This window comes from Mesorhizobium sp. LCM 4576 (assembly GCF_001854815.1).
GTDB classification, from domain to species: Bacteria; Pseudomonadota; Alphaproteobacteria; order Rhizobiales; family Rhizobiaceae; genus Mesorhizobium; species Mesorhizobium plurifarium.
Genome location: NZ_MDDT01000019.1, coordinates 1 through 57,671, shown reverse-complemented (window position 1 = coordinate 57,671; position 57,671 = coordinate 1). Strand labels below are relative to the sequence as shown.

Annotated in this window: 47 protein-coding genes and 1 pseudogene (1 of these 48 running past the window's edge); 32 read left to right on the top strand and 16 right to left on the bottom strand. The window is 64.0% G+C overall.

Annotation, left to right across the window (positions count from 1 at the left end):
* The 6 genes and pseudogenes from LCM4576_RS10965 to LCM4576_RS10940 all read left to right on the top strand — a co-directional run.
* Positions 1 to 980 carry the 3' portion of an autotransporter assembly complex family protein gene (locus LCM4576_RS10965; RefSeq protein ID WP_071032121.1) on the top strand. Its footprint begins 949 nt before the window's first position, so the window shows 980 of its 1,929 coding nt (coding positions 950–1,929); the start codon falls outside the window, past its left edge; it ends in the stop codon at positions 978 to 980.
* Between the two features lie 2 nt (positions 981 to 982).
* Complete coding sequence (locus tag LCM4576_RS10960; protein WP_071032120.1) at positions 983 to 7,036, top strand: translocation/assembly module TamB domain-containing protein; 6,054 nt, start codon at positions 983 to 985, stop codon at positions 7,034 to 7,036.
* A gap of 275 nt (positions 7,037 to 7,311) precedes the next feature.
* Positions 7,312 to 8,970, top strand: coding sequence for an ABC transporter substrate-binding protein (locus LCM4576_RS10955; protein ID WP_071032119.1), 1,659 nt, complete (start codon positions 7,312 to 7,314; stop codon positions 8,968 to 8,970).
* A gap of 150 nt (positions 8,971 to 9,120) precedes the next feature.
* Positions 9,121 to 10,155: pseudogene (locus LCM4576_RS10950) on the top strand (ABC transporter permease).
* A gap of 11 nt (positions 10,156 to 10,166) precedes the next feature.
* The gene (locus tag LCM4576_RS10945) at positions 10,167 to 11,324 is read left to right on the top strand and encodes an ABC transporter permease (RefSeq protein ID WP_071032118.1); all 1,158 of its coding nucleotides are present in this window, start codon (positions 10,167 to 10,169) and stop codon (positions 11,322 to 11,324) included.
* A 52-nt stretch (positions 11,325 to 11,376) separates the two neighbouring features.
* Positions 11,377 to 13,698, top strand: a complete 2,322-nt coding sequence (locus LCM4576_RS10940) for an ABC transporter ATP-binding protein (protein WP_071032117.1) — start codon at positions 11,377 to 11,379, stop codon at positions 13,696 to 13,698.
* Positions 13,699 to 13,711: 13 nt separating this feature from the next.
* Here LCM4576_RS10940 and LCM4576_RS10935 read toward each other — a convergent pair whose 3' ends face one another.
* On the bottom strand, positions 13,712 to 14,302 hold the full coding sequence (locus tag LCM4576_RS10935; protein ID WP_040984164.1) for a membrane protein: 591 nt from the start codon (positions 14,300 to 14,302) through the stop codon (positions 13,712 to 13,714).
* Positions 14,303 to 14,512: 210 nt separating this feature from the next.
* Here LCM4576_RS10935 and LCM4576_RS10930 point away from each other — a divergent pair, with 210 nt between their 5' ends.
* Both LCM4576_RS10930 and LCM4576_RS10925 read left to right on the top strand, forming a co-directional pair.
* Positions 14,513 to 16,048 carry a trimethylamine methyltransferase family protein gene (locus tag LCM4576_RS10930; RefSeq protein WP_071032116.1) on the top strand — a complete coding sequence of 512 codons (1,536 nt, stop codon included), beginning with the start codon at positions 14,513 to 14,515 and terminating at the stop codon, positions 16,046 to 16,048.
* 65 nt (positions 16,049 to 16,113) lie between these two features.
* Positions 16,114 to 18,543 carry an FAD-dependent oxidoreductase gene (locus tag LCM4576_RS10925; RefSeq protein ID WP_071032115.1) on the top strand — a complete coding sequence of 810 codons (2,430 nt, stop codon included), beginning with the start codon at positions 16,114 to 16,116 and terminating at the stop codon, positions 18,541 to 18,543.
* A gap of 83 nt (positions 18,544 to 18,626) precedes the next feature.
* Here LCM4576_RS10925 and LCM4576_RS10920 read toward each other — a convergent pair whose 3' ends face one another.
* Positions 18,627 to 19,019: a DoxX family protein gene (locus LCM4576_RS10920; RefSeq protein WP_071032114.1), complete on the bottom strand. Its 393-nt coding sequence runs from the start codon at positions 19,017 to 19,019 to the stop codon at positions 18,627 to 18,629.
* A gap of 200 nt (positions 19,020 to 19,219) precedes the next feature.
* Here LCM4576_RS10920 and LCM4576_RS10915 point away from each other — a divergent pair, with 200 nt between their 5' ends.
* Positions 19,220 to 19,711 carry a hypothetical protein gene (locus tag LCM4576_RS10915; protein WP_071032137.1) on the top strand — a complete coding sequence of 164 codons (492 nt, stop codon included), beginning with the start codon at positions 19,220 to 19,222 and terminating at the stop codon, positions 19,709 to 19,711.
* A gap of 26 nt (positions 19,712 to 19,737) precedes the next feature.
* On the opposite strand, the gene LCM4576_RS10910 is transcribed toward LCM4576_RS10915, so the two are convergent.
* Positions 19,738 to 20,514, bottom strand: a complete 777-nt coding sequence (locus tag LCM4576_RS10910) for a VOC family protein (RefSeq protein WP_071032113.1) — start codon at positions 20,512 to 20,514, stop codon at positions 19,738 to 19,740.
* A gap of 179 nt (positions 20,515 to 20,693) precedes the next feature.
* On the opposite strand from LCM4576_RS10910, the gene LCM4576_RS10905 reads away from it, so the two are divergent.
* The 5 genes from LCM4576_RS10905 (at position 20,694) to LCM4576_RS10885 (ending at position 25,567) form a co-directional block, all read left to right on the top strand.
* A complete protein-coding gene (locus LCM4576_RS10905; protein ID WP_071032112.1) occupies positions 20,694 to 21,428 on the top strand; it encodes a gamma-glutamylcyclotransferase in 735 nt (244 codons plus the stop codon).
* A 114-nt stretch (positions 21,429 to 21,542) separates the two neighbouring features.
* The gene (locus tag LCM4576_RS10900; RefSeq protein WP_071032111.1) at positions 21,543 to 22,907 is read left to right on the top strand and encodes an NAD(P)-dependent oxidoreductase; all 1,365 of its coding nucleotides are present in this window, start codon (positions 21,543 to 21,545) and stop codon (positions 22,905 to 22,907) included.
* Positions 22,908 to 22,909: 2 nt separating this feature from the next.
* Positions 22,910 to 24,223, top strand: a complete 1,314-nt coding sequence (preA, locus tag LCM4576_RS10895; RefSeq protein WP_071032110.1) for an NAD-dependent dihydropyrimidine dehydrogenase subunit PreA — start codon at positions 22,910 to 22,912, stop codon at positions 24,221 to 24,223.
* 332 nt (positions 24,224 to 24,555) lie between these two features.
* Positions 24,556 to 25,074, top strand: a complete 519-nt coding sequence (locus tag LCM4576_RS10890; protein WP_071032136.1) for an Rrf2 family transcriptional regulator — start codon at positions 24,556 to 24,558, stop codon at positions 25,072 to 25,074.
* Between the two features lie 34 nt (positions 25,075 to 25,108).
* On the top strand, positions 25,109 to 25,567 hold the full coding sequence (locus tag LCM4576_RS10885) for a carboxymuconolactone decarboxylase family protein (RefSeq protein ID WP_071032109.1): 459 nt from the start codon (positions 25,109 to 25,111) through the stop codon (positions 25,565 to 25,567).
* A 43-nt stretch (positions 25,568 to 25,610) separates the two neighbouring features.
* Here LCM4576_RS10885 and LCM4576_RS10880 read toward each other — a convergent pair whose 3' ends face one another.
* Together LCM4576_RS10880 and LCM4576_RS10875 are read right to left on the bottom strand one after the other, a co-directional pair.
* On the bottom strand, positions 25,611 to 26,333 hold the full coding sequence (locus LCM4576_RS10880) for an SDR family oxidoreductase (protein WP_071032108.1): 723 nt from the start codon (positions 26,331 to 26,333) through the stop codon (positions 25,611 to 25,613).
* Positions 26,330 to 27,175 carry an SDR family oxidoreductase gene (locus LCM4576_RS10875; protein WP_071032107.1) on the bottom strand — a complete coding sequence of 282 codons (846 nt, stop codon included), beginning with the start codon at positions 27,173 to 27,175 and terminating at the stop codon, positions 26,330 to 26,332. The genes LCM4576_RS10880 and LCM4576_RS10875 overlap by 4 nt, the downstream gene beginning before the upstream one ends.
* 103 nt (positions 27,176 to 27,278) lie before the next feature.
* Here LCM4576_RS10875 and LCM4576_RS10870 point away from each other — a divergent pair, with 103 nt between their 5' ends.
* The gene (locus LCM4576_RS10870) at positions 27,279 to 28,151 is read left to right on the top strand and encodes a helix-turn-helix transcriptional regulator (protein WP_071032106.1); all 873 of its coding nucleotides are present in this window, start codon (positions 27,279 to 27,281) and stop codon (positions 28,149 to 28,151) included.
* Between the two features lie 332 nt (positions 28,152 to 28,483).
* Here the strand turns inward: LCM4576_RS10870 and LCM4576_RS10865 are convergent, their stop codons facing one another.
* Complete coding sequence (locus LCM4576_RS10865; RefSeq protein ID WP_041012267.1) at positions 28,484 to 29,113, bottom strand: TetR family transcriptional regulator C-terminal domain-containing protein; 630 nt, start codon at positions 29,111 to 29,113, stop codon at positions 28,484 to 28,486.
* A 235-nt stretch (positions 29,114 to 29,348) separates the two neighbouring features.
* Between LCM4576_RS10865 and LCM4576_RS10860 the strand changes: the two genes are divergently transcribed.
* Positions 29,349 to 30,677 carry an aspartate aminotransferase family protein gene (locus LCM4576_RS10860; protein ID WP_071032135.1) on the top strand — a complete coding sequence of 443 codons (1,329 nt, stop codon included), beginning with the start codon at positions 29,349 to 29,351 and terminating at the stop codon, positions 30,675 to 30,677.
* A 94-nt stretch (positions 30,678 to 30,771) separates the two neighbouring features.
* On the opposite strand, the gene LCM4576_RS10855 is transcribed toward LCM4576_RS10860, so the two are convergent.
* Positions 30,772 to 31,410 carry a TetR/AcrR family transcriptional regulator gene (locus tag LCM4576_RS10855; RefSeq protein WP_071032105.1) on the bottom strand — a complete coding sequence of 213 codons (639 nt, stop codon included), beginning with the start codon at positions 31,408 to 31,410 and terminating at the stop codon, positions 30,772 to 30,774.
* A 121-nt stretch (positions 31,411 to 31,531) separates the two neighbouring features.
* Between LCM4576_RS10855 and LCM4576_RS10850 the strand changes: the two genes are divergently transcribed.
* The 3 genes from LCM4576_RS10850 to LCM4576_RS10840 all read left to right on the top strand — a co-directional run bounded on the left by LCM4576_RS10850 (position 31,532) and on the right by LCM4576_RS10840 (position 34,676).
* Positions 31,532 to 32,782: a Zn-dependent hydrolase gene (locus LCM4576_RS10850; protein WP_071032104.1), complete on the top strand. Its 1,251-nt coding sequence runs from the start codon at positions 31,532 to 31,534 to the stop codon at positions 32,780 to 32,782.
* A gap of 62 nt (positions 32,783 to 32,844) precedes the next feature.
* The gene (gene hydA / locus LCM4576_RS10845; protein WP_071032103.1) at positions 32,845 to 34,296 is read left to right on the top strand and encodes a dihydropyrimidinase; all 1,452 of its coding nucleotides are present in this window, start codon (positions 32,845 to 32,847) and stop codon (positions 34,294 to 34,296) included.
* A gap of 2 nt (positions 34,297 to 34,298) precedes the next feature.
* On the top strand, positions 34,299 to 34,676 hold the full coding sequence (locus tag LCM4576_RS10840; RefSeq protein ID WP_071032102.1) for a hypothetical protein: 378 nt from the start codon (positions 34,299 to 34,301) through the stop codon (positions 34,674 to 34,676).
* Positions 34,677 to 34,759: 83 nt separating this feature from the next.
* Here LCM4576_RS10840 and LCM4576_RS10835 read toward each other — a convergent pair whose 3' ends face one another.
* Positions 34,760 to 35,164 (bottom strand): cupin domain-containing protein, encoded by a 405-nt coding sequence (locus LCM4576_RS10835; protein ID WP_071032101.1) that lies wholly within the window; start codon positions 35,162 to 35,164, stop codon positions 34,760 to 34,762.
* 116 nt (positions 35,165 to 35,280) lie between these two features.
* Here LCM4576_RS10835 and LCM4576_RS10830 point away from each other — a divergent pair, with 116 nt between their 5' ends.
* The 5 genes from LCM4576_RS10830 (at position 35,281) to LCM4576_RS10810 (ending at position 40,140) form a co-directional block, all read left to right on the top strand.
* Positions 35,281 to 36,072 carry an ABC transporter ATP-binding protein gene (locus tag LCM4576_RS10830; protein ID WP_071032100.1) on the top strand — a complete coding sequence of 264 codons (792 nt, stop codon included), beginning with the start codon at positions 35,281 to 35,283 and terminating at the stop codon, positions 36,070 to 36,072.
* A gap of 415 nt (positions 36,073 to 36,487) precedes the next feature.
* Positions 36,488 to 37,366, top strand: a complete 879-nt coding sequence (locus LCM4576_RS10825; RefSeq protein WP_071032099.1) for an ABC transporter permease — start codon at positions 36,488 to 36,490, stop codon at positions 37,364 to 37,366.
* Positions 37,363 to 38,517, top strand: a complete 1,155-nt coding sequence (locus tag LCM4576_RS10820; protein WP_071032098.1) for an ABC transporter permease — start codon at positions 37,363 to 37,365, stop codon at positions 38,515 to 38,517. The genes LCM4576_RS10825 and LCM4576_RS10820 overlap by 4 nt, the downstream gene beginning before the upstream one ends.
* 39 nt (positions 38,518 to 38,556) lie before the next feature.
* Entirely contained in the window at positions 38,557 to 39,528 is a 972-nt protein-coding gene (locus LCM4576_RS10815) for an ABC transporter substrate-binding protein (RefSeq protein ID WP_071032097.1), read from the top strand.
* Positions 39,529 to 39,693: 165 nt separating this feature from the next.
* The gene (locus LCM4576_RS10810; RefSeq protein WP_071032134.1) at positions 39,694 to 40,140 is read left to right on the top strand and encodes a CHRD domain-containing protein; all 447 of its coding nucleotides are present in this window, start codon (positions 39,694 to 39,696) and stop codon (positions 40,138 to 40,140) included.
* 45 nt (positions 40,141 to 40,185) lie between these two features.
* On the opposite strand, the gene LCM4576_RS10805 is transcribed toward LCM4576_RS10810, so the two are convergent.
* The 3 genes from LCM4576_RS10805 to LCM4576_RS10795 form a co-directional block, all read right to left on the bottom strand.
* Entirely contained in the window at positions 40,186 to 41,835 is a 1,650-nt protein-coding gene (locus LCM4576_RS10805; RefSeq protein ID WP_071032096.1) for a thiamine pyrophosphate-binding protein, read from the bottom strand.
* Positions 41,832 to 43,007 (bottom strand): CaiB/BaiF CoA-transferase family protein, encoded by a 1,176-nt coding sequence (locus tag LCM4576_RS10800; protein WP_071032095.1) that lies wholly within the window; start codon positions 43,005 to 43,007, stop codon positions 41,832 to 41,834. The genes LCM4576_RS10805 and LCM4576_RS10800 overlap by 4 nt, the downstream gene beginning before the upstream one ends.
* 79 nt (positions 43,008 to 43,086) lie before the next feature.
* Positions 43,087 to 44,019 carry an alpha/beta fold hydrolase gene (locus tag LCM4576_RS10795; RefSeq protein WP_071032094.1) on the bottom strand — a complete coding sequence of 311 codons (933 nt, stop codon included), beginning with the start codon at positions 44,017 to 44,019 and terminating at the stop codon, positions 43,087 to 43,089.
* Between the two features lie 194 nt (positions 44,020 to 44,213).
* Here LCM4576_RS10795 and LCM4576_RS10790 point away from each other — a divergent pair, with 194 nt between their 5' ends.
* The gene (locus LCM4576_RS10790; protein WP_071032093.1) at positions 44,214 to 45,221 is read left to right on the top strand and encodes a ribonuclease T2 family protein; all 1,008 of its coding nucleotides are present in this window, start codon (positions 44,214 to 44,216) and stop codon (positions 45,219 to 45,221) included.
* A 24-nt stretch (positions 45,222 to 45,245) separates the two neighbouring features.
* Here LCM4576_RS10790 and LCM4576_RS10785 read toward each other — a convergent pair whose 3' ends face one another.
* Positions 45,246 to 46,523, bottom strand: coding sequence for a diguanylate cyclase (locus tag LCM4576_RS10785; protein WP_083361368.1), 1,278 nt, complete (start codon positions 46,521 to 46,523; stop codon positions 45,246 to 45,248).
* Positions 46,524 to 46,782: 259 nt separating this feature from the next.
* Between LCM4576_RS10785 and ettA the strand changes: the two genes are divergently transcribed.
* The 3 genes from ettA to LCM4576_RS10770 all read left to right on the top strand — a co-directional run bounded on the left by ettA (position 46,783) and on the right by LCM4576_RS10770 (position 50,481).
* The gene (gene ettA, locus LCM4576_RS10780) at positions 46,783 to 48,432 is read left to right on the top strand and encodes an energy-dependent translational throttle protein EttA (protein WP_071032092.1); all 1,650 of its coding nucleotides are present in this window, start codon (positions 46,783 to 46,785) and stop codon (positions 48,430 to 48,432) included.
* A 41-nt stretch (positions 48,433 to 48,473) separates the two neighbouring features.
* Positions 48,474 to 49,241, top strand: a complete 768-nt coding sequence (tam, locus tag LCM4576_RS10775) for a trans-aconitate 2-methyltransferase (protein WP_071032091.1) — start codon at positions 48,474 to 48,476, stop codon at positions 49,239 to 49,241.
* A gap of 118 nt (positions 49,242 to 49,359) precedes the next feature.
* Positions 49,360 to 50,481 carry a beta-ketoacyl-ACP synthase III gene (locus LCM4576_RS10770; RefSeq protein ID WP_071032090.1) on the top strand — a complete coding sequence of 374 codons (1,122 nt, stop codon included), beginning with the start codon at positions 49,360 to 49,362 and terminating at the stop codon, positions 50,479 to 50,481.
* Positions 50,482 to 50,497: 16 nt separating this feature from the next.
* Here LCM4576_RS10770 and LCM4576_RS10765 read toward each other — a convergent pair whose 3' ends face one another.
* Entirely contained in the window at positions 50,498 to 51,064 is a 567-nt protein-coding gene (locus LCM4576_RS10765) for an isoprenylcysteine carboxylmethyltransferase family protein (RefSeq protein WP_071032132.1), read from the bottom strand.
* Between the two features lie 180 nt (positions 51,065 to 51,244).
* Between LCM4576_RS10765 and LCM4576_RS10760 the strand changes: the two genes are divergently transcribed.
* The gene (locus LCM4576_RS10760) at positions 51,245 to 51,874 is read left to right on the top strand and encodes an MOSC domain-containing protein (protein ID WP_071032089.1); all 630 of its coding nucleotides are present in this window, start codon (positions 51,245 to 51,247) and stop codon (positions 51,872 to 51,874) included.
* A 3-nt stretch (positions 51,875 to 51,877) separates the two neighbouring features.
* Here LCM4576_RS10760 and LCM4576_RS10755 read toward each other — a convergent pair whose 3' ends face one another.
* Positions 51,878 to 52,192, bottom strand: a complete 315-nt coding sequence (locus LCM4576_RS10755; protein WP_040988087.1) for a DUF2293 domain-containing protein — start codon at positions 52,190 to 52,192, stop codon at positions 51,878 to 51,880.
* Positions 52,189 to 52,695: a tRNA (N6-threonylcarbamoyladenosine(37)-N6)-methyltransferase TrmO gene (gene tsaA / locus LCM4576_RS10750; protein ID WP_071032131.1), complete on the bottom strand. Its 507-nt coding sequence runs from the start codon at positions 52,693 to 52,695 to the stop codon at positions 52,189 to 52,191. Before tsaA ends, LCM4576_RS10755 begins: the two co-directional genes overlap by 4 nt.
* 140 nt (positions 52,696 to 52,835) lie before the next feature.
* On the opposite strand from tsaA, the gene LCM4576_RS10745 reads away from it, so the two are divergent.
* Together LCM4576_RS10745 and metF are read left to right on the top strand one after the other, a co-directional pair.
* Positions 52,836 to 53,858, top strand: a complete 1,023-nt coding sequence (locus LCM4576_RS10745) for a metalloregulator ArsR/SmtB family transcription factor (RefSeq protein WP_040988091.1) — start codon at positions 52,836 to 52,838, stop codon at positions 53,856 to 53,858.
* Positions 53,858 to 54,775, top strand: a complete 918-nt coding sequence (gene metF, locus LCM4576_RS10740) for a methylenetetrahydrofolate reductase [NAD(P)H] (protein WP_071032088.1) — start codon at positions 53,858 to 53,860, stop codon at positions 54,773 to 54,775. The genes LCM4576_RS10745 and metF overlap by 1 nt, the downstream gene beginning before the upstream one ends.
* Before the next feature lie 369 nt (positions 54,776 to 55,144).
* Here the strand turns inward: metF and LCM4576_RS10735 are convergent, their stop codons facing one another.
* Positions 55,145 to 56,065 (bottom strand): DMT family transporter, encoded by a 921-nt coding sequence (locus tag LCM4576_RS10735; protein ID WP_071032130.1) that lies wholly within the window; start codon positions 56,063 to 56,065, stop codon positions 55,145 to 55,147.
* 207 nt (positions 56,066 to 56,272) lie between these two features.
* Between LCM4576_RS10735 and LCM4576_RS10730 the strand changes: the two genes are divergently transcribed.
* Entirely contained in the window at positions 56,273 to 57,493 is a 1,221-nt protein-coding gene (locus tag LCM4576_RS10730) for an alanine racemase (RefSeq protein WP_071032087.1), read from the top strand.
* Positions 57,494 to 57,671: the final 178 nt, after the last annotated feature.

Below are 57,671 nucleotides of genomic sequence, written 5' to 3'. Positions count from 1 at the left end.
GCAAGCCGCGCTTCTTCGGCGTCGGCGGCACCTTCTCGAACACGGAAGGCCTGGGGCTCGAAGGCTATTGGGGCCACCGCAACCTGTTCGGCCAGGCCGAGAAGCTGCGCATCGACGGCTCCATCAGCGGCATCGGCAGCAACAGCCTTTCGGCGCTCAACTACAATGCCGGCGTCATGTTCGAGAAGCCGGGCGTGCTCGGACCGACCTCAAAATTCTTCACCGGCATAAAGACGGTGTTCGAACACCCCGATGCGTATGACCATTTCTCGGTCAAAGGYGACGTCGGCGTTTCCTACGACCTCGACAAGCAGCAGCGGGTCTCGGCCGAATTCGACCTCGATTATTCGCGGATCACGGACGCTTTCGGCAAGCATACCTATCTGATCGCCAGCGTGCCGCTGCAATATGTCTATGACAACCGCGACGACAAGCTGAACCCGACCAGGGGGTTCCGCTTTCTCGCCTATGCCGAGCCCAGCTATGACATATTGAACGGCGCGACCTTCCTGAAGCTGAAGGGCGAGGGCTACACCTACCAGTCGCTCGACACGGCGAGCCGGTTCGTGCTCGCCGAACGCGCAACGCTCGRCTCGATCGTCGGCACCGGCCTGCAGAACGTGCCCGCGGATCGGCGGTTCTATTCGGGCGGCGGCGGTTCGGTGCGCGGCTATTCCTACCAGGGCATCGGCCCGAAGGACATCGACGGACAGCCGATCGRCGGTCTCTCCTTCTTCGAAACCTCCGTCGAGATGCGCATCGGCGTCACTGACACGATCGGCATCGTGCCCTTCGTCGATGCCGGCACGGTTTCGACCAAATCCTTCCCCGATTTCGCGGATGTGAAGGTCGGCGCCGGCGTCGGCCTGCGCTATATTACGCCCTTCGGGCCGCTGCGCATCGACGCCGCCGTGCCGCTCAACCGCGATCCCGGCGATCCGCATTTCGGCATCTATGCCGGCATCGGCCAGGCGTTCTGACAATGAAGATTTTCTGGCGCGTCCTTCGCATCTTAATTTACACGCTGCTTCTGCTGCTGGTGGTGGCGATCGGCGCGCTGGTCGTTTTGACCGGCACTGAAGGCGGTCGCCAGAACCTCGCCAGCCTGATTTCGAAGATGGCTTCGAACGAGGACCGCAAGGTCACGGTCGCCGGCATCGAAGGCATCTGGTCGGGCGCGCTCAGGGTGGACCACGTCGTGCTGGAAGACCGCGCCGGCCCTTGGATGGTGGCGCGCAAAGTGGCGCTCGACTGGTCGCCGACGGCGCTGCTGTCCCGAAATTTCAATGCCGACCGCTTCGCCGCCGAGCGCATCGAGCTGGCGCGGCTGCCGCAGCCGAGCCAGCAGCCGTCGCAGGGCGGCTCGACGAGCCTGCCGGTGTCGATCGATGTGAAGCAGATCGACCTGCCGGAGATCGCCCTGGGACAGGAACTGGCTGGCTCCGGCATCGCCGAGCTGGCCGCCAAGGGCTCGCTCAAGGCCGATCCGTCGCCGCTGGCGATCCAAAGCGTGCTGAACGTTTCCCGCCATGATGGCAAGCAAGGCAATGTCGACGCCAAGATCCACTTCGCGCCGGCCGACAACAAGCTCGACCTCGATCTCAAGGCGTCGGAGCCGGCGGGCGGCATCATCGCCAATCTGCTCAAGCTGCCGGATGCGCCGCCGGTCAACATCGTCGTTTCCGGCAGCGGGCCGTTGGCCAACTGGAGCGGCGTCGGCACCTTCATGGTCGACGGCCGGATCGTCAGCCAGCTGACCGGCCGGCACCAGCTGACCGACAAGGGCCACCGCATCGAGGCCAATGGCGACGGCGAGTTCGAAGGGTTCCTGCCGGAGAAGATAAAGGCGCTGTTTGCCGGCAAGACGCGCTTCGACCTCGCCGGAACCGCGACCGCATCAGGCGGGCTCGATATCGAGCAGGCCACCATAGAGAGCGACTCCGTGCACGGTGCCGCGACCGGCAATGTCGATCCGAAGGGCGCCAGCGACCTGGCGGTGGAGCTCTCCGCCAAGGACAAGCCGGTAACCGTCGATGTCGGCAACAGCGCGGTTCCGATCCTGGTCTCGGTCGAAAAGGCGACGGTGCGCGCCTTCGGCGATGGCAAAGCGCCGATGGTCGATATCGGCACGTCGCTTACGTCGATCGCCGTCGGCGGCACCCAGCTCAACAACATTACGGGCGAGATCCATTCCGACGGCTTCGATGTGGAGACCCTCAGCGGCCCCGTCGCCATCAGGCTCGCGGCCGCCGGCCTGAAGACCGATGTGGCGACGCTGGCGCCGCTGGTGACCGGCAAGCTCGCCGCCGATCTTTCCGGCACGATCAGCCGCGAGACCGTGACCATCGACAAAGGCACCTTGCGCAGCGACGCGCTCAATGCCGGGCTGACGGCAAATGTGGCGCTGGCCGACCTGTCGATGACGCTGAAGATGAACGCCGACGCCATCTCGAAGGCGTTGCCGCCGCAGATCAGCTCGCTGCTTGGCGAGCGGGTGAAGTTCTCGGCCACCGCCACGCGCGATCCGCAAGGCGCGTTCGCCGCCAACTCGCTGGAGATCAGCTCCGGCTCGCTCAGCGCCAGCGGCACCGGCAGCATGCAGGGAACGGACCTTCAGGCCAACGTCAAGGGCACGCTGGGCGACGTCTCGCCGCTGTCGTCGCTCGCCGGCACGCCGCTTGCGGGCGGGGTCAATTTCGCGCTGAGCGCAAGCGGTCCGCGCCTTGCGCCGGATTTCACGGTGTCAGCCGACAGCGCCAGCCTGACGGCGGCTGGCCGTACCGTGAAGGAGATCAAGCTCTCGGCCAAGGGCAAGGCCGATATCGCCAATCCGACCGCCGACCTCTCGCTGACCGGCAATGCCGAGGGACAGGCGCTCGACATCGAAGCTTCGCTGGTGACCGCCGACGGCAAGCGCTCGATCAAGGGTCTCAGCCTGGCGCTCGGCGACAACAAGGTGTCGGGCGATCTCGTGCTCGACGACAAGTTCCTGCCGCTCGGCACGTTGACGCTTGCCGTGCCCGACATCGGACCGCTTGCGGCGCTCGGCAACCAGACCGCCACCGGCGATATCAACGGCACGATCGCCTTCGCCAAGGAGGGCGAGGCGCCGACCGTCACCATCAACGCGGCCAGCACGTCGATCGCGCGCGGCGATCTGGCGGCGAAAGCCATCACCGTCAACGCGCTGATCGCCAACTACCTGAAAGGGCCGGCGATCTCGGGCACGATCAAGGCCGATAACGTGACCTCCGGCAGCACGGTCGTCAGCGGCATCGGCATCGATTTGAAGCGCGACGGCGAGTGGACGAACTTTACCGGCGGCGCCACGGCGTCCGGCATTCCGGCCACCGCCACCGGCCGTGTGAAGATCGCCAATGGCACGACAAGCGTGGAGATCACGTCCGGCGAGGCGACGGTGCGCGGCATCAAGGCGGCCATCGCCGAGCCATCCAGCCTTTCCATCGCCAATGGCGTGACGACAATCGAGAAGCTCGCGCTCAATCTCGGCGGCGGCTCGGCAACCGTTTCCGGCAGCGCTGGCCAGACGCTCGGCCTGACGGCCAACCTCGCCAACCTCCCGGTGGCGCTCGCCAATGATTTCGTGTCCGGCCTCGATGGGGCTGGGACGGTGGAAGGCACGGCGCATGTCACGGGTCCGTCGTCCAACCCCGACGTGCAGTTCAACGCCAAGGTGGCGGGCGCCCAGACCAGCCAGACCCGGCAGGCGGGGCTGGGGCCGCTGGATCTGGACGCTGCCGGCAGCTACACGCTGGCGGGCGGCGTCGCCCTGGACCACGCCACGCTGTCGGGCGAAGGGATTTCCGGCAAGGCCGCCGGCACCCTCAATCCCAATGGCGCCAGCGACTTCTCCCTCGACCTCACATCATCCGGGGCCAGCCTGCCGTTGACGATCGGCAGCGCCGAAAGCCCGGTCAAGATCGCGGTCCAGTCCTTGTCGGCAAAAATGGCGGGCGAGAGCACGCAAGCGCGGCTCGATGTGTCCGCAATCCTGCCGTCCATTGCCGCCAGCCAGGCCAAGGTGGACGGTCTGACGCTCACGCTGCATTCGGATRCCTTCGACCTCAAGGGGCGGGCTGGTCAGGTTTCCGGCACGGTGTCGGTGGACAGGATCGGCCTCGATAATCCCATGATCGCGCCGCTGATCGCCGGCAAGGTCACGGCCAAGGTCAATGGCCGCCTGACAAGCGATGCCGTCGCCGTCAACAGCGGCTCGCTCACCAGCGATGCGCTCAACAGCCAGGTCGCCGGCCGGATATCGCTGGGCGACGGCGCGGTCGACCTCACCATGAAGGCCGATGTCGCTTCTTCCGCCCTGCCGGCCGCGGTGCGCGGCATGCTTGGCGAGACGGCTGCGTTGAGCGCCGTGCTGAAGCGCGATGCCAAAGGCAATGTCAATGTCGACGGGCTGAAGCTGAATTCTGGCGCGCTCAGCGCCGATGGCCAGGCGAGTCTTGCCGACGGCAAGCTCGCCGCCGGAATCAGGGGGGCGCTGAGCGATGTCTCGGGACTCTCGAAAGACGCCAAGGGCGCCATTGGCTTTGCCCTGAATGCGCAAGGCCCGGTCATCGCGCCCGACCTGTCGATGACGGTGGAGAGCGACCGGCTTACGGTCGCGGCGCGCGAGATCACCGGGCTGAAGCTTACGGCCAGCGGCAAGGCCGATGCCGCCAATCCGGCGGCGAATGTGCAGCTCACCGGAAATGTCGCCGGCCAGAACCTGCAGGGCAGCGCGGTGCTCGCCACGACCAATGGCAGCCGCGCGATCAACGGGCTTTTGCTGTCGCTCGGCCCCAACAAGATTTCGGGCAATCTCGCCCTCGACGACGCCTTCGTGCCGGTCGGCACCGTTTCGCTCGATTTGCCGGACATCGGGCCGCTCGCCGCGCTGGCGCTGGAAAAGGCAGAGGGCAATGTGCGCGGCACGATCGCCTTCACCAAGGCGGCCAACGGGCCGAATGTCGCGATCAAGGCGAACACTTCGGAGGTCAAGCGCGGCGATCTCTCGGCCAGGAATGTGGCCATCGACGCGCAGATCGCGAACTACATGGCAGCACCCGTCATCGCCGGCACGGTGCGCGCGGAGAGCGTGACGTCTGGCGGCACCGCCATCACCGGCATCAATGTCGATCTCAAGCGCGACGGCGACTGGACCGGCTTCTCGGGCGGCGCCACCGTCAAGAACATCCCGGCCAAGGCCGCCGGCCGCGTGAAGGTCGCCAACGGCACGACGACCGTCGAGCTCGCGTCCGGCCAGGCGACCGTGCAGGGCATCAAGGCGGCGATCGCKCAGGCCTCGACGATCAACATCGCCAACGGCGTGACGACGCTCGACCGGCTGGTTCTCAATCTCGGCGGCGGTACGGCGACGGTGACGGGCAAGGTCGCGCAGGCGCTCGACATCAACGCCAATCTGGCGAGGGTGCCGATCTCGCTCGCCAACAGTTTCTCGCCCGGTCTCGACGCGGCCGGTTCGATCTCGGGCACGGTTAAGGTCACCGGCGCGCCGGCGAGCCCCTCGGTCGCCTTCAACATCGATGCTTCAGGTGTGCAGACCTCGCAGACGCGCGGCGCCGGTCTCGGCGGCATGAACGTGTCGTCGTCCGGTACTTTCGCCGGCAACAAGCTCGCCTTCGACGCCAATATCAGCGATGGCGCCGGCCTCGGCCTCAAGGGCGGCGGCTCGGTGACGGTGGCGGGCACGCCGGCCCTGGTGCTCGACTTCAACGGCAAGGTGCCGTTCTCCTTCCTGGCCGCGAAACTCGCCGCGCAAGGGCTGGGGCTGACCGGAACCGCGAACGTCAATGTGCAGGTGCGCGGCCCGGCGTCGTCGCCGGTGATCGGCGGAACGGTCAGCACCTCCGGCGCCCGGCTGGTCGATGCCCGCTCCGGCCTTGCGGTGAACGACATCGCGGCGGACGTTTCGATCGGGAACGGCGTCGCCAGGATCAACCGGCTCACCGGCACGCTTTCGACGAAAGGCAATCTTTCGGCCAGCGGCACGGTGGGCATCGTGCCGGCGCAAGGCTTCCCGGCCGACCTGTCGATCAAGCTCATCGATGGCCGCTACACCGACGGCCGGGTGGTGACCGCCAATCTCGGCGGCGACCTGACGATCAAGGGGCCGCTCGTCTCGGCGCCGGTGATCGCCGGCACGATCAACCTGGCGAGGACGGTCATCACTGTCCCGGAAAAGCTGCCGGGGTCGCTTTCGGCGCTGGATGTCAAACACAAGAACGCGCCGGCGTCCGTGCGGGCGCAGGACAAGGCGCTGCGCCCGGCAACGTCCAGCGGCAGCAGCAAGAGCGGCAGCGGCCTGACGCTCGACGTGACGGTGAACGCGCCGAACCAGATCTTCATCCAGGGCAGGGGTGTCGACGCCGAGCTCGGCGGGTCGCTGAAGCTGACGGGGCCTGCCTCGTCGCCGCAGGCGGTCGGCACTTTCACCCTGCAGCGCGGACGGCTGACCATTCTCTCCAAACGGCTGACCTTCACCGAGGGCACGATCGGGTTCCAGGGTTCGCTGGTTCCCTATCTCAACATGACGGCGACCACGACGACGAGCAGCGCCACGGTCACGATCGTCGTGTCGGGTGAGGCGACCGATCCGAAGTTCACCTTCTCCTCCGTGCCGGCGCTGCCCCAGGACGAGGTGCTGGCGCAGCTCATCTTCGGCCAATCCATGTCCAAACTGTCACCGCTGCAGATCGCGCAACTTGCAAGCGCGGCCGCGCAACTGGCGGGCGTCGGCGGCTCGACCTCGCTGCTCGAGAACCTGCAAAGCGCCATCGGCGTCGACGATCTCGACGTKACGACGGACGAGAAGGGCGGCACCGCGGTTTCGGCCGGCAAATACCTCAACGACCGCACTTATGTGACCATACAGAAGGGCGACAAGCCGGGTTCCGGCAAGGCGACGATCGACCTCAATGTCGGTCGCGGCGTGAAGCTGCGCGGCGAGGCCAACGATGCAGGCGAAGCCAAGGGCGGCGTCTTCTACGAACGCGAATATTGAGGCTCAGCCTGCGTTTCTGCGCTCGCCCGGGGGGCTGTCCGCCGCGGGCGCGGGAGCCTTATCCGCATAAAATGTACTGATTTAATCGTTCGCGACGATTTTTTGGGAAATCGGCGTCGCGATAACAAATTTGCGTCAAGACTGTCGCTATCGCGCGAACCGGGTTGCAACCAAAGATGCACATTCCCGGCATGTTCCTACTCCACACCGTGTTTTGACATCACGGCCTGGATGCGGAATGTTACAAGGCGGAAAGCCAACAATGGGAGTAAGTCATGGCAATCTATAAAAGCAATGGTGATCGCGTTCCGGATCACATCCTGAAAATGGCCGAAGACGCCAAGTCAGGTAATGTGGACCGTCGCGAATTTCTGGCTTTGGCCAGCCTTTTCGGCGCATCGACGGCAATGGCCTACGGCATGCTCGGCCTCGCCGATCCGACGCCGGCCAGGGCCGAGGACGTGCAGGGCAAGAAGGGCGGCGTCCTGAAGGTCGCCATGTCCATCAAGGATCCCAAGGATCCGCRCACGGCGGACTGGTCGGAAATCTCCAATGCCGAGCGCCAGGCGCTCGAGCCGCTGGTGAAGTACACGAAGGAATACACCTTCGCGCCCTACCTGCTGGCGAGCTGGGACATCAATGACGACGCCACCGAGTATACGCTGCATGTGCGGCCGGGCGTCGAATGGAACAATGGCGACAAGTTCACCGCCGACGACGTGATCTATAATTTCACCCGCTGGGCCGACAAGGGCGCGGAAGGCAACTCGATGCCTGGCCGTCTTGGCAGCCTCGTCGACRACACGACCAAGAAGCTGCGCGAAGGCTCCGTCGTCAAGGTCGACGACATGACGGTCAAGCTCAAGCTGTCGAARCCCGACATCGCCATCATCCCGAACCTGTGCGACTATCCGGCGCTGGTGGTGCACAAAACCTTCGATGAGAAGGGCGCCAACTTCAAGAATTGCCCRATCGGCACCGGCCCGTTCGAGCTGGTTTCCTATGATGTCGRCCAGAAGGTGGTCTACAAGCGCCGCAYGACCGGCAAGTGGTGGCAGGGCGAGGCCTTCCTCGACGGGGTCGAGTTCATCGACTATGGCACCGATCCGGCCGCGACCGTCTCGGCTTTCGAATCGGGCGAAGTCCACACCAACCAYGAAACGACCGCCGACTATATCAAGATCATCGCCGATGTCGGCGCGCCGGTCTCGGAAGTCGTGACGGCGGCCACCGTGGTGTCGCGCTTCAACGTCACCCACAAGCCCTATGACGACCAGAAGGTTCGTCAGGCGATGCTGCTTGCCGTCGACAACGCCACCGTGCTGCAGCTCGGCTACGGCAATGCAGGCACGCCGGCCGAAAACCACCATGTCGCGCCGATCCATCCGGAATATGTCAAGCTGCCCGAGGTCAAGCGCGATATCGCCAAGGCCAAGCAGATGCTGACGGAAGCCGGCGCGATCGATTTCGAGCACGAGCTGATCAGCAACGACGAGGACTACCACAAGAACACCACGGACGCGATCGCGGCGCAGCTGCGCGAAGCCGGCATCAAGGTGAAGCGCACCGTGCTGCCGAGTTCGACCTTCTGGAACGACTGGACGAAGTATCCCTTCTCGGAGACCAACTGGAACATGCGCCCGCTGGGCATCCAGGTGATCGCCATCGCTTACCGCACCGGCGAAGCGTGGAACGAGACGGCCTACGCCAATCCGGACTTCGACAAGAAGGTTAATGAGGCGCTCGGCATCGCCGATGCGGAGAAGCGCAAGGTCGTGATGAAGGACATCGAGCAGATCCTGCAGGATTCCGGCATCATCATCCAGCCTTACTGGCGCAAGCTCTACATCAACATCAAGCCCGAGGTGAAGAACCACTCGATGCACCCCACCTACGAGCACGACTTCGGCAAGGTCTGGCTCGACCAGGCGTGATCCATGGCGCGATGAATACGAGGGGCAGCCGCCCCTCGTATTTGCAGCTTCGTTGTCGTTGCATGACCTGCAGCGGCGGCGGGGCGCCATCCGCATTACGAAACAGGGTTGAACGTATCTGACCCCAACCCGGCCGGCAGGGGGGCACACATGTTCTCATTCATCGCCAGACGCATCGGCACGATACTACTCACGATGCTGTGCCTGACGCTGGTCGTCTTCTTCCTCGTCAATCTCGAGCCCAATCTGAAGAAGCTGGCGATCAGCCAGACCGAGATGCACACGCCCGCCGACCAGCTTGAAAGCTGGCTGGTCAACCATGGCTACCGGCAGAATTTCTTCCTGCGTTACGGCCAGTGGCTGGGCGTCCTGCCGAAGCATCCGATCACCGATCCRGCGACCGGCAAGACCACGCAGCGCTTCTCCTTCTGCAACGACCCGACCGAGYCGCAATTCTCCRGCGTGYTGCAGGGCGATTTCGGCTGCTCGACCAAGTTCAAGACGACGGTCGCGGCGAAGCTCTTCCCGGCGCTCGGCGCCACCGGTTTGCTGATGTTCTGGGTGCTGGCGGTGATGGTGCCGATCTCGCTGCTGATCGGGATTCTGGCCGGCATGCGCGAAGGCTCGCGCACCGACCGCGTGCTGTCGGTCGCCTCGATCGCCTCGACAGCGACGCCCGAATATGTGTCGGGCGTCATCTTCACCGTCATCTTCGCATCCTGGCTCGGCTGGCTGAACGRCTCGGCGGCGTCCGCCAGCCAGGGCATCACRTTCTACAATTTCACGCTGCCGGTGATCACGCTGGCGATCTACGGCATAGGCTATATCGCGCGCATGACACGCGCCTCGATGGTCGAGGTGATGACGCAGCAATATATCCGCACAGCCCGGCTGAAGGGCCTGTCCTTCAGCAGCGTGGTGATCAAGCACGCGCTGCGCAACGCGCTGATCGCGCCCTTCACCGTCATCATGCTGCAGTTCCCGTGGCTGCTCACCGGCGTCGTCATCGTCGAGGTGATGTTCCGCTACCAGGGCTTTGGCTACACGCTGGTCGAAGCCGCCGGCAACAACGACATCGATCTGCTGCTCGGCTGCTCGCTGGTCTCGGTGTTCATCGTACTGATCACCCAGCTCATCTCGKATGYCGKCTWCKSSTTKMWMAAWMMRMGTATCAGGGTTCAGTAGGGGCAGGGCCGATGCAAACGGAATATATCAGCGCCTTCGATGTCGTTCTCGGCGTGCTCTGGCGGTTCTGGCCGGTCTGGGTGGCGCTCATCCTGGTGATGGGCGTGAGCTTCACCTACAGGCGGAAGCTCGGGCTCTACGGCCAGCTCTTCGACAGCGGCGTCGGCATCGCCGGCGTCTTCATCTGCCTGTTCTGGCTGTTCACGGCGATCTTTGCCTCCACCATCTCGCCCTTCGACCCGCTGGCTCAGGTCTCGGTGATGAAGGATACRCTGCCTGGCGCTATCGAACCGGCGTCGAAACTCGTCTACTATTTCGGCGGCGACAAGCTCGCCCGCGACGTGTTCTCGCGCATGGTCTATGGCAGCCAGATCGTTCTGATCATCGCGCCGGCCGCCACCGGCTTCGCGCTGATGGTGGGCATCACGCTTGGCCTGCCGGCCGGTTACTATGGCGGCAAGATCGACACGCTCTTGTCCTTCCTCGCCAATCTGGTGCTGGCCTTCCCGGTGATCCTGTTGTTCTACCTCCTGGTGACGCCGGGCATCATGGACACGCCGATCCCCTATGCGATGGCGGGATTGTTCTTCCTGTTCCCGATCATCTTCTTCTGCGTCCTGTTCTGGACCCGATACAAGAACCGGCCGGACCGRCTCTATATCCTGCTCGGCATCACGCTGGTCTTGGGCGGCTGGATCTATKCGGGCCTGGTCTTCGACAAGGATCCGCTGCACATCGTMCATATCGATCCCAACCAGCTCAACATCTTCGTGGCGGTGGTGTTCGCCTCCAGCCCCGGCGTGTTCCGCATCGTGCGCGGCCTGACCATGGACATCAAGACGCGCGACTATGTGGCGGCGGCGCAGACGCGCGGTGAATCGCCCTGGTACATCATGCTGTGGGAGATCCTRCCCAATGCGCGGGGCCCGCTGATCGTCGATGCGTGCCTGCGCATCGGCTACACGACGATCCTGCTCGGGACGCTCGGCTATTTCGGCCTGGGCCTGGCGCCGGAAAGCCCCGACTGGGGCACCGCGATCAAGGACGCCAGCCGGCTGTTGCGTTCCTTCATCCACCCAGCGCTGCCGCCGACGATCGCCCTGATGTCATTCGTGCTGGGGCTGAACCTTTTGGCGGACTCGCTGCGCGAACAGTCGATGAAGGATTGATGGTGGCGGTTCAGGCCCTACCTGCTGGAACAATTTAGGATTGGAGCGACCCATGAACGAGGCAGTTCGAAATCCGGCTCAACCCATCATCGAGATCGAGAACCTCTCGATCTCCTTCTTCACCCGCAAGGGCGAGATACCGGCCGTGATGGATTTTTCCTGCACGGTCATGCCCGGCGAGGCGATGGGCATCGTCGGCGAATCCGGCTGCGGCAAGTCGACCGTGTCGCTCGGCATCATGCGCGACCTCTCCAACATCGGAAAGATCGTCGGCGGGCGCATCAAGTTCCAGGGCAGGGACATGGGCGAGATGTCGGACGAAGAGCTGCGCGCCATCCGCGGCAACAAGATCGCCATGATCTACCAGGAGCCGATGGCAAGCCTCAATCCGGCGATGAAGATCGGCCAGCAACTGATGGAAGTGCCGCTGATCCACGACAAGGTATCGAAGGAAGAGGCGTATAATCGCGCGCTGGAGATGGTGCGTGCGGTGAAATTGCCCGATCCCGAGCGCATGATGCGCTCCTATCCGCATCAGTTGTCCGGCGGTCAGCAGCAGCGCATCGTGATCGCCATGGCGCTGTTGTCGAAGCCGGCGCTGCTTCTGCTCGACGAGCCGACCACCGCGCTCGACGTCACCGTCGAGGCCGGCATCGTCGAGCTGGTCAAGGGGCTCGGCGAGAAGTTCGGCACCTCGATGATCTTCGTCTCGCACAATCTCGGCCTCATCCTGGAAACCTGCGACAAGATCACGGTGATGTATTCCGGCGAGGCGGTCGAGACCGGCAAGATCGAGGACGTGTTCGACCGGATGCGCCACCCCTATACGCAAGGGCTGTTCCGCTCGATCCCGCTGCCCGGCGCCGACAAGAATTCGCGGCCGCTGATCTCCATTCCCGGACAGTTGCCGCTGCCGCATGAGCGGCCGAAGGGCTGCAATTTCGGGCCGCGCTGCCACCATTTCGTCGAGGGCGTCTGCAACGCGGCGGAAATCCCGATGATCCCGGTCGAGGGCCATGAGGGGCATTTCTCGCGCTGCGTGCGCTTCAACGAGATCGACTGGGAGGCGCTGCCGCCCGGCGCCAAGAAGGTCAACGAAAAGGTCGAGCCCGGTGCGCCGGTGCTGAAGATCCAGGACCTCAAGAAATACTACAAGGTCGGCGGCAGCGAGGTGTTCGGCTCCAGCGAAGGCCGCGTCGTCAAGGCCAACGAGACGATCTCGTTCACCGCGCGCGAATCCGAGACGGTGGCGATCGTCGGCGAGTCCGGCTGCGGGAAGTCGACGCTGGCCAAGGTGCTGCTCGGCCTCGAGACCGCCAGCTCCGGCACGGTGACTTTGGCCAACAAGGAAATCCAGTCTACGGGGATCGAGAACCGCGGCGTCGACACGGTCTCGTCGATCCAGATGGTGTTCCAGAATCCGTTCGACACGCTGAATCCCAGCCACAGCGTCGGCTCGCAGATCATCCGCACGCTGGAGAAGTTCAATGTCGGCAAGAATGTCGCCGAGYGGCGCCAGCGCATGCTGGAGCTGCTCGATCTGGTGAAGCTGCCCAGGGCCTTCGAGACGCGCAAGCCGCGCCAGCTTTCGGGGGGCCAGAAGCAGCGCATCGGCGTCGCGCGCGCCTTTGCCGGCGACGCCAAGGTGGTGGTGGCCGACGAGCCGGTCTCGGCGCTCGACGTCTCGGTGCAGGCGGCGGTGACCGAACTCTTGATGGACATCCAGCGCAAGAACAAGACGACGATGCTGTTCATCAGCCACGATCTGTCGGTGGTGCGCTATATCGCCGATCGCGTCGTCGTCATGTATCTGGGCTATATCGTCGAGCAGGGCACGACCGACCAGATCTTCTCGCCGCCTTACCACCCCTACACTGAGGCGCTGCTGTCCGCGATCCCGATCGCCGACACCAGCGTGGTCAAGAAGCACATCGTGCTCGAAGGCGACATCCCGTCGGCGATGAACCCACCGACCGGCTGCCCGTTCCAGACGCGTTGCGGCTACAAGAAGCTGGTGCCGGACAATCTGTGCGAGACCAAGGTGCCGCCGGTGAAGAATCTCGGCGGCGGCCATACGAGCCTGTGCTGGCTTTCGGACGACGTGCTGGCCAAGATGGAGCCGGTCATCAAGTTCGACAAGGAGCACGCCGCGCGTGAGGGCGTTCCGGACGATGCGCCGCATGGCGAGGGGCCGGGCTTTGCCGGCACGCCGCCGCAGCGCCCGGACGGCAAAAACGCCAGTGCGGAAGCTGATGCGACCGGAGAAGGCGTCGAGGAGAACGACGCGGTGCTTAAAGCCCGTCGCCATGAAGTGCGCGACGAGGATTCGGAAACCGGTGTCTCAAGGCCGAAGGACACGACAAGGCGGCATTAACCCCAGAAGGGTGTCAGCTGCCGCATTGCCGTAGCTGCGCGGCGTAGTCGCGGGCCATCTGGTCGGTGGCGCGCGCGTAGCTTTGCACGCCGGCGTCGCCGCGGTTGCCGCGGCCATAGGCTGTCCAGCCGAGATAGTACGCCAGATAGAGATTATAGGTGTCGTTGCGGGCGACACCGAACGTGTCGGCGGTCTTGGAATGGTACCAGCCGACGAAATCGATGGCGTCGGCAAAGCGTGTCCGGCGCGCCGCCCAGTTGCCGGTCTCGCTTTGATATTGCGACCAGGTGCCGTCGAGCGCCTGCGAATAGCCGGTGGCACTCGAGACATGGGTCCACGGGATGAAGCCGAGCAGCTTGGTGCGCGGCGGGCGGGCATTGCTCTTGAAGCCGGATTCCTTACGCACCGTGGCCATCAGCACGGGAACGGGGATGCCGTATTTCCGCTCGGTCCGCTCGGCGGCGGACTGCCAGTTGTCGAACCAGCCGTCATTCTGGTCGAAGACGGCGCAGACATTGTTGATGTGGCTGGGCGCCGTCGCGCAGGCCGAAAGCGCCAGCAGCACGGAAACAGCGACAATTTTACTAAAACTCGACCTACGCATTGGACGACGAATAGGCCGAAATCATAAAAGGAGTCTTGCTCGCTTCCTTAACGCGGACGTGGCGGCATGAAAAATCGAATATCGGTATTACGACCGCCTGTGTCGTAATTCTTTTCTTCGATTTTGAGAAATGCCGCCTTGGCTAAAATCACGCCGGCAAATGGCGAATTCCTGACAGCTCGCATGTGATGCCGGCGCTCTGATGCGCGCATGAGCGAACCAAGACGCAAGCGCGGCGAGCGCACCAGCAACCGGGGACCAGCCGCCATCCCGCAACTGCCACGACGGCGGGTGGAGAATCCCTACCCGCCGATGGCGCTGCTGTCGGCCGACCAGATCGAGGCCATCCACCAGGCATCGATGCATATCCTGGAAAACTTCGGCATCGAGGTGATGAGCCCGCGCGCGCTGTCGCTGTTCGAGCGCRCCGGGGCCAAGGTCGACCACGGCTCGATGAATGTGCGCGTCGATCGCGGCATGGTCGAGGAGGCGCTGAAGTCGACGCGTTCGACCTACATGCTGATGCCTCGAAACCCGAACAACGCCATCCATCTCGGCGATAGCACCATCAACTTCACACTCGTCGCCGGCCCGCCCAATGTGCACGACATGGAACGCGGCCGGCGCGCCGGCAACCTTGACGACTATTCGGACCTCGTGCGGCTGGCGCAGCATTTCAACTGCATCCACATGCTGGGAAACCAGGTCTGCGCGCCGATCGAGCTGCCGGCGAACACAAGGCATATGGACACCTATTTCGCCAATCTGACGCTGACCGACAAATGTTTCCATGTCTCAGCGATCGGGCGGGGGAGGGCGCTCGACGGCATCGAGATGATGGCGATCGCGCGTGGGCTGACGCTGGATCAGATGGCGCAGGACCCCGGCGTCACCACCATCATTTCTGTCAACTCGCCGCGCCGCTTCGACGAGATGATGGCCGAAGGGCTGATGACCATGGCCGAATACGGCCAATCGGTGGCGGTGACGCCATTCACGCTGATGGGCGCGATGAGCCCGGTGACGCTTGCCGGCGCGCTGGCGCAGCAGAACGCCGAAGCGTTGTTYGGCATCGTGCTGACACAGTTGGTTCGCCCCGGCGCGCCGGTGATGTATGGCGCCTTCACCTCCAATGTCGACATGAAGTCGGGCGCGCCGGCCTTCGGCACGCCGGAAAACACCAAGGCCAACATCGCCTCCGGGCAGTTGGCGCGACGCTACAACTTGCCCTACCGCACGACGCCGGGCTCGGCCTYCAACGCCGCCGACGCGCAGGGCGCCTATGAGACGATGATGGCGCTGTGGGGCGCGGTGCTCGGCCATGGCAACCTCGTCTATCATGCCGCCGGCTGGYAGGAGGGCGGGCTGACGGCCTCGTTCGAGAAGCTCATCATCGATGTCGAGCTGATCCAGCACATGATAGAGTTCCTGCGGCCGATCGCGGTCGACGAGGCGGAGCTCGCGGTCGAGGCGCTGGGCGCGGTGCCGACGGGCGGCCACTTCTTCGGCGAGCCGCACACGCTGGAGCGTTATGCCACCGCCTTCTACCAGCCGATGCTTTCCAACTGGCAGAATTACGAGGCCTGGCAGGAGGCTGGCGCGCTCGACACGACGGCGCGCGCGACCAGGCTTTGGAAGAAGGCGCTGGAGGAATATGTCCAGCCGGTTATGGATCCCGCCGTGCGCGAAGCGCTCGAAGCCTATATGGCGCGTCGCAAGGAAGCGATCGGGCAAGGCGAGCCGTGAGGGAACAGCTTCCCATCCTGATTCATTTCAATCTCTCAACTCACTGAACCAACGAGAAAAAGTCCATGAAGTCGCATGCAAAGGTCGTGGTCATCGGCGGCGGTGTCGTCGGAAGCTCGGTGCTGTTCCATCTTGCCCGCCATGGCTGGACCGATGTCGTGCTGCTGGAACGCGATGAGCTGACGTCGGGCTCGACCTGGCATGCGGCCGGCGGCATGCACACCATCAATGGCGATCCCAACGTCGCCAAGCTGCAGAAATACACGATCTCGCTCTACAAGGAGATCGAGGAGCTTTCGGGACAGGCGACCGGCGTGCACCTGACCGGCGGCGTGCTCCTGGYGGCGACCGAGGCGCGGCTCGACTGGCTGCGCGGCGTGGTGTCCAAGGGCCGCTATCTCGGCATCGACCTGGAGGTGATCTCGGCGAAGGAGGCGGCGGAATTGATGCCGCTCATCGATCCCAGCCAATTCGTCGGCGCCGTGCGCAACAAGGAGGACGGCCATCTCGACCCGTCCGGCGTGACGCATGCCTATGCCAAAGCGGCGCGGAAACTCGGCGCCGAGGTCGAGCGCTTCACCAAGGTCGAGGACATCGTGCGCCGGCCCGACGGCTTATGGCGCGTCATCACCAACAAGGGCGATGTCATTGCCGAGCATGTCGTCAATGCCGGCGGGCTCTGGGCGCGCGAGGTCGGCCGCATGGTCGGGCTGGAACTGCCGGTGCTCGCCATGGAGCATATGTACCTGATCACCGAGGACATGCCGGAAGTCGCCGACTGGAACAAGAAGACCGGCACCGAGATCATCCACGCGGTCGACTTCGACGGCGAGCTCTATCTGCGCCAAGAGCGCGGCGGCATGCTGATGGGCACCTATGAAAAGGCGAACAAGGTCTGGTCGGAGTTCAGCACACCTTGGAATTTCGGCCATGAACTGCTGGAGCCGGATATCGACCGCATCGCGCCGTCRCTGGAAGTCGGCTTCCGCCACTTCCCCGCTTTCCAGAAGACCGGCATCAAGCAGATCATCAACGGCCCCTTCACCTTCGCGCCCGACGGCAATCCGCTGGTCGGTCCGGTACGCGGCCTGCCGGGCTTCTGGGTCGCCTGCGGCGTCATGGCCGGCTTCAGCCAGGGCGGCGGCGTCGGCCTTGCGCTCYCCAACTGGATGATCGAGGGCGATCCGGGCGCCGACATCTGGGCGATGGACGTGGCGCGCTACGGCGATTGGGCGACGATGGCCTACACCAATGCCAAGGTGCGCGAGAATTATTCGCGGCGTTTTTCGATCCGCTTCCCGAACGAGGAGCTGCCTGCCGGCCGTCCGCTCAAGACGACGCCTCTCTACGACACGCTTGCCGCCAGGGGCGCGCAATGGGGCGTATCCTATGGGCTCGAAGTGCCGCTCTGGTATGCGCCGGAAGGCGTCACCGACGAGTTTTCCTGGCGGCGTTCGACCGACTTCGATCATGTCGGCAAGGAGGTCGCGACGGTGCGCAACGGCGCCGGCCTGTCGGAGATTTCGAACTTCGCCAAATACAAGGTGACGGGCGAGGGAGCTGCTGGATGGCTCGACCGCATATTCGCCTGCAAGCTGTCCAGGCGTGGCCGCATGACGCTGGCGCCGATGCTGAAGGAGGACGGCAAGCTGATCGGCGATTTCACTTTGGCCAACATCGACGACGCAGAGTGGTTCATCGCCGGCTCCGGCATCGCCGAGCAGTACCACATGCGCTGGTTCGAGGCGCATCTGCCCAAGGATGATGGCTTGGTGYGGATCGAGGCGCTGGGCCAGAAGCTCACCGGCCTTGCGATCGCCGGGCCGAAGGCGAGGGAGGTGCTGGCCAAGGTTACCCGCGCCGACATCTCCAACGCCGCGTTCCCGTTCATGGCGGTTGCGCGAATGGATATCGGCATGGCGCCGTGCCTCGTCGGCCGCGTCAGCTATACCGGCGATCTCGGCTACGAGATCTGGGTGGCGCCGGAATACCAGCGTGCCGCCTATCAGGCGCTGGTCAAAGCCGGCGAGGAATTCGGCATCGGCCTGTTCGGCTCGCGCGCGCTCAACGCGCTGAGGCTCGAAAAGAATTACGGCTCGTGGGCGCGCGAGTACCGGCCGATCTACGGCCCGGTCGAGGCCGGGCTCGACCGTTTCGTCGCCTATGGCAAGGACGCGGATTTCATCGGCAAGCAAGCAGCGCTGGCTGAACGCAGAGAGGGCGGCAAGCTCAGGCTGCGCGCCTTCATCGTCGAGGCCGCTGATGCCGATGTGATCGGTGACGAGGCGATCTGGCACGACGGYGTCGTGCGTGGCTGGGTCACGTCCGGCGGTTATGCGCATAATGCGAAGACGTCGGTCGCCATGGGTTATGTGCCGAAGGAGATCGCCGACAGACCGGACGGTTTCGAAATCGAGATCCTCGGCAAGCGCCACACGGCGCGCATTCAGGCGGCGCCGCTGTTCGACGCCAATTTCGAGCGGATGCGCGGCTAGGGCAATTCCAGGAAAAAGTGCGAAGCGGTTTCCCGTCCGGAATTGCGTAAAAACAAAAAGCTCCCGGGCGCAACCTGGATGCTTCAAGCGCCGCGGCGGTTGTCCAGTGCGAAAGCGCCGGACCCGGCGAAGATCAGGTAGAGGAAGATGAAGCAGAAGGAGATCGCCAAGTCGCCACCGTTGTTGACGGGGAAGAAGCCGCGCGGGAAGTGCGCCATGAAATAGGCGATGGCCATTTCGCCGGCCAGAAGGAACGCGACCGGGCGGGTGAAGAGGCCGAGCGCCAACAGGATGCCGCCGGCGAATTCGAGGATGYCGGCAGYCGTCGTCAGCCCGGTCAGGGCGTGCGGCTCGGYGCTGGCCGGGAAGTTGAACAGCTTCTGCGAGCCATGTTCGATGAACTGCAAGGCAGTCATGATGCGCAACACGCCCAGCGCTTGCGGACGGTACCGGGTGAGGCCTTCGAAAAGCTTCATCTAAAACTCCATTTTAGCCTCCCCGTCCGGCCATAAATTATCGCCCGGCAGTGGACCACTCACTTCCCATGGCTCGCCATCAACAATCGGTGAGTGGAAATGGTTTCATTTTTCCCAGAACCATTCTCGCAATGGTTGCATATCTATCCTTAAAGTTGTATTTGTGGATGGAGGCATCAACCGCACGGATCCGCTTTGCCATGAAAAAAGTCGTCATTGTCAGCCTGTTCGCAATCCTCGCAGGCACCAGCTTCGCCGCAGCCGCAGACGCGGGTTGCGATGCCTTCAAATGGCCGGTCGCGCGCGAGCAAGCCCTGTTTCCGACAGCGCCCRCGGCTCAGTCCGGCRCTACCCTCACGGTCGGGCAAGCGGCGGATTTCTCGCTTGAAGCCGTGGACATGGTCAGCTTCGAAGTGCCGCCAGACCGTGCACCGAAAGCCGGCACGTTCGGCGCGATCGCAAATGTGACCGTGCCGCCTGATGGGGAGCTGCAGCTCAGCCTGTCCGACGAGGCCTGGATCGACGTCGTGCAGGATGGCAAGACCGTGAAATCGTCGGCATTCAGCGGCGCGAGGACCTGCCCGGGAATCCGCAAGAGCGTTCGCTTCAAGCTCGCGGGCGGCGCGGCGATCATCCAGGTCAGCGGTGCGAAAAAGGCCGATCTGAAGCTGGCGGTGCTGACGCCGGAGTGACCCGGCGCCAGCCAGCGGTAGGCGGTCTACCTCACCGGCGCCAGCAAGGCGAAATGCGCGCCCTGCGGGTCCTGGCACTGGATGATCCACTGGCCGCTCGGCACGTCCATCGGACCCATGATGACCTTGCCGCCATTGTCGGTGACGCGCTTGGCGGCGGCGTCGATGGCGTCGACGTTGAAATAGAACTGCCAGACGGGAACCGGGATCTGCGGCGGCTTGTTCATGATGCCGCCGCCGGATTCGGGACCGGCGCCAAAGGTTTTGTAGATACCCATCTCGCCCATGTCGAACTCGCCGGCACTCTCCCAGCCGAATTGGCTGGAATAGAAATCGAAGGCGGCTTTCCAGTCGGTCGTGTAGAGCTCATGCCAGCCGACATGGCCAAGCGTGGTCGCCGGCACCGGCGGCTGTTCAGGCTGATTGGGCTGCAGGAACATGAAGGCCGCGCCTTGCGGATCGGCGACGACGGCGAAGCGGCCGACGCCCGGAATGTCGTCGGGCGCGCGATGGACCGCGCCGCCGGCGTTGTTGAGCGCTTGCGTCGAGGCGTCGGCATCCTTGGTGTAGATGTAGCCCATCCAGGCCGGCGGCATGCCCATCTTCGCAGGTTCTTCCGGCATGGTCATCAAGCCGCCGACGCCGCGCACGGCGGAATTCACGACGATGTAGCGGGGCATGCCGGGCGCCTTGTCGAAGGGCTCGGCTTTCCAGCCGACAACGGCGGTGTAGAAGGCCTCGGCGGCGTCGAGGTCGGTGGTCATCAGTTCGTACCAGAAGAAAGGTTGCGGGGATTTCGGCATGGTCGGTCTCCTCACCGGTTCAGGCAGCGATCGCGGTTCGATCCATCCTAGGACGATCCTGGCGACAGAAATCCGACATGGGCCGAAAATCCTGGACGGCAAGGCGCTGCACTCCCCTGATCTTGCATAGCCGGTGCTTTTCGACTTTGCTGCCGTCAAAGAGGGGGTCGCGTTCTTCCATGCGTCAGATGTCGCTCACGCCCGAGCTTGTCGCTCTTTGCCATCGCGAGGAGATCGATCCCGGTCCGAGCGGGGAGTGGACGCAGCTCAGCGACGACGATTTCCGCGCGCTCGGCGCGCGTCTCGCCGGCGAAGCCGACGCCGGACCGCTTTGGGTGTTCGCCTATGGCTCGCTGATCTGGAAGCCGGCCTTCGAGTCGGTCGAGCAGCAACGCGCCTCGGCGCATGGCTGGCATCGCTCCTTCTGCCTGGATCTCGTGYGCTGGAGGGGCAGCGCCGCGCAGCCCGGACTGATGATGGCGCTCGAACGCGGCGGACGCTGCGACGGCGTGATCTACCGCCTGCCGGACGGTGACAAGGCCGCCCAGATCGAAAGGCTGTTGCGGCGCGAGATCGACGATCACGAGGCCGTTGCCTCCGTCAGGTGGGTTCCGGTGCGTACGGCGCAAGGCCGGCTGCGGGCGCTGGGCTTCTGGGTTGGCGTGACCGGCAGAGGGACGTCTCTCGGGCAGCCGCTGGAGAAGGTCGCTTGGGTGCTGGCACGCGCGTGCGGCCATGTCGGCTCCGGCGCCGAATATCTCTACAACACCGTCAGCCATCTCGAGACCTTCGGCATCCATGACCGCAATCTGTGGCGGCTGCAGGAACTGGTGGCGCACGAGATCCGGTCGATACATCCCGCGAGGTTTGAAAATGCGGAGCCATCCGATGAGGCGGTAATGGCTATAACATGACTATAATTATCATATTTTTATCCAGTCAATACAGTGACTTGGCCGAAAATTGACCAATTGATAAAAAAATAAAACGTGCTAGCCTTCCCCAAAACGACAACAAGGGGAACTGGAATGGCGACTGGTCATTTCATCGAGGGCATTGCCGGCGGCCGGCTGTCTTCCGATCAATATGCCGATAATTTTTCCGACCTGCATCCCCCGCTCGACCACCACGAGGCGCTGGTCGAATCCGATCGCTGCTATTTCTGCTACGACGCGCCGTGCATGAACGCATGCCCGACCTCGATCGACATCCCGCTGTTCATCCGCCAGATCGCGACCGGCAATCCGCTGGGCTYGGCCAAGACGATCTTCGACCAGAACATCCTTGGCGGCATGTGCGCCCGCGTCTGCCCGACCGAGACGCTGTGCGAAGAGGTCTGCGTGCGCGAGGTGGCCGAAGGCAAGCCGGTGCAGATCGGCCGGCTGCAGCGCTACGCCACCGATGTCGCCATGAGCGAGGGCAAGCAGTTCTACAAGCGCGCCGAGCCGACCGGGAAAAGCATTGCCGTGGTCGGCGCCGGACCGGCCGGGCTGGCGGCGGCGCATCGCCTTGCCCGCCACGGCCATGAGGTGACGATCCTCGAGGCGCGGCCCAAGGCCGGCGGCCTTAACGAATATGGCATCGCCGCCTATAAGAGCGTCGACGATTTCGCCCAGGCGGAGGTCGACTATGTCACCGCGATCGGCGGCATCGACATCCAGAACGGCAAGGCGCTCGGCCGCGATTTCCAGCTGGCGGACCTGATGCGGAATTACGATGCGGTGTTTCTCGGGCTCGGGCTGGGAGGCGTCAATGCGCTGCGCGCCGAGGGCGAGGACGCGGACGGTGTCGCCAATGCGGTGGAGTTCATCTCGGAACTGCGCCAGGCAAGCGATCTCTCCAGCCTGCCGGTCGGCCGGCGCGTCGTCGTCATCGGCGGCGGGATGACGGCGATCGACGCCGCGGTGCAATCGAAGCTGCTCGGCGCCGAGGAGGTGACGATCTGCTACCGGCGCGGCCAGGAGCATATGAACGCTTCCGGCTTCGAGCAGGATCTGGCCGCCGCCAACGGCGTCACCATCCGCCACTGGTTGCAGCCCAAGCGCGTCATTGCCGAGAACGGCAAGGTCTCCGGGATCGAGCTCGAATACACCGCGATGAGCGGCGATAAGCTTGTCGGCACCGGCGAAAGGCTCACGCTCGTCGCCGACCAGGTGTTCAAGGCGATCGGCCAGAGTTTTGTGCCGGCGCATCTCAACGGCAGCAGCGAGCAGATTGAGCTGGAGGGCGGCCGCATCAAGGTCGATGCGGAAGGGCGCACCTCGCTGGCCAAGGTCTGGGCCGGCGGCGATTGCATCTTCGGCGGCGACGATTTGACCGTCTCGGCGGTGGCGCAGGGCCGAGACGCGGCCGAGAGCATCCACCGGGCACTGACCTCTAACGGGAGGGCATGAGCATGGCAGACATCCGCAACAATTTCATCGGCATCAAGTCGCCCAATCCGTTCTGGCTGGCTTCCGCGCCACCGACGGACAAGGCCTATAATGTCGAGCGCGCCTTCAAGGCGGGCTGGGGCGGCGTCGTGTGGAAGACGCTCGGCGAAGAAGGCCCGCCGGTCGTCAATGTCAACGGTCCGCGCTACGGCGCGATTTGGGGCGCCGACCGCCGCCTGCTGGGCTTGAACAACATCGAGCTGATCACCGATCGCGACCTGCAGACCAATCTGCGCGAGATGAAGCAGGTCAAGATGAATTGGCCGGACCGGGCGCTGGTCGCCTCGATCATGGTGCCTTGCGTCGAGGAAAGCTGGAAGGCGATCCTGCCGCTGGTCGAGGAGACCGGCGCCGACGGCATCGAGCTCAATTTCGGCTGCCCGCACGGCATGAGCGAGCGCGGCATGGGCTCGGCTGTCGGCCAGGTGCCGGAATATATCGAAATGGTGGTGCGCTGGTGCAAGCAGTATACGCGCATGCCCGTCATCACCAAGCTGACGCCCAACATCACCGACATCCGCAAGCCCGCAAGGGCAGCGYGCGCAGGTGGAACAGATGCCGTGTCGCTGATCAACACGATCAACTCGATCACCGGCGTCGATCTCGACAGTTTCGCACCACAGCCGACCATCGACGGCAAGGGCTCGCATGGTGGCTATTGCGGCCCGGCGGTGAAGCCGATCGCCATGAACATGGTGGCCGAGATCGCCCGCGATCCGGAAACGTACGGCCTGCCGATCTCGGGCATCGGCGGCATCACCACCTGGCGCGACGCGGCCGAATTCATGGCGCTCGGCGCCGRCAACGTGCAGGTCTGCACGGCGGCGATGACCTACGGCTTCAAGATCGTGCAGGAGATGATTGCGGGCCTGGAGAACTGGATGGACGAGAAAGGCCATGCGTCGCTCTCCGACATCATCGGCCGCGCCACGCCCAACGTCACCGACTGGCAGTATCTCAACCTCAACTATGTCGCCAAGGCGCATATCGACCAGGACGCCTGCATCAAATGCGGCCGCTGCCACATCGCCTGCGAAGACACCTCGCACCAGGCGATCACCAGCATGGTCAATGGGGCCAGGTATTTCGAGGTGATCGAGGCCGAATGCGTCGGCTGCAACCTCTGCGTCAATGTCTGCCCGGTCGAAGGCTGCATCACCATGGAGCCGCTGGCTGCCGGCGTCGTGGACCAGCGCACCGGCAAGCCGGTGTCGCCGATCTACGCCAACTGGACGACGCATCCGAACAATCCGATGGCCAAGGTGGCTGCGGAATAAGCTCGGGTTCCTCGCCCCACGACAGTGGGGAGAGGTGGCCCGGCGAAGCCGGGACGGAGAGGGGCCTTCGCGGCGGCTGGACACGCCGCGGCCCTTGATTGCTTTTTTCCCTGCGCCTCGTCCTTGACCGGTTTTGACTTCGCAGAGGGTATCCCCCTCTCCGTCCCGGCTTCGCCGGGCCACTTCTCCCCCGCTTTGCGGGGTGCGAGGAACCCAGGTTCTGCGAGGCGTCGTTCTCTTGCCATTGCGAATTGGCGGGCAATTTTCTCTTTTCTTATTGCAGATAAAAAATATCCACGATAAGAGATATCCATGAATTGGAGATCGGCACAATGAAACTGGGCGATGGCGTCGAAGCGGCCATCCACTGCGCGGCGACGCTGGCCAGCGTCGACGGCAACAGCACCATGCCGGGCGCGGCGCTTGCGGAGTGTTTCGGGCTATCGCCGAGCTATCTGTTGAAGCATCTCAACCAGCTCACGGCGGCGCGCATCCTGGAATCGGTGCCGGGGCCGGCGGGCGGCTACCGGCTGGCGCGGCCCGCCGAACGCATCACGCTGCTCGATATCGTGCTGGCCGTCGAAGGCAGGGAACCTGCGTTCCGTTGCGGCGAAATTCGCCAGCGCGGTCCGGTCAAGATCGACGCGTCGGCCTACGTCAAACCCTGCGGCATCAATGTCGCGATGCTCAAGGCCGAGCGCGCCTACCGGGCGGCGCTCGCCGAAGTGAAGCTGTCCGACATCGTGGCGGAGTATGCGGCTGAAGGCGATCCGCGGTCCTATGCCGCGAGCTGCGCCTTCGTCGAGCGTCACCAGCGGCCGCAGAAATCCGCTTCACCGAAGCAGCCTTGAACCCTAACCCACCCAAAACCCGGAAGGAAAGACGATGAAACAGAGATTACAGTTCTTTGCTAAAGCGCCCGAGATCATGAAGGCGGTGTCGGCGCTCAACAAGGCGGTGGACGAGTGCGGGCTGGAAGCGAGCCTGCTGCATCTGATCAAGCTCAGGGCCTCCCAGATCAACGGCTGCTCATATTGCGTCGAAATGCACAGCCGTGAGGCAAGACGCGACGGCGAGACCGAAACGCGGCTCTATCTGGTCGCCGCCTGGAAGGAATCGCCGCTGTTTTCCGAGCGCGAGCGCGCCGCACTTGCCTGGACCGAAGCGGTGACGCTGATCGCCGACAATGGCGTGTCGGACGAGCTCTACGCCCGCACGCTCGAACATTTCTCGGAGGAGGAACTGGTCAAGCTCTCGGTCGCGCTCGGCATGATCAACACCTGGAACCGGCTCTGCGTTCCCTTCCACGCCATCCATCCGATGCCGGCCGCCAAGGCGGCATGATCCGTAGGGCGCGCGGATGGAAATCCGCGCGCCTCCTCTCATTTTAGGCCGCGAACCTCAAACCGCCGTCGCAGGTCAGCACCTGGCCGGTCATGAAGCTGTTGGAGACCAGGAAGGCGATTGCCTCGGCGACATCCTCGGCACGGCCGATGYGGCCGACCGGGGTCTTGCCGGCATAGTCGGCGAACACCGCCTGCCGCTGATCGTCCGGCAAAAAGTCCCACCAGGGCGTGTCGATGACGCCGGGCGCCACGACGTTGACGCGCAGCRGCTTCAGCTCGACTGCCAGGATCGGCGCGACGGTCAAAAGCATGCCGTTGATGGCGCCGATGCCGGCGACGCCGGGCGCCGCGATCTGCGCCGAGACGGCCGAGATGAAGGTGACCGATCCGGCCTTGTTCAAGGTCGGCAAGGCCGCCTGCAGGCAGGACAATTGCGGCCGGATCTTCTCGTCGACGCCGCTGCCGATGTCGGCGAGGTTGAGCGTCGCGAACGGTCCCAATCCTTTGCCGCCGCTCGCGGCGAGAACCAGGTGATCGAACGGCCCGAGGTCTTTGAAAAACCGCTGCACCTCATCTGGATTGCCGGCATCGAACGCAGCCTTGTCGGCTGAGCCGCCCAGGCTCTTCCACGCTGTCTTGAGTTTTTCCTCGTTGCGGCCGGTGATCGTGACTTTCATGGCGGGGCTGACCAGCTTTTTGGCCGTCGCGAAGCCGATGCCGGATGAGCCGCCTATGATGACGCAATGTTCGATGGTCTCGCTCATGGGTGCTGTTCCTTGGATGTTGCAAAAGATTGTCCGGTCAATTCGAGGCTCAGCGCCCGCAGCCGGTGGCGGGCCTTTTCGTCATAGGCCTGGGCGTCGGCGCGCGATTCCCGCTGGCCGTCGAAATAAAGACCGCTGCGCCCGTCGAGCGCCGGCGATGCGGCGAGGTTGAAAATGGCGTCGGCGCCGGTTTCGACTGAGCTCCATGGCGTGACGCCCGCCTGCCGGACCATCGTGGTGTCCATGTAGCTTGCTGGATGCAAGGCATTGACGGTGATGCYGGTGCCGTCGAGTTGCTGAGCCAGATCGATGGTGAACAGGATCTGCGCCAGCTTGCTCTGGCAGTAGGCGCRCACGCCGCTATAGCCATGCGTCAGCATGACGTCGTCGAAATCGATCGCCTGCTGGCCGGCCGACGCGACATTGACGATGYGCGCCGGCGCGCTTGCCTTGATGAGCGGCAGCAGTTCCGACGTCAGCAGGAAGCCGGCGAGATAGTTGACGGCGAAGCGCAGCTCATAGCCGTCGGCGCTGACCTGCCGCTTGGCGCCCTGGCCGCCGGTGCCGACGCCGGCATTGTTGATCAGGATGTCGAGCCGGTCCGTCCTTGCGCGCACCGCTTCGGCGAGGCGGCGCACTTCGGCAAGCGAAGCGAGGTCGGCGGCGAGGAATTCCGCCTTGCCGCCCTTAGCCTCGATCGCGGCGACCGTCGCCTTGCCGCGGCCTGCGTCGCGGCCATGCACCAGCACGCGGGCGCGGGCGGCGCCGAGCCTTTCGGCGACCACGCGGCCGACGCCGTCGGTCGAGCCGGTGATCAGAATTGTCYTGTCCTTGAGTTCCATGTCCAGAGCCTCCTTGCGCTGCTCTGAACGCAAAGATGGGACATGGCGCRCATCTCAAACAGTTCAAACTTTATCCTGGTATCAGTACTGCTATAATAGGCGAATGGATGCCATCGCCCATTCCCCCGAAGATCACCGCCGGCGCGAGCTTGGYGCCTTCCTGCGTTCTCGCCGTGAGAGRCTATCGCCCTCGGATACCGGCATTGCCGCCGGCCAGCGGCGGCGCACGCCCGGGCTGCGGCGCGAGGAAGTGGCGATGATCGCCGGCGTCGGCGCGACCTGGTACACCTGGCTGGAGCAGGGCAGGGATGTGCGGCCTTCGGTCGAGGTGCTGACCGCGCTCTGCCAGGCATTGCGGCTCGACGGCGCCGAGCAGCGGYATCTGTTCACGCTCGCCGGCCGCCAGCAGCCGGAGCGGCGGCRCATCGTGCAGACAAAGGTCGAAGGACCCTTGCTGCACATGCTRCAGAGCCTGGTGCTGCAGCCCGCCTATGTCGTTGGCCCTCGCTGGGACGTGCTGGCATGGAATGACGCGGCGGTCGCCATTTTCGGCGACTATGGGCTTCTGGAAGGCGATGCCCGCAACATCATCCACGGCGTGTTCACCGATCCGCACCGGCGGCGCCTTCTGGTGGACTGGGAGCAACTGGCGCGCGCGACCCTTGCCGCGTTCCGCGCCGAGAGCGCGAAATACACCGGCGATCCGGATTTTGAGCGGTTGATCACGCTGATGATGCGCTCGAGCCCCGAGTTCCGCGAGTGGTGGCCGCAACGCGACGTCGTGCACCGGCTTTCCGRCCTGAAGCACCTGCGCCATCCGATCGCCGGCGCGATGACGTTCGAGCATATGAGCCTGTCGATCGACGACGGCTCGGATATGCGATTGATCGTCTACACGCCGCTTGCCGAGCAGAACTCGGTTGCGAAGTTGCGGAAGCTGCTGGAGGCACAGACGGCCGAGCGGCGCAGCGCCTGACGTCGATTGGCGGCAGGAGGCGCCGTCCGAGAAAGCAGCGTCAGCCCCTCAGCTTCGTCATCCACGGGCGCAGCGGGAGCGAAGCGGACGCGGAGACCCGAGGATCCATTCCGTTACCTCGGGCGTGGGGGTGCCGCAGGGCAGAATTTGCACCGTAGTGGCGCATTGARGTCACGGAATGGATCCTCGGGTCTGCGCTGCGTCGCTACGCTCCTTGCTCCGCCCGTGGATGACGAGATGATGGGCGCCTCGGCTAATCTCCGAGGTCAGTACGACCAGACGACGGACAAGCTGGCCCCACGTTCGGTCCACCCGCTAGCATCTCGTCGACGCTAACCCTTCGGCTTCAGCCCATCCAGAAACAGCTGCTCCAGAAACCGCGCCGCGTCCTCGAAGCGCCCGTCGCCGCCGCGGTCGGCGCCGAGCACGGCGCGAACCTGGACGTCGAAATCGGCATAATGCTGCGTCGTCGCCCAGATCGAGAAGATCAGGTGCCAGGGATCGGTGCGGACGATCTTGCCGGCGCGCATCCAGCCCTTGATGACGGCGGCCTTCTCGTCGACCAGGGTCTTCAACTCGCCCTCCAGCATCGGCTTGATGCGCGGCGCGCCCTGCAGGATCTCGTTGGCGAAAAGCCGGCTTTCGCGCGGGAAGTCGCGCGCCATCTCCAGCTTCCTGCGGATATAGCTTCTGAGCTCCGTCAGCGGGTCGCCGATGTCGTCCAGCTCACGCAATGGCGCCAGCCAGGTGTCGAGCAGGCGCTGCATCAATGTCTCGTGAATGTCTTCCTTGCGGCGGAAGTAATAGAGAAGGTTCGGCTTCGACATGCCGGCGGCTTCGGCGATCTGATCGATGGTCGAGCCGCGAAAGCCGTTGGCGGAGAAGACTTCGAGCGCGGCTTCGAGGATCAGCTCGCGCTTTTCCTGCTGGATGCGGGTGCGGCGGGGAGCGGAGCCTTCCATCGTGGCCGTCATCCTTGCAATCCGTCGCGCCGACCGTCTGGACCAATTGTCTGGACCAGTTTTTCCTTGGGCTGTGGAGCGCGCTTTTTATGCGGCATTTCCGCTAGTAATCCCCTGACCGCCGACAGGCGGTGCTAACGTTTGTCCAACCGGTCAAAAATTTGCGTAGCACGAAAACGCAGCAAAGACCAAGCGTTGGCCGCACCGAAACAGGTTACAAGGGGAAGTCTTGGTCATGTCCAACCGGCTGAAAGTCACGCCGAACGATCTCAGCGCATTCTGGATGCCGTTCACGGCAAACCGTCAGTTCAAGCAGGCGCCACGCATGTTCTTGTCCGCCAAGGACATGCATTACACCACCAGCGACGGCCGCAAGGTGCTCGACGGCACCGCTGGCCTCTGGTGCGTCAACGCCGGCCATTGCCGGCCGAAGATCACCGAGGCGATCCAGAACCAGGCCGCCGAGCTGGATTACGCGCCGGCCTTCCAGATGGGCCACCCGGTCGTGTTCGAGCTGGCGAACCGCCTGGTCGATATCGCGCCCAAGGGCATGGACCATGTCTTCTTCACCAATTCCGGATCGGAATCGGTCGAGACCGCGCTCAAGATGGCGATCGCCTACCACCGTGTTCGCGGCGAGGGCTCGCGCACCCGCCTGATCGGCCGCGAACGCGGCTATCATGGCGTCAATTTCGGCGGCATCTCGGTCGGCGGCATCGTCTCCAACCGCAAGATGTTCGGCACGCTGCTCGGCGGCGTCGACCATCTGCCGCACACGCATCTGCCGGAGAAGAACGCCTTCTCGAAGGGCGTGCCGGAGCATGGCGCGGAGCTCGCGAACGATCTCGAGCGGCTCGTCGCGCTGCATGATGCCTCGACCATCGCGGCCGTCATCGTCGAGCCGGTCGCCGGCTCGACCGGCGTCATCCTGCCGCCGAAGGGCTATCTGCAGAAGCTTCGGGAAATCTGCACCAAGCACGGCATATTGTTGATTTTCGATGAAGTGATCACCGGCTTCGGCCGTCTCGGCACGCCGTTCGCGGCGGACTATTTCGGCGTCACGCCGGATATCATGACGACGGCCAAGGGCGTGTCCAACGGCGTCATCCCGATGGGTGCGGTGTTCGTCAGGAAGGAGATCCACGACGCCTTCATGACCGGCCCCGAGCACATGATCGAGTTCTTCCACGGCTATACCTATTCGGGCAATCCGATCGCCAGCGCGGCGGCGCTCGGCACGCTGGACACCTATAAGGAAGAAGGTCTGCTGACGCGCGGCGAGGAACTCGCGCCTTACTGGGAAGACGCGCTGCATTCGCTCAAGGGCGAGCCGCATGTCATCGACATCCGCAACATCGGCCTGATCGGCGCGATCGAGCTGGCGCCGATCGCCGGCAGCCCGACCAAGCGGGCGTTCTCGGCCTTCGTCAAGGCCTTCGAGCGCGGCGCGCTGATCCGCACCACCGGCGACATTATCGCGCTGTCGCCGCCGCTGATCATCACCAAGGGCCAGATCAACGAGCTGATCGACCATGTTCGCGATGTTCTGAGGTCGATCGACTGACAAACCGGAGCGGGCATCTTCCCCGTCGAGGGAGGGTGTCCGCGGCAYGGCAGGTGAGGTCGGCGCGGGAGCGCCGGTCTTGAGTAATCTTGATTCAGGCTGGCTGCGCGCCGATGYCGGTCAGGATCACCCGCTTGATGTTTTCCTTGGCTTCCCGCCATTGCCGGTCGGAGAGCGACTTGCCGCCGTTCAGCGTCTCGATCTGGTGGCCGAAATCGGCGTAGTGCTGGGTCGTGGCCCAGAGCATGTAAAGGAGATGCCGTGGGTCCACCGGGTCCATCTTGCCCTCCTCGATCCAGCGCCTGATGATCTCGACGCGGCCATCGGTCCATTCGCGCAAAGTCGATTCCATATAGTCCTGAAGCACCGGCGCGCCGTGCATCACTTCCGAGGCCCAGACCTTCGAACCGTCCGGATGACGGCGCGATATTTCCATCTTGGCGTCGATATAGGCGCTGATGCCGTCAACCGGGCCGCGCGCAGCGTCGAAGCAATTGGCCGCCTGCAGCCAGATTTCGAAAATGTTCTGGACGACGGACCGGTAGAGTTCTTCCTTGGTGGCGAAATAATAGTGGAGATTTGCCTTTGGCAGCCCCGCCAGGTCGGCGATCAACTGCATCGTGGCGCCACCGAACCCAGCCTCCGCGAACACCTTTTCGGCGGCGAGCAGGATGGCTTTTTCATTCTCCCGCCTTATATCCTGCCGCCGCATCGGACKGGTGGATTCGGTCATGTCTCCCCCAAGATTCTCGTTGACCGCTTGGTCAGCTTGTGTAGTCTGAAAGTTGACCATACGGTCAGGATGCAAACCACTCAAGGGGCGACAAGACCCCTGGTGAAAATGGGAACCGCAAATGGCCGCACCCGGCGAAAATCTGCGAATCAATTCGGACCGTTTGTGGGATTCCATCATGGAGATGGCGAAGATCGGCCCCGGCATTGCCGGCGGCAACAATCGCCAGACGCTCACCGATTCCGACAAGCAAGGCCGCGCGCTTTTCAAGTCCTGGTGCGATGCGGCCGGGCTCTCGATGGGTGTCGACCAGATGGGCACCATGTTCATGACGCGCGCCGGCACCGATCCGGATGCGCTGCCGGTCTATGTCGGTTCCCATCTCGATACCCAGCCGACCGGCGGCAAATATGATGGCGTGCTCGGCGTGCTCTCGGGCCTCGAGGTCGTGCGTTCGCTCAACGATCTCGGCATCAAGACGAAACATCCGATCGTCGTCACCAACTGGACGAACGAGGAGGGCGCGCGTTTCGCCCCGGCCATGCTTGCCTCCGGCGTGTTCGCCGGTGTGCATACGCAGGACTACGCCTATGCCCGCAAGGATCTGGACGGCCTGACCTTCGGCGATGAGCTGAAACGAATCGGCTGGGTCGGCGACGAGAAGGTCGGCGCGCGCAAGATGCACGCCTATTTCGAGTACCACATCGAGCAGGGACCGATTCTGGAGGCCGAGAACAAGCAGATCGGCGTGGTGACGCACTGCCAGGGCCTGTGGTGGCTTGAATTCACGCTGACGGGCAAGGAGGCGCATACCGGCTCGACGCCGATGAATATGCGCGTCAATGCCGGCCTTGCCATGGCCCGTATCCTGGACATGGTGCAGACGGTGGCCATGGAGAGCCAGCCCGGGGCCGTCGGCGGCGTCGGACAGGTGAAGTTTGCACCCAATTCACGCAACGTTTTGCCGGGCACGGTGATCTTCACCGTCGACATCCGCTCGCCGGACCAGGCGAAGCTCGACGGCATGCGCGCCCGCATCGAGAAGGAAGCGCCGAAGATCTGCGAGGCGCTCGGCGTTAAATGCTCGGTCGAGGCGGTCGGCCATTTCGATCCGGTAACCTTCGATCCGACGCTGGTCGGCCGCGTGCGCACCGCCGCCGAAAAGCTTGGCTACAGCCACATGAACATCATCTCGGGCGCCGGCCACGATGCCTGCTGGGCGGCCAAGGTCGCGCCCGCGACCATGGTCATGTGCCCCTGCGTGGGCGGTCTCAGCCACAACGAGGCCGAGGAAATCTCCAAGGAATGGGCCGCGGCGGGCGCCGACGTGCTGTTCCACGCGGTGGTCGAAACGGCGGGGATCGTCGAATGATCGAATAGACGTCACCTCGAAACGCCGCTCGCCAAGAAGCGCGAAAGAACAGGGGAACAGATATGACCAAAGTCATCCGCAACGGCACCGTCGTCACCGCCGACCGCACGTGGAAGGCCGACGTGCTGATGCAGCACGGCAAGATCGTCGCCATCGGCTCCAATCTGCACGGCGACCACGAGTTCGACGCCACGGGCTGCTATGTCATGCCGGGCGGCATCGATCCGCACACCCATCTCGAAATGCCGTTCATGGGCACCTATTCGGCCGACGATTTCGAATCCGGCACGCGCGCCGCGCTCTCCGGCGGCACGACGATGGTGGTCGATTTCTGCCTGCCGGCGCCGCAGCAGTCGTTGCTCGAAGCGCTGCAGATGTGGGACAACAAGACGTCGAAAGCCTCCTGCGACTATTCCTTCCACATGGCGATCACCTGGTGGGGCAAGCAGGTGTTCGACGAGATGGCTCAAGTCGTCGACCGGGGCATCACCTCGTTCAAGCACTTCATGGCCTATAAGGGTGCGCTGATGGTCGACGACGACGAGATGTATGCGTCGTTCCAGCGCTGCGCCGATCTCGGCGCGCTGCCGCTTGTCCACGCCGAGAATGGCGACGTTGTCGCGGCGCTCTCGCAAAAGCTTCTGGCCGCCGGCAACAACGGCCCCGAGGGCCATGCCTATTCGCGTCCGCCGGAGGTGGAAGGCGAGGCGACAAACCGCGCCATCATGATCGCCGACATGGCCGGTGTGCCGCTCTATGTCGTGCATGTCTCCTGCGAGCAGAGCCACGAAGCGATCCGCCGCGCCCGCCAGAAGGGCATGCGGGTGTTCGGCGAGCCGCTGATCCAGCATCTGACGCTCGACGAGACGGAGTATTTCAACAAGGACTGGGACCACGCGGCGCGCCGTGTGATGAGCCCGCCCTTCCGCAACAAGCTGCACCAGGACTCGCTGTGGGCCGGCCTGCAGGCCGGCTCGCTGCAGGTGGTGGCGACCGACCACTGCGCCTTCACCACCAAGCAGAAAAGAAACGGCGTCGGCGACTTCACCAAGATCCCGAACGGCACGGGCGGGCTCGAAGACCGCTTGCCGGTGCTGTGGACCAGAGGCGTCAACACCGGGCGGCTGACGATGAACGAGTTCGTCGCGGTGACCTCGACCAACATCGCCAAGATCCTCAACATGTACCCGAAGAAGGGCGCGATCGTCGAAGGGGCCGACGCCGACATCGTCGTCTGGGACCCGAAGCGCAAGAAGACGATCTCGGCCAAGAAGCAGCAATCGGTGATCGACTACAATGTCTTCGAAGGCGTCGAGGTGACCGGCCTGCCGCGCTTCGTCTTCTCGCGCGGCGAACTCTCGACCGAGGAAGCGGACGTCAAGGCCAAGGCCGGCCATGGCGAGTTCGTCGCTCGCGAGCCGAACGCCGCGGTCAACCGGGCGCTGTCGACCTGGAAAGAGATTTCCGCGCCGCGCAAGGTGGAGCGGACCGGCATTCCGGCCACCGGCGTCTGACCATGCGGGCTCTTCATCTTGCGATCGCGGCGACTGCTGTGCTGGCCGCCAGCCAGGCAGTCGCTGGGGGCATAGACCTCAGCAAGCCTTATGGCGACAAATATGGCTGCATCAACAAGAACGGCCAGGAAGTGGCTGCCGACAAGATGCTGCTTTTGACCGACAAGGAACTGATCACGGCGGCCAGCGCCTGCACCTTCAGCGACAAGCAGGCCCAGGCCGACGGATCGCTGGTGGTGACGGCAAAATGCGAGGCCGAAGGCGAAGAGGGACAGGCGCCGGCCAAATTCACCATCAAGCGCAGTGCGAAGAATGCCAAGAAGCTGGTGGTGTCCGACGAGGACGGCAATGTGATGGGCGAAGTCGCGCGATGCAAATGACGGCGATCCCGTCAGTTCCTGTGAGACGTATTCGTTCYGGCCGCATTTATGCGACGCCAAGCGCCGCTTGGCTGCAAAATGYCCTAGGCAACAAGCCCATCCAGCTCCGGCAGCAGGACGACGCTTTCCTGTTCGTTGGGATCGGTGYGGGCGATGACCGCCGAGGACGGGGCGCCGCTCAGATTGGCCGGCAGATGGGGAACGCCCGCCGGAATATAGAAGAGGTCGCCGGCCTTGACGACGATGTGATGCTCGAGCCGGTCGCCGTACCAGGTGTGGACTTCGCCCGAGAGCACGTAGATGGCCGTCTCATGGCTTTCATGCATATGCGCCTTGGCGCGGGCGCCGGGCGGCATGGTGAGAAGATGCATGCAGATGCCGGACGAGCCGACAGTCTCGGCGGCGATGCCGGCGAAATAACTCAGCCCCTGTTTGCCCTGATAGGTGCTTTCCGGGCGAATGAGATGACAGGTGGGTTTAGGCGGCATCGGCAAGGCTCCGGGCGTCGATCGGGTGGGACAGGACGAGTGGAAAGCAACGCTATCATAAAATCAACCGGATTGCGGACAGCGCCGCGGCGGCTGCGAAAGGCAGGCTGCAGCCAATGATCGAACAGCCGCCAGCCGTCGTTTCGGCAAGCAAGCTCGGCCTTACCTTCCAGACCAATGACGGTCCGGTGCAGGCGCTGTCCAATGTCGATCTGACCATCGGCAAGGGCGAATTCGTCTCCTTCATCGGGCCGTCCGGCTGCGGCAAGACCACCTTGCTGCGCGTCATCGCCGACCTGGAGAAGGCAACCTCGGGGACGATCTCCGTCAACGGGCTGACGCCCGAGCAGGCGCGCGAGAAGCGCTCCTACGGCTATGTGTTCCAGGCCGCCGCCCTGTTCCCGTGGCGCACGATCGAGCGCAACGTGGCGCTGCCGCTGGAGGTCATGGGCCTGAGCCAGGCCGAGCAGGCGGAACGCATCAAGCGCACGCTGGCGCTCGTCAACCTCTCGGGCTTCGAGAAGAAATATCCCTGGCAGCTTTCCGGYGRCATGCAGCAGCGCGCCTCGATCGCGCGCGCCCTGGCCTTCGATGCGGACCTGCTCCTGATGGACGAGCCGTTCGGCGCGCTGGACGAGATCGTGCGGGACCATCTGAACGAGCAGCTTCTCGACCTCTGGGCGCGGACCAACAAGACGATCTGCTTCGTTACCCATTCGATCCCCGAGGCGGTGTACCTGTCGACCCGCATCGTGGTGATGTCGCCGCGGCCCGGCCGCGTCACCGACATCATCGAATCGACGCTGCCGCGGAAGCGCCCGCTCGACATCCGCGAGACGCCGGAGTTTTTGGCGATCGCCGCGCGCGTGCGGGATGGCCTGAGGGCTGGGCACAGCTATGATGATTGAGGGGAGGGCGAATCAGTGCGGACGAAGCTCCCACGCCTTCGTCATCCTAGGGCGGAGCGACGCGAAGCGGAGCGCAGACCCTAGGATCCATGCCGTGGCGCCGGCCGAAGGGTCCAAACGGTGCAGAATGGTCGCTAACCGCCGCAGGGCGCGGGGAGCTGTATTCTGCACCGCTGCGGAGCGGAGAAGTAACGGCATGGATCCTAGGGTCTGCGCTGCGTCGCTTCGCTCCTTGCTCCGCCCTAGGATGACGAGATGGCGGTGGGCGGCTCCAGTCGCGCAGGCCGCTACATACCTGCTCCGCTCTAGGATGACGAAGAGCGCTAGCGCCGCCGCAATGGCAACCAAGGCTCCCGGCCTTCGCTTCGCTCCGGCCACCCTCTCCCCGCTGGGGAGAGGAGGAGGGCGCCGCTAGATGGACTCCTTCCGCTCGAAAATCATCCCCGTCACCGCCATCCTCGCCGGCGTGGTGGTGCTCTGGTACGTCTTTGCCGTGATCCTCAACGCGCCGTTCCAGCGCGATCTCGATCAACGAGGCAATGAGACGCCCGGCGCGGTCGAGTTCATCGGCAAGACGCTGTCGCAGCCGAAACCGACGCTGCCGGCGCCGCATCAGGTGGCGGTGAATTTCTTCGAAAACACCTTCCTGCGGTCCGTCACGTCCAACCGCAGCCTGGTCTACAACGCCTGGGTGACGCTGTCCTCGACGCTGCTCGGCTTCGCCTTCGGCACGGCGCTCGGCATCCTCATCGCGGTCGGCATCGTGCATGTGGCGACGCTCGACCGCAGCCTGATGCCGTGGATCATCRCTTCGCAGACCATTCCGATCCTGGCGGTGGCRCCGATGATCATCGTGGTGCTGGCGGCGATCGRCATCACCGGCCTGATCCCCAAGGCGCTGATCTCGACCTATCTGTCATTCTTCCCCGTGGCTGTCGGCATGGTGAAGGGCCTGCGTTCGCCCGAGCTCATGCATCTCGACCTGATGCATACCTACAATGCCAGCGCTTCGCAGACCTTCTGGAAACTCCGCGTGCCGGCGTCGGTGYCGTTCCTGTTCACCTCGATGAAGGTGGCGGTGGCGGCAAGCCTRGTCGGCGCCATCGTCGGTGAATTGCCGACGGGAGCGGTCGCCGGCATCGGCGCGAAGCTGCTCGCCGGCGCCTATTACAGCCAGACCATCGATATCTGGTCGGCTCTGGTCGCGGGCTCCATCGTCGCGGCGCTGCTGGTGATGGTGGTCGGCGTCGCCGGCCGCCTTGTCGACCGCGCCATGGGCGGGAGGCCGGCATGATCTGGTTGAAACCGTCCTGGCAATCGGTGCTGGCGATTGCGCTCAGCCTCATCGCCTTCGCGCTCGGCGCAATGACGAAGCCGGAAGCCGCCGCGCTGGCAGAGCCGGCCGCAACGCTCGCGTATCCTTATATGGGCGCGAAGGGGCTGATCATCGGGCTGTTGCTCCTCGCGGCACTGGTCTCGGTCACAAAGCTGACGCCGATGGTCGAGGCCATCGTGCTGTTCGTCGGCGCCCATGCCGCCGCCTGGCTCCTGATCAAGGGCATAGCCGGTTTCGAAGGCACGGCGCTGGCGCCGTATTTCCTGCTGCTCGCCGCTGCCTGGCTGCTTGCCTGGCGCTGCGTTGCCTTGCTCGCCTCGTTACGTCCGAGCGAAAGCGTCTCAAGGAACGCCTTGCGCCTGATCATCCCGGCGATCTTCGGGGCCTGGATCCTGATCATCTGGGAAGCGGTGACGCGCGGCGCCGGCATCCCCTTCATCCTTCTGCCGCCGCCGAGCGCCATCGGCGCGCGCATCGCCAACTCGCTGCCGATCCTGGGGTCGGACGTGCGGCAGACGATCTTCAAGGCGGTGCTCATTGGTTACATCGTCGGCAATCTCGCCGGCTTCGCCGTCGCCATCCTCGCCGACCGCGTGCCATTCCTGCGGCGCGGGCTGCTGCCGATCGGCAATATGGTCTCGGCGCTGCCGATCATCGGCGTGGCGCCCATCATGGTCATGTGGTTCGGCTTCGACTGGCCGTCCAAGGCCGCGGTCGTCATCATCATGACCTTCTTCCCGATGCTGGTGAACACGGTCGCGGGGCTCGCCGCATCCGGGCATATGGAGCGCGATCTGATGCGCACCTATGCGTCGGGCTATTGRCCGACCTTGCTGAAGCTCAGGCTTCCGGCGGCAATGCCGTTCATCTTCAACGCGCTGAAGATCAACTCGACGCTGGCGCTGATCGGCGCCATCGTCGCGGAGTTCTTCGGCACGCCCRTGGTCGGCATGGGATTCCGCATTTCGACGGAAGTCGGGCGGATGAACATCGACATGGTGTGGGCCGAAATCGCAGTTGCAGCCCTTGCGGGTTCGGTCTTTTATGGCGTGGTCGCTCTCGTCGAGAGAGCCGTCACGTTTTGGCATCCCTCTGTCCGAGGTGGATAGGGGCGGTGGGTTTGGGTGCTAACTTCAGAGGGTAACAACATGAAAAGACTGCTGATTTCTGCTTTGGCCRGCGCCATGTCGCTGGCCGCCTTCCAGGCGATGGCCGCCGACAAGGTGACGCTGCAGCTGAAATGGGTCACGCAGGCCCAGTTCGCCGGCTACTATGTCGCCAAGGCCAAGGGCTTCTATGACGCCGAAGGCCTCGACGTCGACATCAAGCCGGGCGGCCCGGATATCGCGCCGGAACAGGTGATCGCCGGCGGCGGCGCCGACGTCATCGTCGACTGGATGGGCGGCGCGCTCGCGGCCCGCGACAAGGGCGTTATGCTCGTCAACATCGCCCAGCCGTTCAAGAAGGCGGGCATGGAACTGGTCTGCCCCAAGGCCGGGCCGATCAAGACGGAAGCCGACTTCAAGGGCCATACGCTCGGCGTCTGGTTCTTCGGCAACGAATATCYGTTCTACGCCTGGATGAACAAGATCGGCCTCAAGACCGATGGCGGCCCGGACGGCGTCACCGTGCTCAAGCAGAGTTTTGACGTGCAGCCGCTGATCCAGAAGCAGGCCGACTGCATCTCGGTCATGACCTATAACGAATACGGCCAGGTGCTGGACGCCGGCTACAAGCCGGAAGACCTTGTCGTGTTCAACTACTCGGCGATGGGCAACGACCTTCTGGAGGACGGGCTCTACACGCTCGAGGACAAGCTCAAGGACCCGGCCTTCGAGGACAAGATGGTACGTTTCGTGCGCGCCTCGATGAAGGGCTGGAAATACGCCACCGAGAACACCGACGAGGCGGCTGAGATCGTCGTCGACGCCGGCGGCCAGGACGAGAACCACCAGAAGTTCATGATGAAGGAAGTGGCCAAGCTGATCGACAATGCCGACGGCAAGCTGATCCCGGCCGCTTACGAGCGCACCGCCAAGGCGCTGCTCGACYAGAAGATCATCAGCAAGGAGGCGAGCGGCGCCTACACGACCGCGATCACCGACAAGGCGATCAAGTAAGCTCGGCTCTCAACGCGGAAGGTGGAAAGGGGCGGGCGACCGCCCCTTTTTCGTGCCCGCCGGTAAAATGTGCGTGTGCCGGGATACTTCCTGCGATCCAGCCGTTAATTGGCGCATCCGTGCGCCGGGGAGCCGCCAAGGATGCTGCAATCAACGGAGGTCTTCATGCGCATCCTATCCGTACCGATGCTTTCGGCTTTGGCTGCTTCGACCGCCTTACTTCTCGCATCGCCGGCCATGGCCGAGACGATGAAGTTCAAGGCGACGCTCGACGGCAGCCAGCAGAGCCCGCCCGTCACCACCAAGGGCAAGGGCACCGCGACGCTCACCTTCGACACCACCAGCAAGAAGCTCAGCTGGAACGTCAAATATTCCGGCCTCAGCGGGCCTGCCGTGGCCGCCCACATCCACGGGCCGGCGGATATGGGCGCGAATGCGGATCCGGTCATCCCGTTCAAGAAGCTGAAAAGCCCGATCAAGGGATCGGCGACGCTGACGGACGCGCAAGCGGCCGACCTGGAGGCCGGCAAATACTACGTCAACGTCCATACCGCCAAGAACAAGGACGGCGAGATCCGCGGGCAGATCGAGAAGTCAGGCGAAGCGATGTAGCGCCCGACAGAATCGCGATCCATTCGGAAGTCGGCGGGCCGGCGCTCAGGCCTTATTGCGTATCTGCGTCAGCGTGCGGGTCGGCGTGATCGCCTCGGGATCGAGCTTGATCTCGACGATCGCCGGCTTGCCGCTGGCGCACGCGCGTTCGAAGGCCGGCGCGAAGTCGGCGGTTTTTTCCACCGTTTCGCCATGGCCGCCATAGGCGCGGGCCAGCGCCGCAAAGTCCGGGTTCCTGAGCTCGGTGGCGACGACGCGGCTCGGATATTCCCGTTCCTGATGCATGCGGATCGTGCCGTAAATGCCGTTGTTGACGACGATCACGATGATCGGCAGGTCATATTGGACGGCCGTCGCGAACTCCTGGCCGTTCATCAGGAAGCAGCCGTCGCCGGCGAAGGCCACCACGGTGYGGTCCGGGAACAGTGATTTGGCCGCAACCGCGGCTGGCGTGCCGTAGCCCATCGAGCCGGATGTGGGCGCGGCCTGGGTGCCGAAGCGGCGGTTGCGGTAGAAGCGATGCACCCAGGTGGCGTAGTTGCCGGCACCGTTGGTGAGGATGGCGTCTTCCGGCAGGATTCTTCCGAGATGCTCGATGATCGGACCCATCTGCACTGGGCCAGGGCCGGTCTGCGGCGGCGTCGACCATTCGAGATAGGCGGTATGCGCCTTTTCCGTCTCTGCCGCCCAGGAAGGGCTAGCGGCGGGCTTGCGCTTGGCAAAAGCCTCGACGAAGGCGGCGGGTGAGGCGTTGATGGCTATCGTCGGCCGGTAGACGCGGCCGAGCTCGCCGGCATCGGCATGGACATGCGCCAGCGCCTGGTCGGGATAAGGGCTCTTCAGCAGCGTGTAGTCCGAGGACGGCATCTCGCCCAGGCGACCGCCGATCAAAAGCACCACGTCGGCCTGCTTGATCCGCTCCGCCAGCTTCGGATTGATGCCGATACCGACATCGCCGGCGTAGCTCGGATGCAGATGGTCGAACAGCATCTGGCGGCGGAAGGAGCAGCCGACCGGCAGCGACCAGGCCTCGGCGATCGTGCGCATATGCGCCACGGCTTCCTCGTTCCAGCGCGTGCCGCCGAGAATGACGAAGGGACGCTTTGCATTGGCGAGCAGCATCTGCAGCGCATCGAGCTCGGCTTCGCCCGGACGTGTCTCGACCGGTGTGTGCGGCAGCGCTTGCGGTGCCTCGACCTCGCTGGTCAGCATGTCTTCCGGCAGCGAGATGACAACCGGGCCGGGACGGCCCGAGGTCGCGACTGCAAAGGCGCGGGTGACGAATTCGGGGATGCGCGCGGCATCGTCGATCTCGACCACCCATTTTGCGATGTCGCCGAAGAAGCGCTTGTAGTCGACCTCCTGGAAGGCTTCGCGCTCCTTGGCATGGCTGGCGACCTGGCCGATGAACAGGATCATCGGCACCGAATCCTGCATGGCGATATGGACGCCGGCCGAGGCGTTGGTGGCGCCGGGGCCGCGGGTGACGAAGCAGATGCCGGGCTTGCCGGTCAGCCTCCCCTGGCAGTCGGCCATCATCGCGGCGCCGCCTTCCTGGCGGCAGACGATGGTGCGGATCGAAGAGTCATGCAGGGCGTCCAGCACCGCGAGATAGGATTCGCCGGGAACGCAGAAAATGCGGTCGGCGCCGTTCGCCTCGAGCGCCTCGACGATCAGTTGTCCGCCGGTCTTCATTTTGCTGATCTCTCCAGTTCGGCAAGGATTTCTTGCGTGTGCTCGCCAAGGCGCGGCGAGGGGCGCTCATAGACGAGCGGCGTGCCCGACATCACCATCGGCGCGCGCACCGAAGGCAGGCGATTGCCATGGCCGTCGTCGAGGTCGAGCCGCATGCCGCGCGCGATCGTCTGCGGATCGGCGAACATCTGGCCGATCGTGTTGATCGGGCTCGCCGGGACGCCGGCTGCCTCGAGCTTTGCCAAAAGCGGATCGCGATCCCAAGTGGCGAGGGTTTCGACGATCGTCTGGCGCAGCTTCACGCGGTTGGCGACGCGGGCCGGGTTGGTGGCGAAATCCGGATTGGCGGGTAGATCTGTAAGGCCCACAGCGGCGCAGAACTTGCCGAACTGCCCGTCATTGCCGACCGCCAGGATGATGTGGCCATCCCGCACCGGCAGGACCTCGTAAGGGGCGATGTTCATATGCGCATTGYCCATCTGCACCGGCGACTTGCCGGAAACCAGATAGTTGAGGTTCTGATTGCCGAGCGCGGCGATCTGGCTGTCGAACAGCGCCATGTCGATGTGCTGGCCCTCGCCGGTCTTTTCGGCATGGCGAAGCGCCGCCTGGATGGCGATCACCGAATAGAGACCGGTGAAGATATCGGAGATGGCGACGCCGGCCTTCTGCGGCTCGCGGCCCGGCTCGCCGGTGATCGACATCATGCCGGCCATGGCCTGGATGATGAAATCGTAGCCCGCGCGCGGCGCATAGGGTCCGTCCTGGCCGAAGCCGGTGATCGAACAATAGACGAGGCGCGGATTGATCGCCTTCAGGCTGTCATAGTCGAGGCCGTATTTCTTCAGGCCGCCGAGCTTGAAGTTCTCGATCAGCACGTCGGCGGTGGCGACCAGCTTGCGCAGCGTCTCGGCGCCCTCAGGCCTGGAGAAGTCGACGGCGATCGAACGCTTGCCGCGATTGCAGGAGTGGTAATAGGCGGCCGAGAGGTTCTCGCCGTCATGGCTCATGACGAAGGGCGGACCCCATTTGCGGGTATCGTCGCCGCCATCCGGGCTCTCGACCTTGATAACATCGGCGCCGAGATCGGCGAGCAACTGCCCGGCCCAGGGACCGGCCAGGATGCGGGCGAGTTCGATAACGCGGATGCCTTTCAGCGGAGGTTCTGCCATGGATCACCGTGGTTAAACAAAGCGCAGCCTCTATCAACACGCACCCGCCGTGTCACGACCCATGCGATAGGCCACCGCGTCAGGATTTCAGCACGCCGTCGGCCCATGCGGCGAAATCGTCCATGACGACGTCTCGATTGACCTCGTTCAGGCTTTCGTGCCGCGTTTCCGGGTAAACCTTTGAAACCAGATTCGAAAAGCCCATTGCCCGCATGCGCTTCGCCAGGTGATGGACGGCCTTGCCGTAGTCCGACGCCGGGTCCTTCTCGCCGCCGACAAGATTGACGAAGAGGTCGCGCCGGACGCCGGCGAAACTGGAATCCTTACCGGCGTGCTGCGCCATATTGACGACATCGCGCCACATCGAGATGGAGGCGTCCCAGCCGCAGAGCGGGTCGGCGACATATTTGTCGACCTCGACGGGGTCGCGCGACAGCCAGTCGAACAGGGTTCGGTGGTTGGGCACCGCCTTGCCCCAGGCCTGGAAGGTGAGCTTGGGCAGAAGGCGCGAGGGCACGTCGGAGCCGAGCCGCATCCGCTCCCAGCCTAGAATGCCAAGCGCCAGCTGGCCGAGCAGGCCTTGCGAGAAATTACCGTTCCAGAWCGCGGCGGCATGGACACGCCCGGAGTGGCGCAGCACGAAGTTGAGCGCGACGGACGCGCCCAGCGAATGTCCAAAAACGATCACCGGCAAGCCCGGATGCTCGGTCGCGATCAGGTCGTGAACGGCGTCGACATCGGCGATCACCTTGGCGATGCCGCCGGTATCCGCGAATTTGCCGAGCGGCGCGTCGGGCGCCTTCGTCGCGCCATGGCCACGATGGTCATGGGCATAGACGTGGAAACCTCTTTGGCTGAGGRAATCGGCAAAGCGCGCATAGCGCGCCGCGTGCTCGGCCAGGCCGTGGTTGATCTGGACCACGGCGCACGGATTTCCGGCGGCTTCTCTCACATAAAGGTTGAGCTCAGCCCCGGTCGGTGAGGCCAGGCTGGTTTGCTTGTCGAATGGCATGTCTCGCTCCCCCCGGAGACTGTTGGGCGACGGCTTTGCCGGCGTCAAGTGGACAAGCGTGCTTGCGGACACGCCGACGAAAGCGTTCRGCTGGGGATTGTTTTTTCGCGCGGCGAAAAAGATCGCAATTCTGACACGTCGGCTGTTCTAGTGTGACGAATCCAATACGGTTCAATGATCGCCGGGAGAGCGGGATGCGGGTTTGGGCATTGTGGGGTTCGATAGCGCTGACTGTGGCTGGTGCCGGAGTGGCGCATGCCGACGTGAAGATGAGCGGCACTTTCGTGTCCGATAGCGCGTGTCCGGCGACGCAGGCCATCAAGAGCGGCAAGAATCCAGGCAACATCTCGACCGAAGCCGGGAAGAGCTACGATCTCCTTGCCGGCAACAAGGACGAGCCCACCCATTATCTGATCCAGGTGCCTGGAGCTGATCCGGAGCGGCGCTGGGTGAAGATCAGTTGCGGCCATGTCACCGGCGGCAGYGCTTCCGCCACGCCGGCGCCCTCCAGCCAGACCAAGCCGTCGTCAGCCTCCGGAAAACCTGAATATGTTTTTGCGCTGAGCTGGCAGCCGGCTTTCTGCGAGACCAAGGCCAGCAAGCCCGAATGCAAGGCCCAGAGCCCGAGCGAGTTCGATGCGTCGCACTTCACCCTGCATGGGCTATGGCCGCAGCCGAACGGCAATTTCTATTGCCAGGTGTCGGCGAGCGACAAGGCCAATGACAATCCGGCGCATTGGGGAGACCTGCCGCCGGTCGATCTCGACGCCAACACGCGCGCCGAGCTCGACCAGGTGATGCCGGGCACGGCCTCCAAGCTCGAGCGCCACGAATGGATCAAGCACGGCACCTGCTACGGCAAGAACCAGYAGGAGTATTTTTCAGACGCGCTCAATCTGATGCGCGCGGTGAACGCCTCCRCAGTGCGCGATCTCTTCAACAAGAACATCGGCAAGCAATTGACCTCGGACCAAATCCGCGGCGCTTTCAACGAAGCCTTCGGYGCCGGCGCGGGCGACCGCGTGCGCGTGTCCTGTCTGGTCGACCCCTCGAGCGGCAGGCGTTTGATCGGTGAGATCACGCTCGGCCTGTCTGGTCCGATCAACGCCGACAGCAAGCTCGCCGATCTCCTGATGGCGTCGGCGCCGACAGCCAAGGCCGGTTGCCCGAAGGGCACGGTCGACGCGATCGGCTTCCAGTAAGCGGCAGTTTCGGTCAGGCCGAAGTCAGGCCGATTTTGGGGCCGCCTGCAAGATGATCGCCTCGCTGCCGGGCTCGCCGACAACGCGGTCGCGGCCGCTCAGCTTGGCCTTGTAGAGGCGCTGGTCGGCGAGCGCGAAAATGTCGGCGAGGCAGCGCGTCGTTTCGCTGACGGTGGAGACGCCGGCGCTTACGGTGATGTTGAAACGGTTGGTGTGCGCCGAGGTCTTGACGGCGTTCCTGATGGTCTCGCCGAGCAGCCTGGCGGGCGCGTGCGACTGTTGCGTCAGCACAGCGAATTCCTCGCCGCCGATGCGGAACACCTGATCGTTGCCGCCGGCCGTCTCGGCCAGCAGCACAGCCATCGATTTCAGCACTTTGTCGCCCTCGGCGTGGCCGAAGCGGTCGTTGATCGACTTGAAATGGTCGACGTCGACGATGAGCAGGCTGAGCGGCTTGCCCATCCTGATGGCGGCCGACACGGYGGACTCGCCGTCGGCATCGAAGCTGCCGCGATGAAGCAAGCCGGTGAGGCCGTCGCGGCCGACATATTTGATCAGCGCTTCGTAGCGCTCGCGATAGGTGAGGGTGTCGAAGATGTCGGAGAGGCCGCGCGGCACCGCGACATCATTGTCCTCGACCCATTTGAGATAGGCGACGAGCATGCCGCTATAGGCAAGTGCTGCGCCCATCTTGGCGAGCCAGCCGCCGAAGAAGACCTCGATGGGCGCGCCGGCGACGAAATGCAGCGCGGTGAAGAAGCCGGCTTGGTCGAAGGTGAGCACGCAGGCGACCGATGCGAGGATGCGCATGAACGGCCTGGCGCGCAGATAGGCGCCGAGCTTCTCGTAGAGCAGGATGATCAGGATGGCGTCGATGAAGAGCAGCGAGGTGCCCCAGACCATCAGCCAGCCCATCTCGTCGATGAAGGCGATGTTGGGCATTCTGCCGTCGGGAAGCGTGGAAACGGCGTGCAGGCGCAGGATCAGCACCAGGCCGATCATCAGGGCGTTGCCGAGGAGAAGGCCGTAGATCGGCTGGCGGACGGTCGCCGCATCGTCCTTCATGTAGAGCAGGAGGATCATCACCAGCTTGCCGGAGAAGAGCACCGCGGAACCCGGCGACACCAGCCCGAACGGCAGCGCGACATAGAAGACGCTGGCAAGATAGGTTTCGAGGAAATGCATGACGCCGAGCGCGCAGATGAACACGCCAAGCCCGATGCGGCGCCGGAAGCGGAAAAGCGTGACCATGGCGCCGAAATAGAGAACCGCTTCGGCAAGGAGCAAGGCACCGTTCAGCACGTCGTCGATCCGATCCTTCCCCGAAACCGCGGCAGGGCCGCGATTTCCCAGCCTAGCATCGTTTTGAAGGCGAATGGTTAACCGCTTCTTTCGCACGATTGGGGGGGCGACGAAAGCTGTCGACGGACTTTGGGGCAAACCGGCAAATGCGCGGATTGGCCGTCTCGTGCCGAAAGCGATTGCCGTTCGGCGCTTCATCGCCTACATAGCGCGCAAACCCCCATCCACCTTGACACTTCAGTTTCCAGGGAAAGCGCGCGTGGCTCGCCAGTTCATCTATCACATGTCCGGCCTGTCGAAGGCCTATGGCACCAAGAAGGTGCTCGATAATGTTCACCTGTCCTTCTATCCGGACGCCAAGATCGGCATTCTCGGCCCCAACGGCTCGGGYAAGTCGACGATCCTGCGCATCATGGCCGGGCTCGACAAGGAGTTCCAGGGCGAGGCGTGGCTGGCCGAGGGCGCGACCGTCGGCTACCTGGCGCAGGAGCCGCAGCTCGACGCAGGCAAGACCGTGCGCGAAAACGTCATGGACGGYGTCGCCAGGAAGACGGCCATCATCGAGCGCTACAACGAGCTGATGATGAACTATTCCGACGAGACGGCCGACGAGTCGGCCAAGCTCCAGGACGAGATGGACCGCCTCAACCTGTGGGACCTGGAGCAGCAGGTCGAGATGGCCATGGACGCGCTGCAGTGCCCGCCGCCGGACTCCGAAGTGACCAACCTGTCGGGCGGCGAGCGTCGCCGCGTCGCGCTGTGCCGGCTGCTGCTCGAACAGCCCGACCTCTTGCTGCTCGACGAACCGACCAACCATCTCGACGCCGAGACCACGCAATGGCTGGAAAAGCACCTGCGCGACTATCCGGGGTCGGTGCTGATCATCACCCACGACCGCTACTTCCTCGACAACGTCACCGGCTGGATCCTTGAGCTCGACCGCGGCCGCGGCATTCCGTACGAGGGCAACTACACCAAATATCTCGACGCCAAGGCCAAGCGCCTGATCCAGGAAGGCCGCGAGGACGATGCCCGCCAGAAGGCAATCTGGCGCGAGCGCGAGTGGATCCAGTCCTCGCCCAAGGCGCGCCAGACCAAGTCCAAGGCGCGTATCAAGGCCTATGAGGAACTGGTCGAGCAGTCGCAKAGCCGCAAGCCGACCGACACGCAGATCGTCATCCCGTCGAGCGAGCGCCTCGGCAATGTCGTCATCGAGGTCGAAGGCCTCAACAAGGGCTTTGGCGACGAACTGCTGATCGAGAACCTGTCGTTCAAACTGCCACCGGGCGGCATCGTCGGCGTCATCGGCCCGAACGGCGCCGGCAAGACGACGCTGTTCAAGATGATCACCGGGCAGGAGACGCCGGATGYCGGCTCGATCCGCAAGGGCGAGACGGTGCGGCTCGGCTATGTCGACCAGAGCCGCGACGCGCTCGACCCGAACAAGACGGTGTGGGAAGAGATCTCCGGCGGCGCCGAGGTCATCAAGCTCGGCAAGCACGAGGTCAACAGCCGCGCCTACTGCTCGTCCTTCAACTTCCGCGGCGGCGACCAGCAGCAGAAGGTCGGCAACCTGTCGGGCGGCCAGCGCAACCGCGTCCACCTGGCCAAGATGCTCAAAGGGGGCGGCAATGTGCTGCTGCTTGACGAACCGACCAACGACCTCGACACCGAAACGCTGGGCGCGCTGGAAGACGCGCTCGAAGCCTATGCCGGCTGCGCCGTCATCATCAGCCACGACCGTATGTTCCTCGACCGCATGGCGACCCACATGCTCGCGTTCGAGGGCGACGCGCATGTCGAATGGTTCGAAGGCAATTTCGAGGAATATGAGAAGGACAAGCTGCRCCGCCTCGGCGCCGAAGCGGYCGCCCCGCACCGCATGACGCACAAGCGGCTGACGCGGTAGCATCGGTCCAAARGGGCGGCGAACAAGAGCGAGGTTCTCAAATGGCTGACTGGTCCGCCGCCCAATATCTGAAGTTCGAGGATGAGCGCACGCGGCCCGCGCGGGACCTGGTGGCGCAGGTGCCGGTCGATTTTCCGCGTCGCGTCGTCGACATCGGCTGTGGCCCGGGCAACTCCACCGAGCTTCTGGTCGAGCGCTGGCCGGATGCTCAGGTCAGCGGCTTCGACACCTCGCCGGACATGATCGAGAAGGCGAGGGCGCGGCTGCCCAACGTCAATTTCGAGCTGGCGGATGCCGCCGGATGGCAGCCCGAGCATCCCGTCGACGTCATCTTCGCCAATGCCGTCTTCCAGTGGCTGCCGGAGCATCCGGCGGTGTTCCAACGGCTGATGGGACTTCTGGCGCCGGGCGGTGCGTTGGCTGTCCAGATGCCCGACAATCTCGGCGAAGCCTCGCACCAGCTGATGCGCGAGACAGCGACGGAAGTGCCGTTCGCGGCCAAGCTCAAGGGCGCCGCGCGCGCCCCGCTGCCGCCGGTGTCCTTCTATTACGATCTGTTGTCGCCGCTCGCCGACCGGCTCGACATATGGCACACCATCTACAACCATCCGCTGGCCGATGCCGAAGCGATCGTCGAATGGGTCAAGTCGACCGGGTTGAAGCCGTTCCTCGATCCGCTCGATCCGGGTGAGAAGAAGTTGTTTCTGGACAGCTACACGGCCAAGATCGCCAAGGCCTATCCGAAGACCGCGAGCGGCAAGGTGCTGCTGCGCTTTCCACGGATATTCATCGTCGCTAAGCGCGCCTGAGCATCCACCACCTGAATGCCAGCGGCGGTTGTCGAATTAAGCTGGAATAAACCCGGCAAATGCGACAAGTGTAGCGCCTCGCCTCGGCACGACTTGCTTCCCCTCGGACGGATAGGACATGCATCGCGTCATCATCAGCGGCATCGGCGCYGAAATCCCTGAACCCGTCATCACCAATGAAGAGCTGGTCGCAAGCTTCAACAGCTGGGTGGACGCGGAGAATGCGCGCCGCGCCGAAACCGGCGAGCCGCTGCTGCAAAAATCGGACAGCGACTTCATCGTGCATGCCTCGGGCGTGAAGAGCCGCCATGTCATCGAGCGCGAGGGCATCCTCGACCCGACCCGCATGGCGCCGCGCATTCCGGCGCGGCCGGACGACGCGCTGTCGCTGGAGGCGGAGTTCGGCATCGCCTCGGCCAGGAAGGCCCTTGCCCATGCAGGCGTCGACGGGTCGGACATCGATCTGGTGATCTGCTCGGCCTCGCATCATCAGCGGCCCTATCCGGCCATTGCCATCGAGATGCAGGAGGCCTTGGGGACCAAGGGCGCTGGCTTCGACATGGGGCTCGGCTGCTCCTCCGCCGCGGCGGCGCTGCATGTCGCGGTCAACCTGGTGAGGGCAGGGGCGCACAAGCGCATCCTGGTGTCGACGCCGGAGATCATCACCGGGCATCTCAACTTCCGCGACCGGCAGACGCATTTCATCTTCGGCGACGCCTCGGTCGCCATGGTCGTCGAGGGGCTGGCGCAGGGCGAAAAGCGGCCCGGGCGGTTCGAGGTGCTTGACACGCRCACCTGGACGCAGATGTCGAACAACATCCGCACCAATCTCGGCTACCACACGCGCACCGCCCAGAACGATCCCTACATGATCAACCTGGAAGGCAACCTCATCAAGCAGGTCGGCAACAAGGTGTTCAAGGAAGTCACCGTCGCCGGGCAGAAATTCATTGTCGAGTTCCTGGCCGAGCATGGCCTGACGCCGGAGGGCATCCGCCGCTTCTGGCTACATCAGGCCAATGCGCGCATGAATGCGATGATCTTGAAACTGTCCTTCGGCCACGATGTCGACCATGACCGCGCGCCGATGGTGCTGGAGCGGCTCGGCAACACCGCCGGCGCCGGCGCGATCGTGGCGCTGTCGGAGAACCATGCCGACATGAAGGCCGGCGATTTCGGCCTGATCTGCGCCTTCGGCGCCGGTTATTCGATCGGCGGCGCGCTGCTCAGGATGCTGTGAAGCACGTCCTGCAGCGTCAAGCTGGTGCGAAGGGCACCAGCATCGGCACGCGCCTGGCGTAATCGTCATAGGCCGGGCCGAGCTCGCCGCGCAGGAAACTCTCTTCCAGCCTGGCCTTGATGACGACGCCGACGAGCAGCAGCGCCGCGCCTGCGATACCCCATATCGTGCCTTTGACGGCCGCTGTGGCCAGCACCGACAGCATCAGTCCGGTATAGATCGGGTGGCGCACCAGGCCATAGGGGCCGGTATCGACCACGCGGTGATCGGCTTTGGCGGTGACGTTGGCGGACCACAAGCGGCCGAGATGCAGGCGCGCCCACCACGCGAAGGCGATGCCGATGGCGATAAGCGCAACGCAAATCCAGGCCTCGGTGAGCGTCGGCGTCCAGAGTCGCAGCCTGCCGACATAGCCGTGTGCCGGCACGAACATCAGCACGGTGCCGGCCACCCAAAAGACGCGGTAGCGCGCCTCCGACTTGATATCTGCGCGCTTTTGCGCGGGATCTGCCCAGGCAGCGGCGAGAAGCCAGGATACCACCCAGAACAGCCAGAGCGCCGCGACAGTGTGTCCAACCTGCATGATYGAGCCTCCTCCCCATTGCGCGCGATCGTCTATGCGGCCGGCGCGGCAGCATTGCGGCTTGCCGCGGCCGACGAAAGGGACTTGCGGTAAGAAGATCGTGATCGCTATCAAACGGTGTGACCGGATCATCAGCGCTTTCGACTGGACCGTATTCGTTGGCACCTTTAGACCAGCGGCATGCAGGAAACGAACCTTGAGCTTTTCCCCGTGGCGGAACCGGCGGCCGACATCGTGCCGGGCCGCAAGCTGACGGCAAAGGCGGCGGCGCTCTATGCCGCCCCGCACGATCATTTCGAGACGCAGGCAGTCGAGGAACTGAAGCTCGGCTTCGACGGTATCGCAGGCGACTTCCATGCAGGCRCAACGCGGCGTTCCGGCGGGCGCGAGCCCTGGTATCCGCGCGGCACCGAGATGCGCAATGAACGGCAATTGTCGCTGGTCGCGGCGGACGAGCTCGAGACCGTCGCCCAACGCATGGGGCTCAAGGAGATCAAGCCGGAGTGGATCGGCGCCAATCTTGTGATCGAAGGCGTGCCGCATCTGTCGATGCTGCCGGCCGGTTCGCTCCTGTTCTTCAAGGGTGGCGTGACGCTCAAGGTCGACGGCCAGAACAAGCCGTGCCGCGTTGCCGGACAGTCGATCRCCGAGCATGTCGGCGCTGCGGATCTCAACGCCACGGCRCTGCTTTTCCCGAAGGAGGCGAAGCGGCTGCGCGGCCTTGTCGCCTGGGTCGAGAAGCCGGGCGTCATTCGCGCCGGCGAAGAGATTTCCGTGCGGGTGCCCGAGCAGTGGATCTATCGGACCTGACGCCTATTCGTCCTCGTCGTCTTCCTCGAGCAGGCGCGTGGCCCGCCATCGGGTCAGCACTACATTGGTCTGCTCGATGACGAAGAAGCGTGCCGAATCCCGGTCATAGCCTTCGGCGAGCAGTTTTTCGTAGTCGGTGTGGGCATGGCGGACATGGGCGATGGTCGCCAGCCACACCGCGATCGTCGGCGGCAGGGTCTTCATGTGCACCGAACCGGCGTCGGCGCGGATCTTTTCCATGTCGGCATAGGGCGCGAGGGGAAGAAGCGCAGTCAGCGCCTTGGCGATGGCGCGGCGTCGGCCAGTGGGGGCGCTCATTTCTCGCCGCGCCCGGCAATGGTCGCTTCGGGGAAGGCATCCGTGGAAGCATAATAAGGCTTGATGTCGATGATCGGTGTGCCGTCCAGCACATCGATGGCGTCGATCCCGATCCGGCCGGCCTCGACGTCGAGGCCGACAAGCTTCGCCGCATGCAGGCCGACAGGGTTCGGCCGGGCAGGGGAGCGTAGCGAGAAAACGCCTTTCGGTTCAGCCGCATGGCGCGGTTTCTGCACAATCAGATTCCGCGGCGCGTGATGGAGCCAGGACAGGATGACGATGTGGCTGGCGCGTTCCAGGTCCTGCAGCCCCGGACGATAGGGCTCATCGATCAGAACCGTCGCGGCCCGCCCGGTTTCGCGGGCTGTGCGCATGTTCTTGGGGCAATCCCCGCGACTGGCCCACGGCGAAACGATGCGGCCGATGAAGACGACATGGCCGTCCGGCCGCAACTTTGCCGGATCGGCTGCAAGAAGCGTTTCACCTTCGCGCGTCTCGAACATCCTCACCATCCCGCTGAAGAACCGTCTGCCAGGCGCGGATCACGGCTGCGCCATTTTCTTGTCCGGAAGCGACATAGCACTTGCCAGGGTTTCAAAATCGACATAAACATATCTTTATATCTTTCAACGAGAACCCGCTCATGCATGTCTCGCTCGACACAATGGTAGATACATTGAAGGCGGCTGCCGAATCCAGCCGGCTCCGCATCCTGGTGCTGCTTTCGCGCGGTGATCTTACCGTTTCCGACCTCACGGAAATCCTTGGGCAATCGCAGCCGCGGGTCTCTCGCCATTTGAAACTTTTGCTCGATGCCGGGCTGATCGGCCGCTACCAAGAGGGGTCCTGGGCCTTCTTCAGGCTGACAGACATCGATAATTCGCGCGATTTCGTGCAGCGCCTGGTGTCGGGCATAAGCGAGGCCGATCCGCAGGTGGTGCGCGATCTCGAGCGGCTGGCGGCGGTGAAGCGCAAAAGGCAGGACCGGGCCGCCGAGTATTTCTCCGAGAATGCCGCGAGCTGGGATCATATCCGCTCGTTGCATGTGCCGGACAGGGCGGTGGAAGCCGCGCTCATAAGGCTCGTCGGCAAGCGGCCGTTTCAGTCGATGCTCGACCTCGGCACCGGCACGGGCAGGCTGCTCGAGATCTTCGCGCCGCTCTACCGGCGCGGCGTCGGCATCGACATGTCACGCGAGATGCTGAGCGTGGCGCGCGCCAATCTCGACAAGGCCGGCATCGCCAATGCGCAGGTGCGCCAGGGCGACATTTTCTCRCCGCCGGTCGAGCGCAACGCCTTCGATCTCGTCACCATCCACCAGGTGCTGCACTATCTCGACGACCCCGCCCGCGCCATCGCCGAAGCGGCGCGGCTGCTCAGGCCATCGGGCCGGCTGATCGTCGTCGACTTCGCGCCGCATAATCTCGAATTCCTGCGCGACCAGCACGCCCATATGCGGCTCGGCTTCTCCGACCGGCAGATGTCGGACTGGTTCTCGGAGGCCGGGCTCGACCTCGAGGACAGCCAGGAGTTCGAGCCGCGTGGCGGCAACGAGGCAAGGCTCACCGTCAAGCTCTGGCTCGGCCGCGACCGCCGCCTGCTGATTGCCGATCCGTCCAACGACCCGCTACCTGCCAAGACATACCCAATGGGGGAAACCGCCTGATGAACCAGTTCCGCTTTTCCCGCCGCCCCGATATTGGCGACAAGGTCCGGGTCTCGTTCGAATTCTTCCCGCCGAAGACCGATGAGATGGAAGCAAGGCTCTGGGACACGGTCACAAGGCTGGAGCCGCTCAAGCCGAAATTCGTCTCGGTGACCTATGGCGCCGGCGGCTCGACCCGCGAGCGCACGGCGCGCACGGTCAAGCGCATCCTCAACGAGACGTCGCTGACGCCGGCGGCGCATATGACCTGCGTCGACGCCGCGCGCGATCAGGTCGACACGGTCATCCGCGAGTTCGCCGACATGGGGGTCAAGCGCTTCGTCGCATTGCGCGGCGATCCGGCGGCCGGCGTCGGCACGAGCTATCGCCCGCATCCCGACGGCTATGCCAACGGCGCCGAACTGGTCGGGGCGCTGAAGAGCGTCGGCGATTTCGACATCTCGGTCTCGGCCTATCCGGAAAAGCATCCTGAAAGCCCGGATTTCGCCACCGACATCGACATGCTGAAGCGCAAGGTCGACAATGGCGCGACGCGGGCGATCACCCAGTTCTTCTTCGACAACGATCTCTTTGAGCGCTATGTCGAGCGGGCGCGACGCGCCGGCATCTATATCCCGATCGTGCCGGGCATCCTGCCGGTGCATAATTTCACCCAGGTCGCCAATTTCTCGTCGCGCTGCGGCGCGCTGGTGCCGGCATGGCTCGCCGAACGTTTCGAAGGGCTGGAGAACGACCCGCAGACGCATGCGCTGGTGGCCTCGGCCGTAGCGGCCGAGCAGGTGCTCGACCTTGTCGAACGCGGCGTCGGCGACTTCCATTTCTACACGATGAACCGCGCCGATCTCGTCTTTGCCGTCTGCCACATGATCGGCATCCGCTCGCATGAAGCAGAGGCGGCCGGTTCGGCTGCCGCATAAGGCGGGCTGCAATGGAAAAGGCCGGGTAGAACCCGGCCTTCTCGAACTGTTGGACTATTCTCGGTGCTGGTCTTCCCGGCTTTGGCGGGTCAGGGAAGAACGCCTATGATAAGGGCACCGATGAATGCGAATGCGGCACAAATCATCAAAGCGTTGATCGGCCTCGTCAGTCCCATGTCATAGCCTCCTCTTCAGAGCTATGGCAGGAGTCTAGGGTCATTTGTGCCACAGGCAAGCGGAAAACGTGCTGCAATGCGACATGATTGTGGAATTTGCGACCTGGAATTTGCCGTTAGCCGTTGAAACTCTTCGGCAAAAGCCGGCTTCGCCGTTGTGAATAAATTGTGGCGGCGGTGTGGCATGACACCGCTACCATTTGCCGAACAACCGCCCGTCGATGGTGATCAGGCCTAAACCGATCAGCGTCATGCCGCCGATCTCGAACAGCGCCAGCCGTTCGCCGAGGAAGAGGAAGCCGAGCAGCACCGCGCTGACCGGCACGATCAGGGTGACCAGCGAGGCATTGGTGGCGCCGGCCGAGGCGACGAGGTTGAAATAGAGGATATAGGCAAAGGCGGTGGAGAGCAGCGCCAGCCCCAGCACCGCGGCCCAGACCGGTGGCGAGGCCGAGAACAAGCCCGCCGGCCCATAGGCAATGAGCACGATGGGGATCATGATGATGGTCGAGGCGGTCAACTGCCCGGTGGCGATGACCGGCGAGGGCACACCCTTGAAGCGGCGCGCGATCATCAAGGCGATCGCATACGACACCGAGGCGCCGATCAGCGCAAACTTGGCCCAGACCGGTCCGCCGAGACCGGCAACAAGGCCCGGGCCGATCATTACGGCTGTTCCCGCAACGCCGAGCGCGATGCCGGCCAGCTTGTTCCAGGAGAGCTTCTCGTCGGTCGTGAGCGCATTGGCCAGGACCAGCGTCCAGAACGGCGTCGTCGCATTGAGCACGGAGGCGACACCTGCCCCGAGCTGCGTCTGGCCGGCGAAGATCAGCGAGAAGGGCACGACATTGTTGGTGAGGGCCAGCAGGAAGAACATGCCGGCATGCGGGAAGGCGAGCCGGAACGACGGGCCGCGCACCGCCAGATAGAGCTGGAGCGCGATCGCGGCGATGGCGACGCGAAACAGCACCAGCGCCAGTGGATGGATCTCGGACACCGCAATGCGGGCAAAGAAGAACGAGCCGCCCCAGATCGCGCCGAGCAGGAGAAGCTGCGTCCAATCCTTGAGCGTCATCGGTCCGCGCGTCGGCACGGCGCCGGCCATAGTGGACATGTCCTGTTCCTCCCCGGGCCGATCGCAGCCCGTCAACATTTCACCAACCGATATCGAGTTCGGCGGCAAGGACCACCCGAAACCTGACTGCTGGTTTAGCGTTGGCAAAATGTGCGACCGGCCGCTCCGGGTCGCCAGACACAGAACTGTTTTCTTTGGCGGCTAGCTAGGATTAATTGTGCGCGCTCCAGACCTGAGGATTCGTCCATGCAGCGATTCGAAAATGCCCGTGATGCGGCACTGGCGCTTCGTCCCGACGATCCGGTCTATTGTTTCCGCCCGCAGGTGCTGAAGGCGGATGCCCTGCAGTTCATGGGCATGTTCCCAGGCAAGACCGCTTATGCGGTGAAAACCAACGGCGAGCAGATCGTGCTGAAGACGCTGGTGGAAGCCGGCGTCAGCACCTTCGACGTCGCTTCGCCCGGCGAGTTCGCGGCCGTGCGCGCGGTCTCGGCGGATGCCGAGATGCTCTACATGCATCCGGTCAAGGCGCAGTCGGACATCAAGCTGGCGCTGGAGAAATACGGCATCCGGGTAATCTCGCTCGACCATGAGGACGAGATCACCAAGCTGACGCGGGTGGTGCGGGCGCTCGACATCGACCCCGGCGCCATCACCGTCTTCGTGCGCATCCAGACCAAGGGCCACGCTGCTTACGAATTGTCGAAGAAGTTCGGCGCCGGGCCGGCCAATGCGGTCGAGCTTGCCGAACGCCTGAACCGCACCGGCTACAGGGTCGGCCTATGCTTCCATGTCGGCAGCCAGATCGAGGATCCCGACACCTATGAGCGGGCGCTGGCCTCGGCCGACTGGGTGCGTAACCGCCTGACCTTCGACATTGCGGGCTTGGATGTCGGCGGCGGCTTTCCCGCCGAATACGGCCACGATCCCAACCGCAAGCAGGTCGAGATGCCGTCGCTCGGCCAGCTTATGTCGCGGCTTGCCGGCGACCTGAAAGAGTATCAGTTCGACCAGATGCCGTTGGTCGCCGAGCCTGGCCGCGTGATCGTGGCGCGCTGCCTGTCGCTCATCGTGCGGGTGCTGTTGCGCAAGGGCAAGCGGCTCTACATCAATGACGGCATCTGGGCCTCGCTGTCGGATTCATGGACGGGCAAGATCACGCTGCCGGCCCGCTTCATCCCCGATCCCGCGATCCGCGCGCGCAATGGCGACGAGAAGACCATCGTGCCGTTCAAGGTCTGCGGCGCGACCTGCGATTCCGTCGACATCCTGTCCAGGCCGTTCTGGCTGCCGGAAACGGTCGACACCGGCGACTGGATCGAAATCGGCCATATCGGCGCCTACTCGCTGTCGCTCAGGACCCGCTTCAACGGCTTCTTCCCCGACACGTTCGTCGAGGTGACGACGCCGTTCGACGAAGGCGACGCGCCGCAGGGGTTCGCGAGCTTGGAGACGATGGYGGATTAGGCTCCACCTTCTCCCCTTGTGGGAGAAGGTGTYGCCGAAGGCGACGGATGAGGGGTGCTCCAGGGAAAGCCAACGTCTCACTCCGCTGGAACACCCCTCATCCGTCTCGGCGCTGCGCGCCGATCCACCTTCTCCCACAAGGAGGGCTTTGCACGGGAAGCGAAGTCGGGTTCGGTGT

Excerpts from the sequence above, each read along its gene's own strand:
- LCM4576_RS10935 (WP_040984164.1), bottom strand. The coding sequence starts at position 14,302 with ATGCGTAGGTCGAGTTTTAGTAAAATTGTCGCTGTTTCCGTGCTGCTG.
- LCM4576_RS10910 (WP_071032113.1), bottom strand. The coding sequence starts at position 20,514 with ATGCCGAAATCCCCGCAACCTTTCTTCTGGTACGAACTGATGACCACC.
- LCM4576_RS10890 (WP_071032136.1), top strand. The coding sequence starts at position 24,556 with ATGAAACTGGGCGATGGCGTCGAAGCGGCCATCCACTGCGCGGCGACG.
- LCM4576_RS10885 (WP_071032109.1), top strand. The coding sequence starts at position 25,109 with ATGAAACAGAGATTACAGTTCTTTGCTAAAGCGCCCGAGATCATGAAG.
- LCM4576_RS10865 (WP_041012267.1), bottom strand. The coding sequence starts at position 29,113 with ATGGAAGGCTCCGCTCCCCGCCGCACCCGCATCCAGCAGGAAAAGCGC.
- LCM4576_RS10860 (WP_071032135.1), top strand. The coding sequence starts at position 29,349 with ATGTCCAACCGGCTGAAAGTCACGCCGAACGATCTCAGCGCATTCTGG.
- LCM4576_RS10850 (WP_071032104.1), top strand. The coding sequence starts at position 31,532 with ATGGCCGCACCCGGCGAAAATCTGCGAATCAATTCGGACCGTTTGTGG.
- hydA (WP_071032103.1), top strand. The coding sequence starts at position 32,845 with ATGACCAAAGTCATCCGCAACGGCACCGTCGTCACCGCCGACCGCACG.
- LCM4576_RS10840 (WP_071032102.1), top strand. The coding sequence starts at position 34,299 with ATGCGGGCTCTTCATCTTGCGATCGCGGCGACTGCTGTGCTGGCCGCC.
- LCM4576_RS10810 (WP_071032134.1), top strand. The coding sequence starts at position 39,694 with ATGCGCATCCTATCCGTACCGATGCTTTCGGCTTTGGCTGCTTCGACC.
- tam (WP_071032091.1), top strand. The coding sequence starts at position 48,474 with ATGGCTGACTGGTCCGCCGCCCAATATCTGAAGTTCGAGGATGAGCGC.
- LCM4576_RS10765 (WP_071032132.1), bottom strand. The coding sequence starts at position 51,064 with ATGCAGGTTGGACACACTGTCGCGGCGCTCTGGCTGTTCTGGGTGGTA.
- LCM4576_RS10755 (WP_040988087.1), bottom strand. The coding sequence starts at position 52,192 with ATGAGCGCCCCCACTGGCCGACGCCGCGCCATCGCCAAGGCGCTGACT.
- tsaA (WP_071032131.1), bottom strand. The coding sequence starts at position 52,695 with ATGTTCGAGACGCGCGAAGGTGAAACGCTTCTTGCAGCCGATCCGGCA.
- metF (WP_071032088.1), top strand. The coding sequence starts at position 53,858 with ATGAACCAGTTCCGCTTTTCCCGCCGCCCCGATATTGGCGACAAGGTC.
- LCM4576_RS10735 (WP_071032130.1), bottom strand. The coding sequence starts at position 56,065 with ATGTCCACTATGGCCGGCGCCGTGCCGACGCGCGGACCGATGACGCTC.